Genomic DNA, 56,399 nt, shown 5'->3' on the forward strand with positions numbered 1-56,399 from the left:
CGCCGCAACGTCCACGCCGTGCTCACGCACGAACGCAGGGCCGAACACGACGGCCACTTCCTGGTAGTTCTCGGGGGTGATCCAGATGTTGCGGCTTTCGCCATTGAGCACGTACAGGCTGTTGTCACTGCGGTCGAAGCAGAACGACAGCGAACCGCCGGGGGCGCTGAAGCTCTGCTCCACCCGGGTGTTCATGCGCTCTTCGTACACCTCCACGCCCTGCAGGTCGAGGCAGCGCACCATGCCGGCAAAGTGCCCGGGTGACATCTGCTGGTAGTGCTGTGCCCAGCCTGGCGTGGCGCGTACCTGTTCGGCCACATCGGCACTGGTGAAGGCCTGTACCCGCAAGGGCGACGGGGTTGTCATGAGAACCTCTGAATGCACTGCTTTGGTGCATTTTCTTCTGCTCAAAGTGGATAGATGCAGCCGCAGCTGCGGCACCAAGATAGACCTCAACGCGGCGCAGGGGAAGCCAGGCCTTGCCCGCCCGCGCCACACACACCCTTGCGCATGCCCTGCATCACGACAACGAGGTTCTCATGAATACCCCCTTCGATCAGCTGTCCACCTGGCTGAAAGAACACAAGATCACTGAAGTGGAATGCGTGGTCACCGACCTGACCGGTATCGCCCGCGGCAAGATCGCCCCCACCAACAAGTTCCTGCATGAGCGAGGCATGCGCCTGCCGGAAAGTGTGCTGCTGCAGACTGTGACCGGCGACTTCGTCGAGGACGAGATCTACTACGACCTGCTCGACCCGGCCGACATCGACATGCTCTGCCGCCCCGACTCGACGGCCATCTACCCGGTACCCTGGGCGCTGGAGCCCACCGCGATCGTGATCCACGACACCTTCGACAAGCAGGGCAACCCCATCGAGCTGTCGCCGCGCAACGTGCTCAAGAAAGTCCTCAAGCTGTACGCCGACAAGGGCTGGCAACCGATCGTGGCACCGGAGATGGAGTTCTACCTGACCCAGCGCTGCGAAGACCCGGACCTGCCGTTGCAGGCGCCACTGGGCCGTTCGGGCCGCGCCGAAAGTGGCCGCCAGTCGTTCTCCATCGATGCCGCCAACGAGTTCGACCCGCTGTTCGAGGACGTCTACGACTGGTGCGAGGCCCAGGGCCTGGACCTGGACACGCTGATTCACGAAGACGGCCCGGCGCAGATGGAAATCAACTTCCGCCACGGCGACGCCCTGGACCTGGCCGACCAGATCACCGTGTTCAAGCGCACGATGCGCGAGGCCGCGCTCAAGCACAACGTCACCGCCACCTTCATGGCCAAGCCGGTGGGCGACGAGCCGGGCAGCGCCATGCACCTGCACCAGAGCGTGGTCGACAGCGCCACCGGCAAGCCGATCTTCGTCAATGACGACGGCAGCATGAGCGAGCTGTTCCTGCAGCACATCGGCGGCCTGCAGAAGTACATCCCCAAGGTGTTGCCGATGTTCGCGCCCAACGTCAACTCGTTCCGCCGCTTTCTGCCCGACACCTCGGCACCGGTGAACGTGGAGTGGGGCGAAGAGAACCGCACCGTGGGCTTGCGCGTGCCCACCTCCAGCCCCGAGTCGATGCGCGTTGAGAACCGCCTGCCCGGCGCCGATGCCAACCCGTACCTGGCGATTGCCGCCAGCCTGCTGTGCGGCTACCTGGGCATGGTCGAGGGCATCGCGCCCAGCGCCCCGGTGCAGGGGCGTGCGTATGAGCGGCGCAACCTGCGCCTGCCGATCACCATCGAGGACGCGCTGGCGCACATGGAAGACTGCCCGACCATCGAACGCTACCTGGGCAGCAAGTTCGTGCGCGGCTACGTGGCGGTCAAGCGCGCCGAGCACGAGAACTTCAAGCGCGTGATCAGTTCGTGGGAGCGTGAGTTCCTGCTGCTGAGCGTGTGATGCGCTGACCTGCCGATCATCGATAAAACAATCAGAAGAGGTGTCGATATGCGTCTGTTGAAATCCGTGTTGCCGGTGGCCCTGGGGTTGCTGTGGGGGGCCGCCGCACAGGCCCAGCCAAGCGTCAGCGTGTACAACTGGACCGATTACATCGGCCCCACCACCCTGGCCGACTTTCAGGGGGCGACCGGGATCAAGGTGATCTACGACGTGTTCGACTCCAACGAAACCCTGGAGGGCAAGCTGCTGGCGGGGCGCACCGGCTACGACGTGGTGGTGCCGTCCAACCACTTCCTGGCGCGCCAGATCAAGGCCGGGGCGTTTCTGGAGCTGGACCGCTCGCAACTGCCCAACTGGAAGAACCTCGACCCGGTGCTGCTCAGGAAACTGGAGGACAACGACCCCGGCAACCGCCACTCGGTGCCCTACCTGTGGGGCACCAATGGCATCGGCTACAATGTCGACAAGGTCAAGCAGGTGCTGGGCATCGACCATATCGATTCGTGGGCGGTGCTGTTCGAGCCCGAGAACCTGAAAAAACTCAGCCAGTGCGGCGTGTCGTTCATGGATTCTGCCGACGAGCTGTTCCCGGCAGTGCTCAACTACATGGGCCTGGACCCGCGCAGCGAAAACCCGCAGGACTACAAGAAGGCCGAGGCCAAGCTGCTGGCGCTGCGCCCGTACATCACCTACTTCCATTCCTCCAAGTACGTCACGGACCTGGCCAACGGCGACATCTGCATCGCCTTCGGTTACTCCGGCGACGTGTTCCAGGCGGCCAACCGCGCCAGGGAAGCCCACAACGGCGTGAACATCGCCTATTCGATTCCCAAGGAGGGCAGCAACCTGTGGTTCGACCTGCTGGCGATCCCGGCCGATGCCACCAACCCCAAGGAGGCGCACGCCTTCATCAACTACCTGATGGACCCGCAGGTGATCGCCAAGGTCAGCACCCTGGTGGGCTACGCCAACCCGACGCCGGCTTCGCGCCAGTACATGGCCGCCGACCTGGTCGACAACCCCGAGGTGTATCCGCCCCAGGCGGTGCTCGACAAACTGTACATCTCCAGCACCCCCACGCCGGCCATCATGCGCTTGATGACCCGCTCGTGGAGCAAAGTGAAATCGAACAAATGAACAACGTGAATGGCAATGCGCAACACGCCCGTTCGTACTACGCAGCGACGGCCAGACGCCAGGCCGACTACCCCACGCTGGAGCAGGACCTGATCGCCGATGTGTGCGTGATCGGCGGTGGCTTCACGGGGGTCAACACCGCCATCGAACTGGCTCGCCGCGGGCTTTCGGTGGTGTTGCTGGAGGGGCGGCGCATCGGCTGGGGTGCCAGCGGGCGCAACGGCGGGCAACTGATTCGCGGCATCGGCCACGAGGTGTCGGGGTTTGCCCGCTACGTGGGGCAGGAAGGGGTGGCCTACCTGCAACGCGCCGGCATCGAGTCGGTGGAGGTGGTGGGCCGCCGGGTGCAGGAGGACGGCATCGACTGCGACCTGCGCTGGGGCTTCTGCGAGCTGGCCAATACCCCGGCGCAGTACGCAGCGTTCCAGGCTGAACAGCAGAGCCTGGAGGCGCTGGGCTATCGGCACCAGACCCGACTCTACGGGCCGCAGCAGATGCACGAGGTGGTGGCGTCGAAGGTGTATGCCGGCGGGCTGCTGGACATGGGCTCCGGCCACCTGCACCCGCTCGACCTGGTGCAGGGCGAGGCGCGCCTGGCGGCGTCGCTGGGGGTGCAGGTGTTCGAGCACAGCACGGTGCTCGAACTGGTGCATGGCCCCACCGTGCAGGTGCGCTGCGCGCGCGGCAGCGTGCGGGCCGGCAGCCTGGTGCTGGCGTGCAATGCGCACCTGGACGACCTGGAGCCACGCCTGAGCGGCAAGGTGCTGCCGGCCGGCAGCTACATCATCACCACCGAGCCGCTGTCGGCACCGCGCGCCACCGGGCTGATCCCACAGAACCTGGCGCTGTGCGACCAGAAGGTCGGCCTGGACTACTACCGCCTTACTGCCGACCGGCGCCTGCTGTTCGGCGGGGCCTGCCATTATTCCGGGCGCGACCCGGCGGATATCGCCGGCTACATGCTGCCCAAGCTGCTCAAGGTGTTCCCGCAGCTGGCGGATGTGCGCATCGACTTTCAGTGGGGCGGCAAGATCGGCATTACCGCCAATCGCTTTCCGCAGGTGGGACGCCTGCAGCAGCACCCCAACGTGTTCTACGCCCAGGGCTATTCGGGGCACGGGGTGAACGTCACCCACTGGACGGCGAAGTTGCTGGCCGAGGCGATCCACGCCGGGCATAGCCAGGGCCTGGATATCTTCAGCAAGGTGCCGCACATGACCTTCCCCGGCGGCCCGGCCCTGCGCTCGCCACTGCTGGCGCTGGGCATGTTGTGGTACCGCCTGCGCGAGCTGCTGGGGTAGGGCGGCGCAAATCGCCGGTTGCAGCTACTGTGCATCTATCAGAGGCTCACAAGAAGGCTCGGTCATGCGCTCATTCGCTGCAGTTTGCTGTCTTGCCGTGTGGTTGATCGCTGTTCTGCCGGGCTCTGCCGCCGCGGCGCCGCCTGCGGTGGTAGCCGAAGACAAGGCCCAGGTGCTGGAGCAGAAGGCTGCCGAACAGGGGCGCGAGGCCAGCGTACCCAGCGACCAGGCCATCACCCGCAGCGAAGTGCAGGCGGTCGACCCCAAGGGCGAGGCCGCGCTGGATGACGCGATCACCTGCCTGGCGCGCACCCTCTACTGGGAGGCCAAGGGCGGTGAGGCGGCGGACATGCAGGGTGTGGCCAGCGTGGTGATGAACCGGCTGGGGCACGAAGGGTTTCCGGGCACCGTGTGCGAGGTGGTCAAGCAGGGCATCAAGGAGCGTACATGCCAGTTCTCGTGGTGGTGCGACGGGCGCTCGGACGATGTGGAAGAGCCGGTGCAGTACACCGTGGCCAAGGAAATCGCGCGCAAGGCGCTGAATCAGCAACTGACCGACAGCACCGATGGTGCGATGTACTTTCATGACCGCCATGTGCATCCCGCGTGGGCCAGGACGTACTTGAAGACCGCCGAAACCCCCAGGTTCCTGTTCTACAAGCCGCGTGCGGGGGAGGCCCGTTGAAGGGGCGACGCGGTTACGAGCAGCCCGGGTAGGTGGTGCATTGGCGCCCGTCCATCTCGAAGGTGCTGAAGGTCTGCTGGCGGTAGCTGCAGGAGGCTTCGCCAACCCACTTCCATTGTGAAGCGCAGGGCTTCATGCCATTGCCGACCGGTGACCAGTTCTCGGGATAAAGCGGCCACTCCTTGTCGATGAGGCGGTACACGAAGCGCAGGTCGGTCTTGTTCAGCTGGGTGTAGGCGACGTTGGCGACCGGGCCGGGGTGCCTGGAGGTCCGCTCCAGGGGTTGCCACTGGCTGTCGGCGGCGAGGCAGTCGATGTCCCTGGCCAGCACGTGGCGCTCATGCCCGGGCACGATGTGGTAGGCCGTGCCGCACAGGCGGCGCACAACCAGCTCGGGGTCTGCGTCGCGCACCGGCCCAGTGCCGTCGGGCAGTGCCGGCAATACCTTGACCCCCGCCAGGCTGTACCGCCCGCTGGGGGACTTGATGCTCACTGTGATGTTGTCCAGTTGCTGGGTGCAACTGCCGATGGTGTAGGTCAGCGGGATCCTGAACGTGACGGTGCGCGCGTCGGGGTGCGCATCGGCCTGGTCGGTGCGGTACTGGTTGGGGCGCGAGCGCATGCCGCCGGTGGCGGGGGAGGCCACGGTGCAGCGGTACGGGTCGAGCGGGGCGTAGCTGGCGTTATAGGTGACGCCGTGGTTGGGCGGGAGTTCGGCGATCAGCGTGGTGCTGCTCAAGCCGTAGTGGCTGGTGGCGCCCACGACGCTTTCCTTGGCGACGAAACCGATCAGGCTGCAGGCGGGCAGCAGGGGCAGGGCCAGTAGCAGGTACAGCGGTTTCATCCGGGGCCATCCGTGGGCAAGTGCGGGAGGGGATGGTGCGCGATTGTGCGGGTGTGGGCAAGGGGCTGCACCGACCCAGTCGCGGGTCAAGCCCGCTCCCACAGGATCACCGCAGTCATGTGGGAGCGGGCTTGACCCGCGATGGGTAGTTGGCCGTCATGCCAGCCCCTCAGAACGACCGCACAATCCGCCCCAGCGTCTCCATCGCCTGCTCCGACTGCTCGGTCCAGGGGCTGCCGTAATTGAGGCGGATGCAGTTGCGAAACCGCCGCGTCGGCGAAAAGATCGGCCCCGGCGCAATGCTGATGCCCTGGGCCAATGCCATCTGGAACAGCTTCAGCGAGTCCATCTGCTCCGGCAGCTCCAACCACAGGAAGTACCCGCCGCTGGGGTGGCTGACCCGCGTCTGCGCCGGGAAGTGCCGGGCAATTGCCGCCAGCATGGCGTTCTGCTGCTCTTCCAGCGCATAGCGCAGGCGCCGCAGGTGGCGGTCGTAGCCACCATGCTGCAGGTAGTCGGCAATCGCCGCCTGCGCCGGCATCGATGCACACAGCGAGGTCATCAGCTTGAGCCGCTCGATCTTCTGCGCATAGCGCCCGGCCGCCACCCAGCCGATCCGGTAGCCCGGCGCCAGGCTCTTGGAGAACGAGCCGCAATGCATCACCAGCCCTTCGGTGTCGAATGCCTTGGCCGGCTTGGGCGCCTGCTGCGCGTAGTACAGCTCGGCATACACGTCGTCTTCGATCAGCGGCACCTGGTGCACGCTCAGCAGCTCGACCAGCTGCTTCTTCTTGTCTTCCGGCATGCTCGCGCCCACCGGGTTCTGGAAGTTGGTCATGCACCACACGGCCTTGACCGGATGCCGCTCCAGCGTCTGCGCCAGCACCCCCAGGTCGATGCCTTCGCGCGGGTGCACCGGAATCTCCACCGCCTTGAGCTTGAGCCGCTCCAGAATCTGCAGGCAGGCATAGAACGCCGGTGCCTCGATGGCCACCAGGTCACCCGGCTCGGTTACCGCCTGCAGGCACAGGTTCAACGCCTCCAGCGCACCGTTGGTGATCAGCAGTTCTTCCATCGGCAGCATCAAGCCGCCGACCATGTAGCGCAGGGCGATCTGGCGGCGCAGTTGGGGGTTGCCCGGCGACAGGTCGGTGACCACCATGCGCGGGTCCATCTCGCGGCTGGCGCTGGCCAGCGAGCGCGCCAGGCGCGGCAGCGGGAACAGGTTGGGGCTGGGGAACGCCGAACCGAAGGCCACTGTCTGCGGGTCCTTGATCGAGTCGAGGATCGAGAACACCAGCTCACTGACGTCCACCTCGGTCGATTCGCTGGCCTGCTCGATGATCTGCGGCTCGTTGAACTGGCGCGGGGCGTGGGTGTTGACGAAGTAGCCCGAGCGCGGCCGGGCCCGGATCAGCCCGCGACGCTCCAGCAGGTAGTAGGCCTGGAACACCGTGGACGGGCTGACCCCGTGGGTCTGGCTGGCGTAACGCACCGACGGCACGCGCTGGCCGGGGCCGAGTACCCCGGAGCGAATCAGTTCGGCAATGTCGTCGGCGAATTTCTCGTAGCGTTTCATCATGGCTCTGGGCGGTCTGACTCAGCGGAGTGTATGTGATCAGCGGTTCAAAGGCGCGACAAAACGGCTGCGCGCAAGGCTGCGCACGTTCGGCTGGTCGGTGTCGATGAGTTCGAAGCTGATCTCCTGGGAGCTGCTGGGCGCACGGTCGGCCAGCATCGCCACCGAGACCGGTATATCGCTCATCTCGCTGGCCGCCAGGGTGAACTCGGTCTTGCCATGCAGTTCGAAGCCCTCGGCGTCCACCAGGCGCAGGCGGTAGGTCTGCGGCTGCTGGGTCTTGTTGATGACCTTGAGGGTGTAGATGTTCTCGATCTGCCCCAGGGCGTTCTCGCGGAACAGGCCGCGGTCCTTGATCACGTCCATCGACACCATCGGGCGTTGCTGCAGGGCGATCACCAGGGCGCCGATCATCACCACCAGCACGGTCACGTAGCCCAGCAGGCGCGGACGCATCCACTGGGTGGTGCCGCCTTGCAGGGTGTGCTCGGACTTGTAGCCGATCAGCCCGCGTGGGTAGCTCATCTTGTCCATGATGCTGTCGCAGGCGTCGATGCAGGCAGCGCAGCCGATGCACTCCATCTGCAGGCCGTCGCGGATGTCGATACCGGTGGGGCATACCTGCACGCACATGTGGCAGTCGATGCAGTCGCCCAGGCCCTGGGCCTTGTGGTTGGCGTCCTTCTTGCGCGGCCCGCGCGACTCGCCGCGCTGCGGGTCATAGGCGATGGTGAGGGTGTCCCTGTCGAACATCACGCTCTGGAACCGTGCATACGGGCACATGTGCATGCACACCGCCTCGCGCAGCCAGCCGGCGTTGATGTAGGTGGCACCGGTGAAGAACAGGATCCAGAACAGGCTGACGCCACCCAGCTGCAGGGTGAACAGCTCCTGGGTCAGTGGCCGGATGGGGGTGAAGTAGCCGACGAAGGTCAGTGCGGTCAGCAGGCTGACGCCCAGCCACAGGGTGTGCTTGGCTGCGCGGCGCGCCAGCTTGTTGGGGCCCCAGGGCGCCGCATCGAGCTTGATGCGCTGGTTGCGTTCGCCCTCGGTGACCTTTTCGCACCACATGAACACCCAGGTCCAGGTGCTTTGCGGGCAGGTGTAGCCGCACCAGACGCGCCCGGCGAACACGGTGATGGCGAACAGGCCGAAGGCGCAGATGATCAGCAGCGCCGACAGCAGGATGAAGTCCTGCGGCCAGAAGGTGGCGCCGAAGATGTGGAACTTGCTGTCGGCCAGGTCCCAGAGGACCGCCTGGCGCCCGTCCCAGTTCAGCCAGACGGTGCCGAAAAACAGCAGAAACAGAAAACCCGCGCCACCCAGGCGCAGGTTTCGGAAAAAGCCGGTGAAGCTACGGGTGTGGATGTGTCTGTCGCTGCTGGCGGCCTTCTTCTTGAACGTGGAGGGCTCGGCAATTTCAACGATCTGGACGGGAATTCGTTCGCTCATGGTTCGTCGCTCATCAGGCCTCGATCAGGCCAGAGCACTATGGCGTCCCATCTGTTTGCATAACAGGTGCAGATATCTGGATAAAAACCGTATCAGATTATCCCTTGAAACCCTGCAGCCCTTATATGATCGAGCCCTCCTCGGAGGTCTTCAAATGCCTGCGACTATCCACCGCACCTGCCACGGTGAGCGCGTCAGCCTCTGCCTCGGTGATCGGCACCCGTTGCCCGGCCAGGGTCGCGATCGACATGCGCAGGTCGGCATCGGTGATGATCTGCACCTCTGCCGCTTCACCTTCGATGTTCAGGTCGTCGGCTATCAGGGTGCAGCGCTTGGTGGTTTCGTTGATTTCAATGGGCATGGCGGTGTCCTCGAACGGGGGGCTTACAGCTGTGACTCCGTTGCCGGCCGGGTTGCTGAGCGTGGCCGATCAGCGGTCGACAGCACTCGCGCGCCAGGCTGTTGTCCATCCAGTATCCCCTTGCTGATGGACGCTGCTCATGGACGCCTGGTGGCACCAAGTCTGGTCGACACTGATTGCCGAATTCGCCGATATCACCGATGCCAAGCAACTGACGCAGGTGACGGTGCGCCTGTTGATGGCTGCGCTGCTGGGGGCGGTGCTGGGCTTCGAGCGCGAGCTCAAGGGCAAGGCGGCGGGAGTACGCACGCACATGCTGGTGGCCATCGGTGCGGCGCTGTTCGTGCTGGTGCCGCGCATGGCCGGGGCGGACGACGCAGCGTTGAGTCGGGTGGTGCAGGGGATCGTCGCCGGCATCGGCTTTCTGGGGGCGGGCACCATACTCAAGGGCAAGGAGGACGATGCGGGTCATGTGAAGGGCCTGACCACTGCTGCGGGCCTGTGGATGACCGCCGCCATCGGCGTGGCCGCAGGCATGGGGCGCGAAGCCACTGCACTGGTGAGCACGGTGCTGGCGTTGCTGGTGCTGGGGGTGATGCCGTGGGTGGTCGACCGCCTGGAGAAGCATAAGCCAGAGGATGACCAGCAGAACGAGTAGGGCAGCAAGCACTGAGGGGAGCCTGGGCTCCCCTCAAATTTTGTTGCGTGTGCTCTTTTTATTATTGGAGGGTGGTCTATTGTTGTTTTTGGCGACCCTTGCCTCTTGTTGCGTTGCGATCCCCATCCGGGATCAAGAGCAAACGTATTTTTTTGAGCGCTGATCGACCTTTATCATTGCTGATCCAACCGAGACGGGCGCTACCTTGGGGTAGTTTTATTGTTCTCTGTCAGGTCGCGGGGCACGCCCCCGAAAAGCCATCCACTTCAAAAAAATCTGTTAGCTGCGCCTCTGCCGTGTTGTTCTTGTTATGTCAGAGCCGGTACGTCTTATTTTTATTGGGTTGTCGCATTTTTTATTGTTGTTGTACGAAAGATATTGCAGGTGCCGTGCCAACTTTTTAAAACCCAATAAAATCAATGGTTTGCTGGTTTGGTGGAAAAATCGTCACGGGAAATTGTGCTGATTTGTTTCCGTGTTACCCGGATTTTTCCTGTCGGGTGTGGGGGCGGTAACACTCGCCCCCCATTGACCCTGTTGCTGCGCACCGTTACCGGGCAGCGCGTGCCCTGGCCACACGCGAACCGCTGGCGCGGCCCAGCACGGCACTGATGCGCTGGCCGGCGTCGATCAGCTTGTCCAGGTCGATGCCGGTCTCGATACCCAGGCCCTGCAGCAGGTACAGCAGGTCTTCACTGGCCACGTTGCCACTGGCGCCCTTGGCATACGGGCAGCCGCCCAGGCCGGCGACCGAACTGTCGAACACATTGATTCCCTCCAGCAGGCTGGCGTACACGTTGGCCAGCGCCTGGCCGTAGGTATCGTGGAAGTGCCCGGCCAGCTCGGCACGTGGCACCTGCGCGCCGACCACTTCGAACAGGCGGCGGGTGGCGCCCGGGGTGCCGGTGCCGATGGTGTCGCCCAGCGACACTTCATAGCAGCCCATGTCGCGCAGCTCGCGGGCGATGGGGGCGACCTGCTCGGCATCTACCTGGCCTTGATAGGGGCAGCCCAGCACGCACGAGATATAGCCGCGTACCTTCACCCCGTGTTCGCGCGCCGCGTGCATGATGGGCGCGAAGCGCTGCAGGCTTTCGCTGATCGAGCAGTTGATGTTGCGCTGCGAAAACGCCTCGGACGCGGCGGCGAACACGGCCACCTCCTTGACGCCTGCGGCCAGTGCGTCTTCGAAACCGCGCAGGTTGGGGGCCAGCGCCGCATAGGTGATGCCGGGCTGCTGGCGGATGCTGGCGAACACGTCGGCCGAACCGGCCATCTGCGGTACCCACTTGGGCGAGACGAAGCTGCCCACCTCGATATAGGACACACCGGCGTCGGTCAGGTCATCCACCAGGCGGACCTTGTCCGCCACGCTGATGGGTTGGGCTTCGTTCTGCAGGCCGTCGCGGGGGCCGACTTCGACCAGACGCACATGGGTAGGCAATGACATGGCTAGGGTTCCTGTGGGCCTCAATGGCCGTTTTTCTGATTGTTCAGGGTGGTGGCCAGCGCCTGCTGGCAGCGCTCCTCGGCGGTGTCGAGTTCCAGCTGCATCTGCTGGATGTCGAGCAGTTGCTGTTCGAGCTGGGCGCGGCGCTCGGCGATCTTCGCCAGCATGCTGTGCAGCTGTTTCTGATTGCCGCTGGTGGGGTCGTAGAGTTCGATCAGCTCGCGGCACTCGGCCAGCGAGAAACCGATGCGCTTGCCGCGCAGGATGAGCTTGAGGCTGACCTTGTCGCGGGCCGAATACACACGCTCCAGGCCACGACGTTCGGGGCTGAGCAAGCCCTGCTCCTCATAGAAGCGGATGGCCCGGGTGGTGATGTCGAGTTCGCGGGAAAGGTCGGAGATGCTGTAGGTCTGGCTGCTCATTGCATGGCTCGGGGAAGGGGGCATGCGGCTAAGCTACTGGCTGGTTGACGTATACGTCAAGCAGGCATTCGGGATGCCTGTCGCGGGTCACGCCCGCTCCCACAGCTTCAGCGCAGGTCGGGTGGGAGCGGGCTCGACCCGCGATGGCTTCAACGCAGCCCGCAGCTTATGCGCGTGCCTCCCGCTCGTCCTGCGCCACCACCGCCTGGCACAACTCGATCATCTGCTCGCGCATCCAGCGGTTGGCCGGGTCCTGGTCGGTGCTTTCATGCCAGTACAGGTGGGTTTCCAAAGGCGGCACGTCGCCCACCGGCAGGCTCACGTAGCTCAGTTGATGGCGCCGCGCGAAGCGCTCCGGCACGGTCATCACCATGTCGGTCTGCTGCAGCACCTGCGAGGCCATCAGGTAATGCTGCGAGCGCAGCGCGATCTTGCGCTTGAGCCCCTGCTTGCCGAGCGCCAGGTCCACATACCCCAGGCCGTTGCGCCGGCTGGAGATCTGGATGTGGGTCAGGCTCAGGTAATCCTCCAGGCTGATCCTGTCCCTGGCCAGCGGGTGGCCCTGGCGCATCGCGCACACGAACGGGTCTTGCATCAGCTTGACGTGACGCACCTGCGGGTCGGTGTTCAGCGGTGCATCCACGGCAAAGTCCAAGCGTCCGGCGGCCAGTTCCTTGGTGGTCTCGCGGCGCTTGCACAGAAAGCTCTCGATCACCACGTTCGGCGCCAGCCGGCGCAGGCGCTGGAACAGCGATGGCAGCACCACCGCCTCGGTAAGGTCGGTCATGCTGATGCGGAAGGTCTTGTTGGCCTGCAAGGGGTTGAAGATGCGGCTCTCCTGCACCGACACCCGCAGCAGCGACAAGGCATTGCGCACCGGGCCGATGATGTTCTGGGCCATGGGCGTGGGCACCATGCCCTGGGCCGTGCGCACGAACAGCGGGTCGTTGAAGGTCTCGCGCAGCCGCGCCAGCGCGTTGGACACCGCAGGCTGGGTGATGCCGACGATCTGCCCGGCACGGGTCAGGTTGGCTTCGGTGTAGATCGCATCGAAGACGATGAACAGGTTCAGATCGACCTTGCTGAGGTTCATGGATGCCGCTCTTGTTGGAGTTATGGCCCGATCATATATCGGTTATGAATGTTTATACACGCCGAGAATAGGCTAGGTGGATTTTGCCCGGTGATCTAGCATCCAAGCCAGATCTCTTAAATCACTCGCCTTTCCCAGCAGGTACCGCTCATGGATTTCGCCTATTCACCCAAGGTCCAGGCACTGCGCGAACGCGTCACCGCGTTCATGGACGCCTATGTATATCCCGCCGAGGCGGTGTTCGAACGCCAGGTTGCCGAAGGTGATCGCTGGCAGCCGACCGCGATCATGGAAGAACTCAAGGACAAGGCCAAGGCCGAGGGCCTGTGGAACCTGTTCCTGCCCGAGTCGCAGCTGGGCGCCGGCCTGACCAACCTGGAGTACGCGCCGCTGGCCGAAATCATGGGCCGCTCGCTGCTGGGGCCGGAACCGTTCAACTGCTCGGCCCCGGACACCGGCAACATGGAGGTCCTGGTGCGCTACGGCAGCGAGGCGCAGAAACGCCAGTGGCTGGAGCCGCTGCTGCGCGGTGAGATCCGTTCGGCGTTCGCCATGACCGAGCCCGACGTGGCCTCGTCCGACGCCACCAACATGGCCGCACGGGCGGTGCGCGACGGTGACGAGTGGGTGATCAACGGCCGCAAGTGGTGGACCTCCGGCGCTTGCGACCCGCGTTGCAAGATCATGATCTTCATGGGCCTGAGCAACCCGGACGGGCCGCGTCACCAGCAGCACTCGATGATCCTGGTGCCTACCGATGCACCGGGGGTGAAGATCGTTCGCCCGCTGCCGGTGTTCGGCTACGACGATGCGCCCCACGGCCACGCCGAGGTGCTGTTCGAGAACGTGCGCGTACCGTATGACAACGTGCTGCTGGGCGAAGGGCGCGGCTTCGAGATCGCCCAGGGCCGTCTCGGGCCGGGGCGCATCCATCACTGCATGCGTTCGATCGGCATGGCCGAGCGTGCCCTTGAGCTGATGTGCAAGCGTTCGGCCGAGCGCACCGCATTCGGCAAGCCGCTGGCGCGCCTGGGTGGCAACATCGACAAGATCGCCGACTCGCGCATGGAGATCGACATGGCCCGGCTGCTGACCCTCAAGGCGGCCTACATGATGGACACCGTCGGCAACAAGGTGGCCCGCAGCGAGATCGCGCAGATCAAGGTGGTGGCACCGAACGTGGCGCTGAAGGTGATCGACCGGGCCATCCAGATTCACGGCGGGGCAGGGGTCAGTGCCGACTTCCCGCTGGCCTACATGTACGCGATGCAACGCACCCTGCGCCTGGCCGACGGGCCGGATGAAGTGCACCGCGCGGCGATCGGCAAGTACGAGATCGGCAAGTACGTGCCCCGGGAGATGCTGCGCAGCGGGCACTGAGCCCGCGTCGATGCCCTCGCGGATCGCCTGCTGACCGGGTGGGGCGGGCCTGATCCGCGAGGGTATTCGACACGCTGCCCGAGGCTACTCCACCCGTTTCACCTCCTCGGCCGCCGTTCGTGTCTTGAACAGCGACAGCAGCACGCCACCGGCCAGCAGCCCGAACGTCACGCACAGCGACAGCAGCGGCGGCACCTTGCCGATCAGGCCGTGGGCGAAGATCTTGCCGCCGATGAATATCAGCACCAGCGCCAGGGCGTACTTGAGGTAAACGAAGCGGTGCACCAGCGCCGCCAGGGCGAAGTACAGCGCACGCAGGCCCAGGATGGCGAAGATGTTGGAGGTGTACACGATGAAGGGGTCCTGGGTGATCGCCAGAATGGCCGGCACGCTGTCTACCGCGAACACCAGGTCGGCCAGCTCGATCAGCACCAGGGCCAGGAACAGCGGCGTGGCGTACAGCAGTGCCCTGGGCTGGCCAGCCGGCTTGAGGCGCACGAAGAAGCGCGCCCCATGCAGGTCATCGGTTACGCGCATGTGCCGGCGCACGAACCTGATCACCGGGTTGTGTGCCAGGTCCGGGTGCGTTTCGTGGCGGGTGAACAGCATCTTGAGGCCGGTAAACAGCAAGAATGCGCCGAACAGGTACAGTATCCAGTCGAATTCCTGCACCAGCGCACTGCCCAGGCCGATCATCAGGGCGCGCAGCACCACCACGCCCAGAATGCCCCAGAACAGCACGCGGTGCTGGTAGCGGCGCGGGATGCCGAAAAAGCCGAAGATCATCGCCATGACGAACACGTTGTCCATCGACAGCGACTGTTCCACCAGCAGCCCGGTATAGAACTCCAGCGCGCTCTGCGCACCCAGCTCCAGCCACACCCAGCCACCGAACAGCAGCCCCACGCTGAAGTAGGCCGAGTACAGCAGCAGGCTTTCGCGCATTTCGATGTCGTGCGGGCGACGGTGGAGCACGCCAAGGTCCAGGACCAGCAGAGCCACCACCAGGGTGATGAACACCAGCCACAGCCACACGGCCGTGCCCAGGAAATCGTCGAAGAGAAATAACGGCAGAGCGCTCATGAGCCCCTCCTTGTCGTCGTAGTTGTATGAAAACAACTGTGACTCCGACATGGCGGCGATCAGCCGTCAGAGGGGCCCGGTGTCACTGAGCCAAAGCCTAGCTCGCCTCTGGAAAGGGTGAGGGGGGAGGCTGTTACAAATGGTTTCCCGGGTGGGTGAGTCAGTAGACCCAGACTTCCACGCGGCGATTGCGGATTCGGCCTTCTTCGGCGGCATTGGTCGCCACTGGCATCTGACCGCCGAGGCCCGTCACTTCGCGCAGGTTCACCCCTTCGCGCACCAGTTCGCGGCGTACCGCCATGGCCCGCAGGCGCGAGAGCAGGGCGGCGCGGTCGGGGTCGTCCTTGGCGTCGCCAAACCCCACCAGCACCACGCTGTGCTGCAGCTTCTGGTGTTCGCGCAGGTACTCCAGCACGCGCTGCACATCGCGCAGCGCCTTGTTGTCGAGGCTGGCGCTGCCTTCCTGAAAGCGGAAATTGACATTCAGGCGCCTGGCGTTGGCGATCAACTGGCGGTACTGCGCCGGCATGCCCGGCAAGGCCTGTACCTGGACCGGCCGCACCTGCTGTGCGACGAACCCGCTGCTGGCCACGATGGCCTGGCCCGCTGCGCTCTGGGCGAACTCCACCAGGGCACTGGCCAGCGGGTTGCGCTGGGCGGGCGGCAGGTACAGGTACAGTCGCCGCGACAGCGGGTAGTCTTCGCTGGCCACCAGGGCGGGGGTCGGCAGCATGGCCTGGGAGGTGCCGTCGACGATGGCCAGCACCTTGGCCCCGTGCACCGACGCCAGGCTGCTGAAACCGATGGCCTGGCGGTCGGCACTGACCTCGTCGGCCAACTGCTCGCCGGACTCGAAACGCCTGGCGTGGCTGGCCAGCGAATACTGCTGGGCGTCCAGCACCAGGGCCTTGAAGGTGTCGAAGGTGCCCGAGCGGTCATCGCGGGCGTAGAGGTGGATCGGCCCGCTGCCGGCGCCCAGTTCATCCCAGGTGGTGATGCGGCCGGCGAAGATCTGCGCCAGTTGCGTGGTGCTCAGCTGGGGCAGCGGGTTGTCCGGGTGCACGATGACGGCCACGCCATCGAGGGCGATGACCTGTTCGGCGTCGGCACTTTTCAGGTCGCCCAGCGCGTGCAGCGCCTGCTGCTCGCTGTCGTTGATCGGGCGTGAGGTGGCCGCCAGGTCGGCGTCGCCGCTTTTGAGCGCGGCAAAGCCGGTGCTCGAGCCATGGGCGGCAATGCTCACGCGCAGTGTCTGGCCCTGTGGCGAAACCCCCTGCACCCACACCTCGTTGGGCCGTGCGCCGGGCAGGGTCTGGATCGACCGGGCGCCCTGGGCCTGCAGCAGGCCGCGTACCAGCGCGGGGCCGAGCACGCTGCCCACGGTATTGGAGCCTTGCAGGCGCAGGCTGGCCGGCTCGGCGCAGCACAGCGCCGGCAGCAGGCCAAGCAGCAGACAGAAAGATCGCAACATTACCGGGGGTGCTCTGCACTCAAGATGGTGAGCGCAGATTAAGACAGATCGATGACAGTCCAATGACTGCCATCGAGCGCATGGCTCAGTTCAGTTCCAGCCAGATCGGCGCATGGTCGGAGGGTTTCTCCATGGCGCGCAATTCGTAGTCGACCCCGGCGGCCTTGATGCGCGGCAGCAGTGCCTGGGAGGTCAGGATCAGGTCGATGCGCAGCCCGCGCTTGGGCTCGTCCTCGAAGCCGCGGCTGCGGTAGTCGAACCAGCTGAAGCGGTCGGCCACTTCCGGGTGCAGATGGCGGAAGCTGTCGGTCAGGCCCCAGTTCTTCAGGCGCGCCATCCACTCGCGCTCTTCGGGCAGGAAGCTGCACTTGCCGGTCTTCAGCCAGCGCTTGGCATTGTCGGGGCCGATGCCGATGTCGCAGTCCTCGGGCGAGATGTTCACATCGCCCATCACCACCAGTGGCTGGTCGTTCTGGAATCGGGATTCGAGCAGGGCCTGCAGGTCTTCGTAGAAGCGCTGCTTGGCCGGGAACTTGGTGGGGTGGTCGCGGCTTTCGCCCTGGGGGAAGTAGCCGTTCATGATGGTGATGGGGTTGCCGTGCTCGTCGGCGAAGGTGCCCCAGATGAAACGCCGCTGCGCGTCCTCTTCATCGGTGCTGAAGCCCTTGACCAGGCTCAGCGGCGCCTGGCGCGACAGCAGGGCGACACCGTAGTGGCCCTTCTGCCCGTGAAAATGCACGTGGTAGCCCAGCGCCTGCACCTCGGCCAGCGGGAACTGCTCGTCGGACACCTTGGTTTCCTGCAGGCCGATCACGTCCGGCTGGTGCTTTTCGATCAGCGCGGCCAGTTGATGGGGGCGGGCGCGCAGGCCATTGATGTTGAACGAGACGATCTTCATGGGGGGCGCAATCCTAGGCAAATCGGGAATGCTAGCCGATGGCGCCCGGCGTGTCAGCACGCGTGGCGTCCTGGCCTATAGTCAAAGGGAACGTTGGCCAGCGCGCACTACTCAGAAAGAGGCATTGAAGCCCACCAGGAGAGTCACCATGTCCGATACCCCTGCCGTACCGGCCGAAGTTCGTCAGCTCGACAGCGGCTACAGCCGTGAGGCGCGCTCGCTGCTGTACCAGGCCTACCGGCATGAGCCGACCTTTCGCTACCTGTTCGAGGCCGATCGCCCCGGCTACGACCATCGCGTGCGCGCCACGGTACGCGAGCTGGTGCGTCAGCATTTCTTCCAGGACCTGCCGGCGCTGGGCCTGCTGGTGCAGGACCGGCTGATCGGCATCGCCCTGATCGCCCCGCCGCAGCGGCGCCTGGGCATCACCGAGAGCTGGGCGTGGCGCCTGCGCATGCTGCTGAGCGCCGGCCTGCGCTGTACCCGGCGCTACCTGGACTACCAGGCCGCGGTCATGGCCTGTGTGCCGGGCGACGCGGTGCATGTGCTGCCGCTCCTGGGCATTCACCCGCAGTTCCAGGGCCATCACTATGGCGAACAGTTGCTGCTGGCGCTGCATGACTGGTGCGCCGAGGACGAACAGTCCGAAGGGGTGGTACTGAATACCGGCAATGACCACTACCTCGAGTTCTACAAGCGACAGGGCTACCTGGAAATCGGTGAAATTGCTGTAGGACCAATCCGCGAGCATGTGTTTTTTCATCCCAATCCCCAGCGTTTGCGCCAGGCACAGGCCTGAAGGGGTGGTGTATCAGACCGTCGGCGAGCTGCGGGCAACCGCCAAGCTCTGGTAGCATCCGCGCCTATGACGTATTCAGGACGATTCACCTGCGGGTTGATTTTATGGGTTGCCAGCTGCGCGGTGTACGCACAGAGCGAGCTGGTAGTACGCATCAAGCCCGCCAACAACGAGCTCAAGGCCAACGTCGAAGGCTATATCGGCAGCCTTGGCACCCGCGATGAAGAAGCGCTGCTGCGCTTCAGCCGCGGCGCCGTGGAGCAGGCCAGAAAAGCCGCCCAGGCGCTGGGCTACTACCAGGCGCAGATCGACAGCCAGGTCAAACCTTCGCCCAAGGCCGACAAGGGCCCGCAACTGGTGCTCAGCATCGAGCCGGGCGAGCCGGTGCGCCTGCGCGAGGTGACCGTGCGCGTCGAGGGCCCGGCCAGCGAGATGACGGCCTTCCGGGTTCCTTCGAGCAAGGCGCTGCGGCCTGGGGCAGTGCTCAACCATGGCAACTACGAGGACGCCAAGCGACTGATCCAGAACCAGGCCTCGCGCTACGGTTTCTTCAGCGGGCATTTCCTGCGCCAGCGCCTGGCGGTCGACCCGGCGGCGGGTGTGGCGGATATCGAGCTGGTATACGACAGCGGCCCGCGTTACCAGCTGGGCAAGGTTCGCTTCGAAGGCGACGCGCCGTTCGACGAGAGCCTGCTGCAACGCATGGTGCCCTTCAAGCAAGGCACCCCCTACGACTCCGAACTGATCGCCGAACTGAACAACGCGCTGCAATCGAGTGGCTACTTCGAAGGCGTGCGGGTCGACGCTGCGCCCACTGCCGCCGTGGCGCAGAGCATCCCGGTAGAGGTGCAACTGCAAACCCGCAAGCCCCGTACCATGGGCCTGGGCCTTGGCTTTTCGACCGACGTCGGGCCGCGCGGCAAGGCCAACTGGACCCGCCACTGGGTCAACCCGCAAGGCCACAGCTATGGCCTGGAAACCGAACTTTCGGCGCCGCGCCAGAACGTCGGCCTGTGGTACGACATACCGCTCGACCCGCCGTTGACCGACAAGCTGCGCTTTGCCGGCGGCTACCAGAACGAAGAGATCGCCGGCACCGACAGCCTCAGCAAACTGCTCACCGTGGGCCCGGAATGGCACAGCAAGCTGCCCAGCGGCTGGCAGCGCGTGGTATCGCTCAAGTGGCAGCGCGAAGAGTACCGTCTGGGTGACGATTCGGGTTTGAGCACCCTGCTGATGCCGGGTGTGAGCTACAGCTACCTGCGCAGCGACAACCGCATCGACCCGCACAACGGCTACCGCTTGCAGTTCGACGCGCAGGTGGCCAAGGAAGGGCTGCTGTCCGACACCAACCTGCTGCATGGCAACGTGCTGCTCAAGGGCCTGACCACCGTGGCGCAGAACCACCGCTTCCTGGGCCGGGTGCAGTTCGGCGGCAGCGCCACCAACGGCTACAAGTCGGTGCCCCCCTCGCTGCGCTTCTTTGCCGGTGGCGACCAGAGCGTGCGTGGCTACGACTACCAGACCCTTTCACCCAAGAACGCCGATGGCGACCGTATCGGCGGGCGCTACCTGGTGGCCGCCAGTGCCGAGTACCAGTACTCGATCGCCGAGAAGTGGCGCCTGGCGACCTTCGTCGACCAGGGCAACTCGTTCAACAGCCTGGAGCTTCCCAGCCTCAAGACCGGCGTCGGCTTCGGTGTGCGCTGGGTGTCGCCGGTCGGCCCGCTGCGGCTCGACCTGGCCAAGGCGCTGGACGATGACGGCGGCATACGTTTGCACTTTTCCATGGGGCCCGAGTTGTGAGCAAGGTGTTGAAACGCGGCGGGCTGGCCCTGCTGGCGCTGCTGGTCGTGCTGGTGCTGGCCGTGGGTATCCTGCTGGGTACCCAGGCCGGCAGCCGCTGGGCCTTGAGCCTGGTGCCGGGCTTGCAGCTGGACAATTTTCAAGGCCGCCTTGGCGGGCAATGGCAGGCCGATCGGCTGATCTGGCAGCAGGGCGAGGACCGTGTCGAAGTGCTTGCGCCGGTGTTTGCCTGGTCGCCCGGCTGCCTGTTGCGCATGACCTTGTGTATCGACCAACTGCGCGCCGGGCAGGTCAACCTGGACTTCGCCCCCAGCGAGGCAGCGCCCGACAGCGGGCCGCTGCAGTTGCCCAGCCTCCAGTTGCCAGTGGCGATCGAACTGGGCGAAGTACAGGTCGGCCAGTTGCATCTGGACGGCAGCGAGCAGTTGAGCCAGTTGCAACTGGCTGCGCACTGGACCGCCCAGGGCCTGCAGATCGACAGCCTGAACCTGCAACGCGAAGACCTCAGCCTGAACCTCAGCGGCCTGCTGCAACCGGTGGGTGACTGGCCGTTGCAGCTGCAGGGCCAGGTGCAACTGCCGGCCATCGACGACCAGCCCTGGCAACTGGCGGTGCAGATAAAAGGCGACCTGCAGAAAAGCCTCGACCTGCAGGCCGACAGCAGCGGCTACCTGCAAGGGCGCCTGGCGGGTCAGTTGCAGCCCCTGGCCGAGCACCTGCCGGCCCAGGTACGCCTGAGCGCCACCGGCTTCAAGCCATCGGCCGGATTGCCGGACACCCTGCAGTTCGAGCAGCTGGAACTCAGTGCCTATGGCGACCTGGCAAAAGGTTACCAACTGGTGGGCGCCGGCCGCCTGCCGGCCGAGCAGGGGCCGATCAGCCTGAGCCTGCGTGGCCGGGTGGATGCCAAGGGCGCCCAGATCGCTGCCCTGGACCTGAGCGCCGCCGCGCAGCAGCGTGTCACGCTCAGCGCCACTGCCGACTGGCAGAGCGGTCTGGTTGCCGATGCCAGCATCGACTGGCTGGACTTCCCGTGGCTGCGCCTGTACCCGCTGGACGAGGCTCCGCAGGTCACGCTGCGGCGCCTGAACGCCAAGGTCAACTACCGCGACGGCAACTACCAGGGCGATTTCAGTGGCGACCTGGACGGGCCGGCAGGTGCCTTCAAGGTCAGCAGCCCGTTCAAGGGCGACCTGGGCCAGGTCAGCCTGCCACAGCTGGCCCTTGAAGCCGGCCAGGGCAAGGTGGCCGGCAGCGTCGCCGTGCAGTTTGCCGAGGGCGTGGCGTGGGACGCGGCGCTGGAATTGTCGGCGCTCAACCCGGCGTACTGGCTGGCCGAGCTGCCGGGTACCCTGGCGGGCCCGCTGCGCAGCAAGGGCGAACTCAAGGGCGACACGCTGCGCCTGAATGCCGACCTGGACCTCAAGGGGCGATTGCGCGGCCAGCCCGCCGTGCTGCAGGCCAAGGCCGACGGTGCAGGCGAGAACTGGACCCTGGGCACCTTGCTGATCCAGCTGGGGGACAACAAGATCAACGGCAGCGCCAGTGTGCAGCAACGCCTGGCCGGTCAGCTTGACCTCAACCTGCCGCGCCTGGGCCAGCTGTGGCCGCAACTGCAAGGCCAGCTCAAGGGTCGGCTCGATGTGGCCGGTACGCTCAAGGCGCCGCAGGGGCAACTGACCTTGCAGGGCCAGCAACTGGGCCAGGCCGAAAACCGCGTGCAACGCCTTGACCTGGACGCCCGGCTGGACAGCGCCCAGCGTGCCCTGATCGACCTGCAGGCCGGGTCGATCCGCCTGGGCGAAACCAACCTGGGCACCCTGACCGCCAAAGGCCAGGGCGACATTGGCAAGCAGCAATTGCAACTGGCCCTCGATGGGCCGCAGCTCAAGCTCGACCTGGGCCTGGACGGTCAGCTCGACAAGGGCAACTGGCGCGGACGCCTGGCCCGCGGCCAGGTGCAGGCGGGCGGGCAGGACTGGCAGCTGCAGGCACCGGCCAGGTTGCAGCGCCTGGCCAATGGGCAGGTGGATTTCGGCGCCCATTGCTGGCGCTCCGGGCAAGCCAGCCTGTGTGGTGAAGACCAGCGCCTGATGCCCGACCCGCGCCTGCGCTACCACCTCAAGCAGTTCCCGCTGCAAAGCCTGGCGCAGTGGTTGCCCAAGGACTTCGCCTGGCAGGGCATGCTCAATGCCGACATCAACCTCGACCTGCCGGCCAGCGGGCCCAAGGGGTCGATCGTGGTGGACGCCAGTGGCGGCACCTTGCGGGTGCGGGAAAAGGATCGATGGCTGGACTTTCCGTACCAGGCGCTGCGCCTGAACAGCACCCTGGGCCCGCGCCGCGTGGACACGCGCCTGGAGTTCGTGGGCGGGCGCCTGGGCGAGCTGACCCTGTCGGCGCGCATCGACCCGCTGGCGCGCAACAAGCCGCTGAGCGGAGACTTCCGCCTGAGCGGGCTGGAGCTGTCGGTGGGCCGGCCGTTCGCGCCGATGGTCGAGCGCCTGGCTGGCCAGCTCAACGGCAGCGGACAGATCACCGGTACGCTGCTGGCGCCCCAGGTCAACGGCAACCTGACGCTGAGCAATGGCGAAGTGTCGGGGGCCGAGTTGCCCATCAGCCTCAGCGACCTCAGCCTGCGGGCACAGATCGCAGGCGAGCAGGTGCAACTGGAGGGCGAGTGGAAGAGCGGCCCGGTCGGCCAGGGCCGCCTGAGTGGCCAGATCGGCTGGGCCCAGGGCCTGGCGGTGGAGTTGCAACTGCAGGGGCAGCGCCTGCCGGTCACCGTCGAACCCTACGCCAACCTGGAGGTGGCGCCGGACCTGAAGATCCACATGATCGGCGAAAAGCTCGCGGTCACCGGCAAGGTGCTGGTGCCCAAGGGCAAGATCACCGTGCGCGAACTGCCGCCTTCGACTGTCAAGGTGTCGGATGACACGGTCATCGTCGGCCACCAGACCGAGCAGGGCAAGGCGCCGATGGCCGTGGCCATGGACATCGACGTGGAGGTGGGGCAGGACAAGCTGGCATTCAGCGGCTTCGGCCTGACCGCCAACCTGCTGGGGCGCGTGCACATTGGCGACAACCTCGATACCCGTGGCGAGCTCAGCCTGGCCGATGGGCGCTACCGCGCCTATGGCCAGCGCCTGACCATCCGCCGTGCGCGCCTGCTGTTTGCCGGGCCGATCGACCAGCCCTACCTGGACATCGAGGCCATTCGCCAGACCGACGACGTGATTGCCGGCATCCGCCTCAGCGGCAGCGCCGAACAGCCCACCACCCAGGTGTTTTCCGAGCCGGCGATGAGCCAGGAGCAGGCCTTGTCGTACCTGGTGCTGGGGCGTCCGCTGGGCAATACCGGCGAAGACAACAACATGCTGGCGGAGGCGGCCCTGGGCCTGGGCCTGGCGGGCAGCGCGGGGATTACCGGCAGCCTGGCATCGAGCCTGGGCATCGAGGACTTCCAGCTCGATACCCAGGGCAGCGGCGACAACACCAGCGTGGTGGCCAGCGGCAAGCTGACCGAGCGCCTGAGCCTGCGCTACGGCGTAGGGGTGTTCGAGCCGGCCAACACCATCGCCTTGCGCTACCTGCTCAGCAAGAAGGTCTACCTGGAGGCTGCCAGCGGTATCGCCAGCTCGCTGGATATCTTCTACAAGCGCGACTTCTGATACGGCCCGTCAAGGGCTGCGCACACAACAACGCCAGGCGCGACCGCTCGCGCCTGGCGTTGTTGTGTGCGGGGTGTGTCTAGCGCGTGTGCGCTTCCTGGCGCCGGATGTTGCCGATCTGGCGCAGGCTCAACCCGTACTTGTCGGCCAGCACGCTGCGTGACTGGCCATTGGAGCTTTCCTGCTGGATCTGCTGGTTGCGCAGCTGGCGATTGAAGTGGTCGGCCTTGGGAATCTCCAGCGCCATGCCGGCGTAGCGCTTGATCAATGCATCCAGCGCTTCGGTTGGCAGGATCTCGGCCAGCGTGGTGCGCTCGCGGTGCTTGGGAATGTACTTGGGGCGGCCGCCGTAGATGGTGGTCAGGCGGTAGGCATGCTCCAGCCCGATGCATTCGATGAGCATCTGCAGTGACTGGGGCAGTTGTTCGATGTCGATCTTGTTCAGGTCACACAGTTCCATGATGACTTCCTTGTTGGCGGTATGAGCGAAGGGGCCACTTCATCGGGTGCCGTCCGTGCCTGAGCATCCTTGCCAGGTGCGGCGCGCCCCACGTCGACAGCGTTGAACTGCCAAGTGGCCTGAAGGAATTCTCGGTCAACCGCCAAGGGGAGATCTAGGCAGCAAGCGGGTCAGGGGAGGTAGTCTTTCCGTACACATTGCGTGAGGAAGTCGGTGGTCTGTTGTAGGAACCAGCGGCGCCAGGGAGGGCGTGGCCGCGTGTCTGCGGCGAGCCTGCTCCAGTGCTGTGGTTCAGGTTGCTCAACCCTGAACGCAGGGCACGGGCACACCTGGCGGATGATTTCAGGTTGTCGCGTCGGGAAAAACCGGGAAACATCCTCCTGCGTGACGTGGCGTTGTATCATGGCCGCCGGCCGCAGTAGGGCCCTCAAACCCGTTGTCGTAAGGATTTTTCAATGACTCAAGCTCAACGCCTGAAATACTCGATCCTGGTTGCCCTGGTGGTGCTGGCAATCATGCTGGGCGGCTCGTACCTGCAGAACGCCGGCGTGATCAGCGAAAAGGTGTTCCAGTACATTGCCATCGGCGTAGCCGTATTGGCCGTGATCGTGAACGGCATCATGCGGCGCAAGGTCAAGTTCTGACCGCTTGCGAGGCTGCGGCCGGCGTCACCCGGCCGTTGGCCTAGCGTGAAACCGGCTGTTCCAGCACCGCGCGAGCCTCGGGGTTGAGGCTGTAGCACTTGTCGCTGCCCAGGCTGATCACACCTTCGACGCACAGGCGCTTGAGCACTTCGCGAACGCTCAGGAACGACAGCGGAATATCCAGCTGCTCGAGCTGGCTGTGCACCCCGCGCACCCCGATACTGCGCCCCTCTCTGGCGGCCGCGTGCAGCGCATCGATGACCTTCAGCCGGATCAGGCTGGTGCGCAGGCCGAATGCCTTGAGCAGTTCGCGGATATGTTCGTTGCCGGCGCGGTCCGGTTCAGCCGCTTCGGGCTTTTCCGGCAGCGGCGCGTGGGCTTTGCGTCTGAAACGCAGCGGTGTGATTGGCTGTTGCTGGTTGTACATGTGAAAACTCCCTTTCCCGAGCCTGTCCAGTTTGCGTGTGGTGCTCTCACTCTATAAGACGAACGAGCGCGGCAAATCTGCATCGGCAAGGCAAAAAATATTGCCTTTATGTAGAGAAAGACGAACGAGCGGCGCAAAAGCGGTAAATTTTCATGATGAAATTCGTCTAGTCAGGATGTTCGTTCACCCTGATGCTGCCGGAGTCCGCGTGTCTGCCAATCGCTCGATCCCCTCGTTCTGCCTGACGGCCCTGCTGGTTGCTCTGAGTTGTTCAGCCCACGCCCGCGAGGCGCCGCCGGGCGAGGCCCGGGCCGAGATCCGCCGCACCAGCTTCGGTGTGCCGCACATCGTGGCCCGCGATGAGCGTGGCCTGGGCTATGGCATCGGGTATGCCTACGCGCAGGACAACCTGTGCCTGCTGGCCAACGAAGTGGTGACCGTCAACGGTGAGCGCTCGCGGTTCTTCGGGCCGCAGGCGCTGACCCTGGAGCAGCGTGAAAACCTGGCCAGCGACGTGTTTTTCACCTGGCTGAACACGCCGGCGGCGGTGTCTGCGTACTGGCAGGCGCAACCGGCGCCGATCCGTTCATTGCTCGAAGGCTACGCGCTGGGCTACAACCGCGCGCTGGCCGAGCGCACTGCCCAGGGCTTGCCAGCCCAGTGTCAGCAGGCCGAGTGGCTGCGCCCCATCACCGCCCTGGACCTGGTCAAGCTGACCCGGCGCCTGCTGGTCGAGGGTGGGGCCGGGCAGTTCGTCGAAGCCGTGGCCGGTGCCGCGCCCCCCGGTGCAGCGGCGGGGTTGCCGGCTGCGGCCTTCAGTATGGCCCAGGCGCGTCAGGCCAACTTTGCGCTTGAGCGCGGCAGCAACGCGGTGGCGATAGGGCACGAGCGTTCGGCCAATGGCCGTGGCCTGTTGCTGGCCAACCCGCATTTCCCGTGGGTGGGTGGCATGCGCTTCTACCAGATGCAGTTGAGCATCCCCGGCAAGCTGAACGTGATGGGCGCCGCGTTGCCCGGCCTGCCGCTGATCAACATCGGTTTCAACCGGCATCTGGCCTGGACGCACACCGTCGACACCTCCCGGCACTTCACCTTGCACCGCTTGCAACTGGACCCGAAAGATTCGACCCGCTACCTGCTCGACGGCGTGTCCACCCCCATGACCCGCCAGCCGGTGAGCGTGTCGGTCAAGGCTGAGGACGGCCAGCAGCAGGTGGTCACCCGCGAGCTGTACGGCACGATCTACGGCCCGCTGGTGCAGTGGCCCGGGCGGCTGGACTGGACCGGGCAGGTTGCCTTCAGCCTGCGTGATGCCAACCTGGGCAACACCCGCGTGCTGCAGCAGTGGTACAGCATGAACCAGGCCGACAGCCTGCAGGCCCTGCAGCAGTCGGTGCAGCGCCTGCAGGGCATACCCTGGGTCAACACCCTGGCGGTGGATGCCAGGGGGCAGGCGTTGTACCTGAACCAGTCGGTGGTGCCCTATGTGGATGCGCCGCTGCTGGCGCAGTGCAGCGACCCGGCGGCGGGCCTGGAACTGATCGTGCTCGACGGTTCGCGCAGCGCCTGCAACTGGAAGGTCGATGCGCGAGCGGCGCAGCCCGGTATCTTCCCCGCGCAACTGCAGCCAAGCCTGCTGCGTGGCGACTTCGTACAGCACTCCAACGATTCGGCCTGGATGGTCAACCCGGCGCAGCCGCTGCGCGGCTACTCGCCGATCATCAGCCGCGAAGACGTGCCCCTGGGCCCGCGCAGCCGCTTTGCCCTGCAGCGGTTGAACCGCCCCGGCAAGATCAGCGCGCAGGACCTGCACCACATGGTCATGGACGACAAGGTGTACCTGGCCGAGCTGGCGCTGCCCGACCTGTTGCAGTGGTGCAAGGGCGCGACGGCCGATCCGCAGCTCAAGGCCGTTTGCGACAGCCTGGCGGCGTGGGATGGCAAGGCCGGCCTGGCCAGTGGCATCGGCCTGGTGCACTTCCAGAACATCCTGCAGGCGTTGCAGGAGCACGGTGAGTTCTGGCGCGTGGCATTCGATCCGGCCGACCCCCAGCACACCCCACGCGGCCTTGCGCTGGAGCGTGCCGAGGTGGCCAGGGCCGTGCGTGCGGCGGCATTGGCGTCGCAGGCGCAGGTGGCCGAGGCCGGGCTGAGTGCGAATGTGCAGTGGGGGCAGATCCAGCAGGCGGGCGACGGCACGCCGATGCATGGCGGGCCGTCGAGCCTTGGGGTGTACAACGCCATGCAGAGCGTGCCGGGCGAGGGGGGCAAGCGCACCGTGATCAGCGGCACCAGTTACCTGCAGGTGGTCAGTTTCGATGACAAGGGGCCGCACGCGCAGGGGCTGCTGGCGTTTTCCCAGTCCAGCGAGGCGGGGTCGGTGCATGCCAGTGACCAGACTCGTGCGTTCTCGGCCGGGCACTGGCACACCATTCCATTCACCGAGGCGCAGATCAAGGCGGACCCGCAGTATCAGGTGCAGGTGATACGTGAGACGGATACTGCAGCTGTAGCCAGCAGCCCACGTTGAGCGTCGGCTGCATCGCGGGTCAAGCCCGCTCCCACCAGGATTGCGCACTACCTGTGGGAGCGGGCTTGACCCGCGATAGCGTGGCTACGTATTCAGATCCCGCAACAACAGCCCGTAGCCCAGCTCCACCTGTTCGGGAATCGGCAGGTACACCGTGTGCCCATCCCCCGGCGCCACCTCCAGCGGATTGCCCGCGCGATCCCGCAGCTGGTGCAGGTCGAAATGGTAGTTGCCCCGCGGCGTCATCAGCTCCAGGTGATCGCCCAGCCCGAAACGGTTCTTGACCTTGACCTCGGCCAGCCCGTCGACCCGTTCCCCGGTCAGCTCGCCCACGAATTGCTGGCGCTCGGACACCGAGTTGCCCCGCTCGTAGTTCTGGTACTCGTCGTGCACGTGGCGGCGCAAGAAGCCTTCGGTGTAGCCGCGTTGCGCCAATGACTCCAGGTCGAGCATCAGCGAACGGTCGAATTCACGCCCCGCCAGCGCATCGTCGATGGCCTGCCGGTACGCCTGGGTGGTGCGGGCACAGTAGAAGTGCGACTTGGTACGCCCCTCGATCTTCAGCGAGTGTACCCCCATGCGGGTCAGGCGCCCGACGTGCTGCACGGCACGCAGGTCCTTGGCGTTCATGATGTAGGTGCCGTGCTCGTCCTCGAATGCCGGCATGTCTTCGCCGGGCCGGTTGGCTTCCTGCAGCACGAACACCTGGTTGGTGGGGGCGCCGACGCCCAGGGTCGGCTGGACTTCGCGCACGATGTCACCCACCTCGTTTTCCTGGGCCGGGGTGGCGCTGTACTGCCAGCGGCAGGCGTTGGTGCAGCTGCCCTGGTTGGCATCGCGCCGGTTCAGGTAGCCCGACAGCAGGCAGCGCCCCGAATACGCCATGCACAGGGCGCCGTGCACGAACACTTCCAGCTCCATCGCCGGCACCTGCTGGCGGATCTCTTCGATTTCTTCCAGCGACAGCTCCCGGGACAGGATCACCCGGCTCAGGCCCTGGGATTGCCAGAACGCGACACTGGCCCAGTTCACCGTATTGGCCTGTACTGACAGGTGGATCGGCATGGCCGGGAAGTGCTGGCGCACCAGCATGATCAGCCCAGGGTCGGACATGATCAGCGCGTCCGGGCCCATGGCGATCACAGGTTCCAGGTCCTTGAGGAAGGTCTTGAGCTTGGCATTGTGCGGGGCGATGTTGACCACCACGTAGAACCGCTTGCCCTGGGCCTGGGCTTCCTGGATGCCCAGCGCCAGGTTGGCATGGTCGAATTCGTTGTTGCGCACACGCAGGCTGTAGCGCGGCTGGCCGGCGTAGACCGCATCGGCGCCATAGGCGAAGGCATAGCGCATGTTCTTCAGGGTGCCGGCAGGGGCGAGCAGTTCGGGTCGGGCGAGGTGGGTCATGGCAAGGTCGCGACAAAAGCGCGGATGCTACGCGCCTGCACCACCGATTTTATTGATCCACGGCAACGGCACTTTCTGCAGTGCGCCGCGCACTAATCATCAGAGCGCAAAGGAGCGGACATGAACGAATCGGTATTGCAGCAAAAAGCCCTGATGTGGTTGCTGGTCCTGGTGACCCTGGCCTTCATCTGGATTCTATTGCCCTACTACGGCGCGGTGTTCTGGGCGGTGATCCTGGGCATCGTGTTTGCGCCGTTGCAGCGCCGGTTGCTGTTGCGCCTGGGCTGGCGGCGCAACCTGGCAGCGGGCATCACGCTGCTGGTGTGCCTGCTGATCGCGATTCTGCCGGTGATCGTCATCAGCACGCTGCTGGTTCAGGAAGGCGCCACGCTGTACAAGAACATCGAGAGCGGCCAACTGGATATCGCCGGCTACATCGAGCGCTTCAAGGACATGCTGCCCGCTGTGGCCCAGCATGGCCTGGAACGCCTGGGTATGGGGGATCTGGAGGGCTTGCGCGACAAGATCGCCAAGGGCGCGATGCAGGGCAGCCAGTTCTTCGCCACCCAGGCGTTCAGCTTCGGGCAGGGCACGTTCGAGTTCCTGGTGAGCTTCGGCATCATGCTGTACCTGCTGTACTTCTTCCTGCGCGATGGCGCCGAGCTGGTGCGCAAGATCCGCACGGCGGTGCCCCTGGCCGAACACCAGAAGCGTCGCCTGCAACTGAAGTTCAATCGCGTGGTGCGTGCCACGGTCAAGGGCAACCTGCTGGTGGCGGTGACCCAGGGCGCGCTCGGCGGGTTCATCTTCTGGGTGCTGGATATCCCCAGTGCGCTGGTGTGGGCGGTGCTGATGGCGTTTCTGTCGCTGCTGCCGGCGGTGGGTGCCGGCATCGTGTGGGGCCCGGTGGCCGCGTACTTCCTGCTCAGTGGTTCGATCTGGCAGGGTGTGGTGCTTGCCGCCTTCGGGGTGTTCGTGATCGGCCTGGTGGACAACGTGCTGCGCCCGATCCTGGTGGGCAAGGACACCCGCATGCCCGACTACCTGATCCTGATCTCGACCCTGGGCGGGCTGGCGGTGTTCGGCCTCAACGGCTTCGTCATCGGGCCGTTGATCGCGGCGCTGTTCATGTCCAGCTGGGGGATTTTCGTGGCGACCAAGCCTCAGGTGCAACTGCCCTGAGGCGCCGCTGGCGAGCGTCACTTCCAGCTATAGGACATGCCCACGTAGGCTGCGAAGCCTTCGCCGGGGGTGGAGCGTGCGGCATCGAGGCCCTTGTCGTCGTAGCCGGGCGTCACGGTTGCGGCATAGCGCTGGTTGGTGAGGTTGCGCAGGTCGAGCCAGGTGGCCCAGTCCTGTCGGGGGGAGGCGTAGCCGAAGGTTGCGCCCAGCAGGGCATACGCATCGGCCTGGTAGGAGTTGGCGTAGTCGACCTGCACCTTTGAGGCCATCTGCGTGTTGAGCCCGGCATAGAAGCCGCTGGGATGGTCCAGGCGCACCTGCGCCTGGTAGTAGTGCATCGGCATGCCGGGCAGGCGGTTGTCGCCGAACGCCGCGTCATCGCGGTAGTGGAAGTCGCTGAAGGTGTAGGCCTGGCGCAGCGACACCCGGCCAACTCCGCTGTGTTCCCACAGCAGGCTGTCGAGGCTGGCTTCCACCCCCTGGTGCACGGTAGGGCTGGCATTCACCTCGCCGACGATGGCGTTGGTGGTGCTGCTGGCGGCCACGGTTTCCACTGTCAGCAGTTCGTGGCGCACGGCCGAGTAGTACCAGGCCAGGTCCCAGCGCCCCAGCCGCGAGTCGCCGCGTGCGCCGAGCTCCAGGGTGGTGGCGGTCTGGTTGCGCAGCTCGATGGGTTGGGTCTGCAGGCCTTTGATCGCTGGCGAGCTCCAGATCAGTGCCCAGGGGTGCGCAGGCTCCACCGAGCGGCTCAGGTTGCCGTACAGCTGCAGCGCGGGGCTGAAGTCGTAGCGCAGCCCCAGGCGCGGGGCGTAGTCCCAGTCATGCTGGCTGACCTTGCCGCCGCTGGCCGGATAGGTGACGGCGCTTTCGCGGCGGGTATAGATGATCGCCAGGCCGCTGGTCAGCCACAGGTCTGGCACCAGTTCCAGTTCGTTGCTGAAGTGGAGGACGCTGTCCGAGCCCTGGTAGGTGAAGTCGCGGGTCTTGGTGCCTATGGGCTGAGTGGGGTCGGTCTCGACCCGCACGAACTCCGAGGCCCCCGTGTTGGGCAGGTGCTTTGTGGTGCGCCAGCCGAGGGTGGTCTTGCTCTCGTGGCCGAACAGGGTGTCGCGGCGCAGGTAGTTGAGCGTGCCGCTGACGTCGGTGTACGCCACCTTGAGGCGCTTGGTGCCTTCACGCAGGTCCATCGGGTAGTCGTGGTAGACCAGGCCGGCTTCCAGTTGCGAGTCGTCATCGAGGTAGAAGGTGGTCTTGTTGCCCAGCCAGGTGCTGCCCGGTTGCGGGCGGCTGGCGTCGCGGCTCAGGTACAGCGGGTTGGCAGCGCGCGGGTGGTGCTTGATCTGGTCCTTGGTCAGGCGCCCGGCCAGTTCGTTTTCAGTTTCGCGGTAACGCAGGTAGAAGCGGGTTTCCAGGTTGGGGTTGAAGCGGTAGCCGACGTTGGCGGCGATGCCCTTGCTGCTGCCGCTGCTGTGGTCCTGGTAGCCGTCGTATTCCGAGTCGGTGAGGGCGACGTAGTAGTCCAGGTCACCCAGTACCTGGCCGGAGCTGACCTGGCGTTTGCCGTAGCCACGGCTGCCGGCCTCGACCCGTACCTGCAGGGGCGCGGCGTCGTAGCCGGTGTGGGTCACGTAATTGATGGCGCCGCCCAGGGCCAGGGCGCCGCGATCGAAGCCGTTGGCGCCGCGCAGTACCTCGGCGCGGCTTAGCCACAGGGGCTCGAACAGTTCATAGGGCGTGCCGCCGGGGCCGGTCAGTGGCAGGCCGTCGAACAGGGTGTATACACCGGAGCCGTGGGCGCCGGGGGCACGGTTCAGGCCCGAGCCGCGAATCGACAGTTTGATGCCGTCGTTGCCGGCGGATTGGGCGAACACGCCGGGCTGGTAGGCGAGCACGTCCTGGTTGCTGGCGACGCGGCCTTGTTCGACCTGTTGCATGTCGATCAGGTTGGTGGCCCCGGGGATTTGCTGCAGGCGCTCACGGGCGTCCTGAAGCTCGTTGTGTTCCTGGTCCTGGATCAGTACCTGGCCGAGTTCGATGCCTGGGTTGGCTTGGGCGGTGGCGGTGCAGGCGATCAGTACGGCGAGGGACGAGCGGGGCAGGGTGGGGTGCATCGAAGGGGTTCCGGGACGGTTGGGCGGCTATCTGACGTTGCAAGTATCAGACGAAGCACAGTGGGTGATCTGTAGTGCAGTCATGTTTTTGATCTGCTCTGGATATGTTCACGGTCGTCGATTTTATCGAGCGGTGTGTTTATCCGGCATGGATAGCGCTGCGAATGACGCCTTCCGCTCTTACAGCGGGTCACTTTTGCAAGGACGCAAAAGTAACCAAAAAGTCCCCGGCCAAACATACGGCCCTACGCTTCGCTCCGGGTTCCCTCCCTCCGGCGCCGTCCAGGGGGCACGCGACCCGAGTTGCTGCGCAACTCTAACAGTCGCTCGCTTCGGCTAACGCCGAAGGGGCTACGCCCCGCCCCCTGCACGACACCTCCACTCGGCCTCCTGACAGGCCGGACAATCAAGATCAAGATCAAGAGCAAGAGCAACGGCGGTTTGGTGTATTGGTTGTTCAATCGCCAAAAACAAAACACCCCGCCGAAGCGGGGTGTCCTGTCAATGCATCAGCACTCAACCAAGCAACTGCAAACCTGCATGCTGCACCAGGTCCAGCAACGGCTGCGGATATACACCCAGCACGAACGCCAGAATCGCAATCGCCAGCAACATCACGCCACCGGTACGCTGCTCCCAGTTCAACGGCGCATCGTGACGACGCAGGTTCGGCTCGATCAGGTACAGGGTGACCATCACGCGCAGGTAGTAGAACACCCCGATCGCACTACCGATCACCAACGCACCCACCAGCCACCACAGCTGCGACTCGACGCCGGTAGCAATGATGTAGAACTTGCCGATGAAGCCCGCGGTCAGCGGAATACCCGCCAGCGACAGCATCATCACGGTCAGTACCGCCGTCAGGTACGGACGACGCCAGAACAGGCCGCGGTACTCGTACAGGGCATCGGCATCACGGCCCTTGTAAGGCGAGGACATCAGGGTGATGACGCCAAACGCGCCCAGGCTGGTGATCACGTAGGTCACCAGGTACACGCCAATGGCTTCCACCGCCATGCCCTTGCTCGCCACCAGCGCAATCAGCAGGTAACCGAAGTGGGCGATCGAGGAGTAACCCAGCAGACGCTTGAGGTTGCTCTGGGTCAGCGCCAGCAGGTTGCCGACCAGAATCGAGGCCACTGCAATCACCGACAGCACGGTGGTCAGCACGCCGCTGCTGGCAGCAGGGGAGAGCATGAACAGGCGTACCACAACGGCGAATACAGCCACCTTGCTCGCGGTGGCCAGGAACGCGGCGACCGGCGCCGGAGCACCTTCGTATACGTCCGGGGTCCACAGGTGGAACGGTACCAGCGACAGCTTGAACGCCAGGCCGACCAGCATCATGCCCAGGCCCAGCTGGGCAATCAGGCTTGGCAGGCTGGTGGTGGCCAGGGCCTTGCCGATGCCGTCGAAGCTCAGGCTGCCGGCGTCGGCATACAGCAGCGCCATGCCGAACAGCAGGAACGCGGAACCGGCTGCCGACAGCACCATGTACTTGATGCCGGCTTCCAGCGAACGCTTGTTGAAGAATGCATACGCCACCAGGCCATACACCGGTACCGAGAGCAGCTCCAGGCCGATGAACAGGCCGGCCAGGTGTTGCGCGCAGACCAGCACCAGGCCGCCCAGGGCCGCCATCAGGATCAGCAGGTAGAGCTCTTCGCGGTTGCCCGGGTAGCCCTTGCCGCCGTCACCCAGGTAGGCATGCGCCAGGGTCACGCAGGCCAGGGTGGCGACCAGGATCAACGCCATGTACAGGCACGCGAAGCTGTCGACGGTCAGCAATGGGGTGACCGCCAGCGGGGCCACCTTGAGGGTCGGGATGATCGACAGCAGGGCCAGGTTCAGCCCCACGGTCGACAGCAGGAAGGTTTGCGAGTGATTGCGGCGCCAGGCGATGGCCAGCATCACCACGACGATGGTGATACTGGTGATCAGCAGTGGCGCAAGCGCAATAAAGTGTTGAATCGTCAGGTCCATAGCGCTCTTACCGGGCCGAAGCGAGTTGAGTGAAAGCGGAGCCGAGCCACTGCTGCACACCACTCATGGTGGCGGCGGAGGTATCCAGGAACGGCTGCGGGTAAACGCCCAGCACAATCAGCAGTACCGCCAGGCCCAGCACCATGATCAGTTCGCGGTTGTCCATGCCGGCCAGTACTTCGTCGGACTTGGCCGGGCCGAAGTAGGCGCGGTGGATCATGATCAGCGAGTACACCGAGCCGAACACCAGGCCGGAGGTGGCAATCGCGGTGACCCATGGGGCACTGACGAAGCTGCCGATCAGGATCAGGAACTCGCCGACGAAGTTGCCGGTACCCGGCAAGCCCAGCGAAGCCGCGGCGAAGAACAGGCTGATGGCCGGCAGGTAGGCGATGCGCGACCACAGGCCACCCATCTGACGCATGTCACGGGTGTGCAGACGCTCGTACAGCTGGCCGCTGAGGATGAACAGCGCCGCCGCCGACAGGCCGTGGGCCAGCATCTGGATCACCGCGCCCTGCAGGGCCTGCTGGCTGCCGGAGTAGATGCCGATCAGCACGAAGCCCATGTGCGAGACGCTGGAGAACGCGATCAGGCGCTTGATGTCGGTTTGCGCGAAGGCCAGGAATGCACCGTAGAAGATCCCGATCAGACCCAGGGTCATGGCGATCGGCGCGAACTCGGCCGAGGCATTCGGGAACAGCGGCAGGGCAAAACGCAGCAGGCCGTAGGCCGCGGTCTTCAGCAGGATACCGGCCAGGTCGACGGAACCGGCAGTCGGCGCCTGGGCGTGGGCGTCAGGCAGCCAGGAGTGGAACGGTACCACCGGCAGCTTGACCGCGAAGGCGATGAAGAAGCCCAGCATCAGCAGGTATTCGGTACCCGCCGGCAGGTCGGCCTTGAGCAACTGGGTGTAGTCGAAGGTGATCACACCGGTGTTGCCGTAGTTGACCAGTACCAGGCCCAGGATCGCCACCAGCATGATCAGGCCGCTGGCCTGGGTGAAGATGAAGAACTTGGTGGCTGCGTAGATCCGGGTCTTCTTGCCGTCCGAGGAGCTGTGACCCCAGAGCGCGATGAGGAAATACATCGGCACCAGCATCATTTCCCAGAAGAAGAAGAACAGGAACAGGTCCAGGGCCAGGAACACACCGACCACGCCGCCCAGGATCCACATCAGGTTGAGGTGGAAGAAGCCGACGTGGCGCTGGATCTCTTTCCAGGAACACAGTACCGAGAGCACACCGAGCAGGCCGGTGAGCAGGATCATCAGCAGCGACAGGCCGTCCAGGGCCAGGTGCAGGCTGATGCCGAAGCGCTCGATCCACAGCACTTTGAACTCGTAGGCCCACTGTGGCGCGGCACCCGGCGCAGGCGCCAGGGTGTAGTCGCCGTTGGCCCACAGCCAGAGGCCGATACCAAGCAGCAGGGACATGGTCAGCAGCGCGATGTAGCGCGGCAGGGTGGCGCCGAAGCGCTCACCCAGCCAGCACAGCAGGCCGCCGATAAAGGGGATCAGGATCAGCCAAGGCAAAATCATGACGGGCTCAATTCCTTTCGCAAAGTCGCAAGGTTCATATCAGACCGCAGCCACAACAACGGCACCGAGCACAAGCACGGCACCAATGGCGATCGAGGCGGTGTACCAGCGCAGCTGACCGGTTTCGGTTTTGCTCATGGCGGCATGACCGCCCTTGGCCAAACGCGGAATCAGGCCGATGCTGCGGTCAACCGGATCCTTGCGCAGGATGTGGCTGATCAGCAGGTAAGGTTTGACGAACAGCTTGTCGTAGATCCAGTCGAAGCCCCAGGCGGCGAACCACCAGGCCGACAGCACACGACCGATACCGCTGTTGGCGATCGCGGTAACCAGGCGACGCTTGCCCAGGAACAGCATGGCGGCCAGCAGGATACCGGCGATGGCGATGGCACCCGAGGCGATTTCCAGGCTGTGCTTGGCTTCGCCACCGGCATGCCCGACGCTCTGCGGCAGCACGCCGGCCAGCGGTGGGTGGATCCAGGCGCCGACGAAGGTCGACAGCACGATCAGCACGCCCAGCGGCAGCCAGTGCGAGATGCCGTGGCCAGCGTGGGCTTCGGTCTTGGCTTCGCCGTGGAAGGCGATGAAGATCAGGCGGAAGGTGTACAGCGAGGTCATGAACGCACCCACCAGGCCGGCGTACAGCAAGCCGCTGTTGCCGCTGGCGAAGGCTTCCCAGAGGATCTCGTCCTTGGAGTAGAAGCCGGCGGTCAGCAGCGGCAGGGCAGCCAGGGCGGCACCACCGACGATGAAGCTGGCGTAGGCCAGTGGCAGTTTCTTCCACAGGCCGCCCATCTTGAAGATGTTCTGCTCGTGGTGGCAGGCAACGATCACCGCACCGGAGGCAAGGAACAGCAGGGCCTTGAAGAAGGCGTGGGTCATCAGGTGGAAGATCGCGCCGTCGAAGGCGCCCACGCCCAGGGCCAGGAACATGTAGCCGATCTGGCTCATGGTCGAGTAGGCCAGGATACGCTTGATGTCGGTCTGTACCAGCGCGGCAAAGCCGGCCAGCACCAGGGTCACGCCGCCGACCACACCCACCAGGTGCAGCACGTCGGGTGCCAGGGCGAACAGGCCGTGGGTACGTGCGATCAGGTAGACACCGGCGGTCACCATGGTGGCGGCGTGGATCAGTGCCGATACCGGGGTAGGGCCGGCCATCGCGTCTGCAAGCCAGGTCTGCAGCGGCAGCTGGGCCGATTTGCCCACGGCGCCGCCCAGCAGCATCAGGGTTGCCAGCACGATCCAGAAATCACCGGCCTGGAACTTCTGCGGCGCCAGCACCAGCAGTTGCTGGATGTTCAGGGTGCCCAGTTGCTGGAACAGGATGAACAGGCCGATGGCCATGAACACGTCGCCGATACGGGTGACGATGAAGGCTTTGAGCGCTGCGTTGCCGTTGTTGCGGTTGCTGTAGTAGAAACCGATCAACAGGTACGAGCACAGGCCAACGCCTTCCCAACCGAAGTAGATGAACAGCAGGTCGTCGCCCAGGATCAGGAACAGCATGCTGGCAATGAACAGGTTGGTGTAGGCGAAGAAGCGCGAGTAGCCGGCTTCACCACGCATGTACCACGAGGCGAACAGGTGGATCAGGAAGCCCACGCCGACCACCACGCCGAGCATGGTCACCGACAGGCCGTCCAGGTACAGGGTGAAGTTGGGCTTGAAGTCGCCCACCTGCATCCACTGCCACAGCAGCTGGCTGTACGCGCCGCCTTCAGGCGGGGCGACGTTGAACTGCCAGATCACGTAGGCGGCCACGATGGCCGAGAGGCCGATCGAACCGACACCGATCAGCGCCGACAGGTTCTCCGAGAACCGCCCACGCGAGAACGACAGCAGCACAAAGCCGATCAGGGGGAAGACGAAGGTCAGAAAGAGTAGGTTCATCCGCGCATCTCACTGGCAGCATCGATATCGAGAGTGTGGAAGCGGCGATACAGCTGCAGCAGGATCGCCAGGCCGATACTGGCCTCGGCGGCGGCCAGGCTGATCACCAGGATGAACATGATCTGCCCGTCCGGTTGCGCCCAGCGGCTGCCCGCCACGATGAATGCCAGTGCCGAGGCGTTCATCATGATTTCCAGGCTCATCAGTACGAACAGAATGTTGCGGCGCACCATCAGCCCGACCAGGCCGAGGCAGAACAGGATGCCGGCGACGGCCAGGCCGTGTTCGAGAGGAATTGCTGACATGATTTACTCCTTCGCCTCGTTGCGGCCGAGGTGGAACGCCGTCACTGCTGCAGCCAGCAGCAGCATCGAGGCCAGTTCCACCACCAGCAGGTAAGGGCCGAACAGGCTGATGCCCACGGCCTTGGCGTCAACGGTGGTATGACCGATGGCGGCGCCGCTCGGCTGCACGAACAGCACGTACAGCAGTTCGGCCAGCAGCAGGACGGCGAGGAACACCGGCCCGCCCCAGATGCCGGGCTTGAGCCAGCCGCGCTCCTGGGCGACCGAGGCCGGCCCCAGGTTGAGCATCATCACCACGAACACGAACAGCACCATGATGGCGCCAGCGTAGGCGATCACTTCGAGCACGCCGGCAAACGGCGCGCCGAGGGCGAAGAAGGTCATCGCCACGGAGATCAGCGAAATGATCAGGTAGAGCAGGGCATGCACCGGGTTGGTGTTGGTGATCACCCGCAGGGTGGACACCACGGCGACACCGGATGCGAAATAGAAAGCGAATTCCATCTTTCTTCCTTAAGGGAGCAAGCTCTTCACGTTGATCGGCTCGGCTTCGTTCTGCGCGGCGCCCTTCGGCTTGCCGGCAACGGCCATACCTGCAACACGGTAGAAGTTGTAATCAGGGTTCTTGCCGGGGCCGGAGATCAGCAGATCTTCTTTCTCGTACACCAGGTCCTGACGTTTGAACTCGGCCATTTCGAAATCCGGGGTGAGCTGGATCGCGGTGGTCGGGCAGGCTTCCTCGCAGAGGCCGCAGAAAATGCAGCGCGAGAAGTTGATGCGGAAGAACTCGGGGTACCAGCGACCGTCTTCGGTCTCGGCCTTCTGCAGCGAGATGCAACCCACCGGGCAGGCCACGGCACACAGGTTGCAGGCCACGCAGCGCTCCTCGCCGTCGGGGTCGCGGGTCAGCACGATGCGGCCGCGGTAGCGCGGCGGCAGGTAGACCGGCTCTTCGGGGTATTGCAGGGTGTCGCGTTTGCGGAACCCGTGGGAGAACACCATCACCAGGCTGCGCAGCTGGGTGCCAGTGCCCTTAACGATGTCGCCAATATACTTGAACATGGGTCAAATCCTCACTGGGCCGCAACAGCTGGCGTGTTGAGCAACACGAGCGCAGCGGTCACCAGCAAATTGATCAGGGTCAGCGGCAGGCAGAACTTCCAGCTGAAGTCCATCACCTGGTCATAGCGCGGGCGCGGGATCGAGGCGCGCAGCAGGATGAACAGCATGATGAAGAACGCGGTCTTCAGGGCGAACCACACGAACGACAGTTGCGGCAGGATGCCGAACGGCCCGTGCCAGCCACCGAAGAACAGGGTTACCAGCAGCGCCGAGATCAGGATGATGCCGATGTACTCGCCCACGAAGAACATGCCCCATTTCATGCCGGCATATTCGATGTGGTAGCCGTCGGCCAGTTCCTGTTCCGCTTCCGGCTGGTCGAAGGGGTGACGGTGAGTCACGGCCACGCCAGCGATGAAGAAGGTACAGAAGCCGAAGAACTGCGGAATGATGAACCACAGGTTCTGCGCCTGGTATTCGACGATGTCGCGCATGTTGAACGAGCCGACCTGGGCCACGATGCCCATCAGCGCCAGGCCCATGAACACTTCGTACGACACGGTCTGGGCCGAGGCCCGCAGGCTGCCGAGCAGGGCGTACTTGTTGTTCGACGACCAGCCGGCGAACAGGACGGCGTACACCGACAGGCCGGCCATGGCGAAGAAGAACAGCAGGCCGATGTTCAGGTCCGCGACACCCCAGGTCGGGGTGATCGGGATGATCGCGAAGGCGATCAGCAAGGCGCTCATGGCCACCACCGGCGCCAGGGTGAAGATCACCTTGTCGACGAAGGGCGGGTTCCAGTCTTCCTTGAAGAACATCTTCAGCATGTCGGCGGCAATCTGGAACATGCCGAACGGGCCGACGCGGTTAGGACCGTAACGGTCCTGCCACCAGCCCAGCAGGCGACGCTCGACGAAGCTGAGCAGCGCACCGCAGACCACCACCGCCAGCAACACCACGATGGCCTTGATGACAGTGAGGATCACATCGATCACTTCAGGGGTGAACCAGGTCATTGTGCTGCCTCCTGCAAGCCTTCGACGGATGCACCGAAGATGGCAGGCGGGATGCCGGCCAGGCCTTTGGGCAATGCAACCAGGCCTGCGCCCAGTTCCTCATTGATGCGCAGCGGCAGACGCAGGGTCTGGCCGGCCACGTTCAGGCTCAGCAGTGCGCCGTCGTTGACGCCCAGGCGGTCGGCTTCGGACTTGGCCAGTGCCACGTAGGCCTGCGGGATGCGCTCCTGCACCGGGGCGGCGCGCGAAGAGTTCTCTTCACTGCCGAACAGGTGGTAGAACGGCACGGCCTGCCAGGTGCCACGGGCCGGCGAGAACGCCGCCGGAACGCTGGCGAACCAGTTCAGCCTGTCGCCCTGGGTCTCGATCAGGCGGGTGCCCGGGTCGCCTGCACGCAGGTGACCACCGACCTCGTCCTGGAACTTGTTCCAGGCCTGCGGCGAGTTCCAGCCCGGCGACCAGGCGAACGGCACCTGCTGGCGCGGTTCGGCGGAGCCCGAGTAGCCTTCCATGGAGAAGGCGAACGCGGTGTCCGGGTCTTGCGGGGTACGTGGCTCGTGCACGCTGATGTTGGCGCGCATGGCGGTACGGCCCGAGTAGCGCAGCGGCTCGCGGGCCAGTTTCATGCCCTTGATGCGGAACGCGGCCGATGGCGCGGCGTTGACGATGCCGGCCAGTTGCGGCACCACGCCAGCCACGGCGTGGGTCACGTGGTCCAGCTGGGTCCAGTCGACCGGCTTGTTGAGCAGGGTGGCACGCAGTGCATGCATCCAGCGCCAGCCTTCGTGCACCAGGATGCTGCTGTCCAGGTACTGCGGGTCGAACACCTGGAAGAAGCGCTGGGCGCGGCCTTCCTGGCTGACCAGGGTACCGTCGCCCTCGGCGAAGGTGGCGGCCGGCAGCACCAGGTGCGCGCGGTCGGTGGTCGGGGTTTTCTGGTGGTCGGCAACGATCACCACCTTGGCCGCGGCCAGGGCAGCGTCGACCTTGGCAGCCGGTACGCGGCTGTACAGGTCGTTTTCCAGCACCACGATGGCATCGGCCTTGCCGGCGATCACGGCGTCCAGCGCCGCATCGATCGACTCGCCACCGAGCATGGCCAGGCCCAGGCTGTTGGCCTCGGGCACCACCAGGCTCAGCGAGCCGTTCTTCTCGCGCAGCTTGAGTGCCTTGGCGATGTTGGCGGCAGCTTCGATCAGAGCCCTGGAGGCCAGCGAAGTACCGGCAACCACCAGTGGGCGGTTGGCCGCGACCAGGGCGTCGGCGATGCGCTTGGCCAGGTCCAGGGCTTCGGCGTCCAGGCCTTCGACGGCTGGGGCGCTCGGGTCGATGGCGTGGGCCACGGCGAAACCGATGCGGGCCAGGTCGTCCGGCGCGGCGTGCACGCACTCTTGCGCCACGTCGTCGAGCTTGGTCTCGCTCAGGCTGGCAATGAACAGCGGGTACATGGCGTGCTGGCCGATGTTCTTCACCGCGGCATCGAGCCACGGCTGAACGCGCATGGCATCGGCCATCGCCTCGGCCTTGCCCTTGACCGACTGACGCAGGGCCAGGGCCACGCGGGCAGCGGTCTGGGTCAGGTCTTCGCCAAGCACGAACACCGCGTCATGGTCTTCCATGTCGCGCAGGGTCGGCACCGGCAGCGGGCTGTCGTTGAGCACCTGCAAAGCCAGGCGCACGCGCTCCAGCTCACCGGCTTCCATGCCTGCATAGAAATGTTCGGCACCCACCAGCTCGCGCAGGCCGTAGTTGCTCTCCAGGCTTGCACGGGGCGAACCGATACCCACGATGTTGCGCCCGCGCAGCATGTCGGCGGCCTTGTCCAGCGCGGCGTCCAGGCCCAGTTTCTGGCCGTCCTGGAGCAGTGGCTGGCGTGGGCGGTCGGTACGGTTGACGTAGCCGTAGCCGAAGCGGCCACGGTCGCACAGGAAGTACTGGTTCACCGAGCCGTTGAAACGGTTCTCGATGCGGCGCAGTTCACCGTAGCGCTCGCCCGGGCTGATGTTGCAGCCGCTGGAGCAGCCATGGCAGATGCTCGGGGCGAACTGCATGTCCCACTTGCGGTTGTAGCGCTCGGAGTGGGTCTTGTCGGTGAACACACCGGTCGGGCAGACCTCGGTCAGGTTGCCGGAGAACTCGCTCTCCAGGGCACCGTCCTCGACACGGCCGAAATACACGTTGTCGTGCGCACCGAACACGCCCAGGTCGGTACCGCCGGCGTAGTCCTTGTAGTAGCGCACGCAGCGGTAGCAGGCGATGCAGCGGTTCATCTCGTGGGAGATGAACGGGCCGAGCTCCTGGTTCTGGTGGGTACGCTTGGTGAAACGGTAGCGGCGCTCGTTGTGGCCGGTCATCACCGTCATGTCTTGCAGGTGGCAGTGACCGCCTTCCTCGCACACCGGGCAGTCGTGCGGGTGGTTGGTCATCAGCCATTCGACGACGCTGGCGCGGAACACGCGGGCTTCTTCGTCTTCGATGGAAATCCAGCTGCCATCGGTGGCAGGGGTCATGCAGGACATGACGATGCGACCACGGGTGTCGTTCTCGTCGGTGTACTGCTTGACCGCACACTGGCGGCAGGCACCGACGCTACCGAGCGCCGGGTGCCAGCAGAAATAGGGGATGTCGAGGCCTAGCGACAGACACGCCTGTAACAGGTTGTCTGCACCGTTGACTTCGAGCTCTTTGCCGTCTACGTGGATAGTGGCCATGGTTCAAAGTTCTTCGTTGGCCCGCGTCTGCGGGCGTGGCTAATGGAAAGCTGTATGCCTGCGGTTCGCCGTCATCCGGGCGAGCATCGCGGGCAACGGGCGGCACGGACCGCCCGTCTTCTTGTTCGTTATGCGCCAACCACAACGGGTTTGGCCAAGTCCGGGCGCGGTGCAGCAGTGGCTGCGATGCCGGCTTCGAACTCGGGGCGGAAGTATTTGATGGCACTGCCCAGCGGCTCGACCGCACCGGGTGCGTGAGCGCAGAAGGTCTTGCCTGGGCCGAGGAAACCGACCAGCCCCAGCAGCGTCTCGATGTCGCCTGGCTGACCCTGGCCTTTCTCGATGGCGCGCAGCAGCTTGACGCTCCACGGCAGGCCGTCGCGGCACGGGGTGCAGAAGCCGCACGATTCGCGGGCAAAGAACTCTTCCATGTTGCGCAGCAGCGAGACCATGTTGACGCTGTCGTCAACGGCCATGGCCAGGCCCGTACCCATCCGGGTACCGACCTTGGCGATGCCGCCGGCGTACATCTGGGCGTCGAGGTGCTCGGGCAGCAAAAAGCCGGTACCGGCGCCGCCTGGCTGCCAGCACTTGAGCTTGAAGCCGTCGCGCATGCCGCCGGCGTAGTCTTCGAACAGCTCGCGGGCGGTGACGCCGAAGGGCAGTTCCCACAGGCCAGGGTTCTTCACCTTGCCGGAGAAGCCCATCAGCTTGGTGCCGTGGTCTTCGCTGCCTTCGCGGGCCAGCGACTTGTACCAGTCGATGCCGTTGCCGACGATGGCCGGCACGTTGCACAGGGTCTCGACGTTGTTCACGCAGGTCGGCTTGCCCCACACGCCCACGGCGGCAGGGAAGGGCGGCTTGGAACGCGGGTTGGCGCGGCGGCCTTCGAGGGAGTTGATCAGTGCGGTTTCTTCACCGCAGATGTAACGCCCGGCGCCGGTGTGCACGAACAGCTCGAAATCGAAACCGCTGCCCAGGATGTTCTTGCCCAGCAGGCCGGCAGCCTTGGCTTCCTCGACCGCACGGGTGAGGTTGCGCGCGGCGGTGGTGTATTCGCCACGCAGGAAGATGTAGCCGCGGTAGGCCTTGAGCGCGCGGGCACTGATCAGCATGCCTTCGATCAGCAGATGGGGCTGTTGCTCCATCAGCATGCGGTCCTTCCAGGTGTTGGGCTCCATTTCGTCCGCGTTGCACAGCAGGTAGCGGATGTTCATGGATTCGTCTTTGGGCATCAGGCCCCATTTGACGCCCGTCGGGAAGCCCGCACCGCCACGGCCCTTGAGGCCGGAGTCCTTGACGGTCTGCACGATGTCGTCCTGCGACATCTGCGCCAGTGCCTTGCGGGCAGCGGTGTAGCCGTCCTTGGCCTGGTACTCGTCGAGCCACAGTGGCTCGCCGTCGTCGCGCAGGCGCCAGGTCAGCGGATGGGTTTCGGCGGCGCGCGCGATGCGGTTGGCCGGGCCGAAGGAAGTGATGGTCATACGTAACCCTCCAGCAGTTTGGAAACGCCGGCAGGTTGCACGTCGCCAAAGGTGTCGTCGTCGATCATCAGGGCCGGGGCCTTGTCGCAGTTGCCCAGGCAGCACACCGGCAGCAGGGTGAAACGCCCGTCTGCGGTGGTCTGGCCCAGGCCGATGCCCAGCTCGCTCTGGATCTGGCTGACCACCGACTCGTGGCCGCCGATGTAGCAGACCATGCTGTCGCACACACGGATGATGTGGCGGCCGACCGGCTGGCGGAAGATCTGGCTGTAGAAGGTGGCCACGCCTTCGACGTCGCTGGCAGGGATGCCCAGCACTTCGCCGATGGCGTACACGGCGCCGTCCGGCACCCAGCCGCGTTCCTTCTGAACGATCTTCAGGGCTTCGATGGACGCCGCGCGCGGGTCCTCGTAGTGGTGCATCTCGTGCTCGATGGCCGAGCGCTCGGTTTCGCTCAGGGCGAAACGGTCGGTTTGGATAAGCGTGTTATTCATGCTTAGCGGTCCACGTCAGCCATAACGAAGTCGATACTGCCCAGGTACGCAATCAGGTCCGCGACCATGCTGCCGCGGATCACCGAAGGGATCTGCTGCAGGTGCGGGTAGCTCGGAGTGCGGATCCGGGTGCGGTAGCTCATGGTGCCGCCGTCGCTCGTCAGGTAGTAACTGTTGATGCCCTTGGTCGCTTCGATCATCTGGAAGGACTCGTTGGCCGGCATGACCGGGCCCCACGAAACCTGCAGGAAGTGCGTGATCAGGGTCTCGATGTGCTGCAGGGTGCGCTCTTTTGGCGGCGGCGTGGTCAGCGGGTGATCCGCCTTGTACGGGCCTTCCGGCATGTTGCGCATGCACTGGTCGATGATCTTGATGCTCTGGCGCATTTCTTCCACGCGCACCATGCAGCGGTCATAGGCATCGCCATTGCTGGCCAGCGGCACTTCGAACTCGAAGTTCTCGTAGCCCGAGTACGGGCGTGCCTTGCGCAGGTCGAAGTCGCAACCGGTCGAACGCAGGCCGGCACCGGTGACGCCCCATTCCAGGGCTTCCTTGGTGTTGTAGGCAGCCACGCCGATGGTACGGCCCTTGAGGATGCTGTTCTGCAGGGCGGCCTTGGTGTACTCGTCGAGGCGCTTGGGCAGCCAGTCGACGAAGTCCTTGACCAGTTTTTCCCAGCCGCGCGGCAGGTCGTGGGCCACGCCACCGATACGGTACCAGGCCGGGTGCAGACGGAAACCGGTGATGGCTTCGATCACGGTGTAGGCGCGCTGACGGTCGGTGAAGGTGAAGAACACCGGGGTCATGGCGCCGACGTCCTGGATGTAGGTACCCAGGAACAGCAGGTGGCTGGTGATGCGGAAGAACTCGGCCATCATGATGCGGATGGTGTCGACCTTCTGCGGCACCTTGATGCCGGCCAGCTTCTCGACCGCGAGCACGTAGGGCAGGTTGTTCATCACCCCGCCCAGGTAGTCGATGCGGTCGGTGTAGGGGATGAAGCTGTGCCAGGACTGGCGCTCGGCCATCTTCTCGGCACCACGGTGGTGGTAGCCGATGTCCGGGACGCAGTCGACGATCTCTTCACCGTCCAGCTGCAGCACGATACGGAACGCACCGTGAGCCGAAGGGTGGTTGGGGCCAAGGTTGAGGAACATGTAGTCCTCGTTGGCACCGGAACGTTTCATGCCCCAGGCTTCGGGGTTGAAGCGTGCGGCTTCTTCCTCGAGCTGCTGCTTGGCCAGGTTCAGGCTGTAGGGGTCGAACTCGGTGGCGCGCGCCGGGAAGTCCTTGCGCAGCGGATGGCCTTCCCAGGTGGGCGGCATCATGATGCGGGTCAGGTGCGGGTGGCCGGCAAAGTCGATGCCGAACATGTCCCAGACTTCGCGCTCGTACCAGTTGGCGTTGGGCCAGATACCGGTGACGGTGGGCAGGTTCAGGTCACCTTCGTTCAGTGCCACCTTGATCATCACGTCGCTGTTACGCTCGACGGACAGCAGGTGGTAGAACACGGTGAAGTCGGCGCCCGGCAGGCCGCGACGCTGGGTGCGCAGGCGCTCGTCCACGCCGTGCAGGTCGTACAGCATGCTGTACGGCTTGGCCACGTTGCGCAGGAAGGTCAGCACTTCGATCAGCTTGGCGCGGGCAACCCAAAGCACCGGCATGCCGGTGCGGGTGTCCTGGGCGGTGAACGCCTCGGGGCCAAAACGATTGTTCAATTCGACGACCACATCCTGGTCGTCAGCCTTGTAAGGCGGGATGTAAATAGCGGTGTCCGCTGTCATGGTCTCGATCGCTTTCGGTCAACGTAGAGAATGAAGCCAGGCCGCCTGCTCGAATGAACAGGCGGCAGGTCGCTGGATCAGACTTCGTCGGGGCTGCGCAGGTGGGTAACCTGGATACGCTGTTCACGACGCTGCTCTTTCTGCGACGGCATCTCGGCGCGGTACACGCCTTGATCGCCGACGACCCACGAAAGAGGGCGCCGCTCCTTGCCGATCGATTCCTGCAGCAGCATCAGGCCTTGCAGGAACGCTTCGGGGCGAGGCGGGCAGCCAGGCACGTAGACATCCACGGGGAGGAACTTGTCGACCCCCTGAACGACCGAGTAGATGTCGTACATGCCACCGGAGTTGGCGCACGAACCCATGGAGATGACCCACTTGGGTTCGAGCATCTGCTCGTACAGGCGCTGGATGATCGGCGCCATCTTGATGAAGCAGGTGCCGGCGATGACCATGAAGTCGGCCTGACGCGGCGATGCCCGGATGACCTCGGCGCCGAAGCGGGCGATGTCGTGGGGTGCCGTGAAGGCCGTGGTCATTTCCACGTAGCAGCAGGAGAGGCCGAAGTTGTACGGCCACAGGGAATTCTTGCGCCCCCAGTTGACGGCTCCACTGAGTACATCTTCGAGCTTGCCCATGAAGATGTTCTTGTGGACCTGGTCCTCTAGCAGCGAATCGGAGACGGTTTCCCGTTCACCGATTGGATACTGCTCGTTGGGCGCATCGGGGTCGATCCTGGTGAGATTGTATTGCATTGCCAAAGCCTCATTGTTTCAGCTTCGCTTGCCGCTTGCGACGACCTTCGGGAGCCCAATCGAGGGCCCCGACGCGCCATAGGTAGACAAGACCTGCCAACAGAATTGCTATGAAAACGAGTGCTTCGACGAATCCGGTCCAGCCGCTTTCGCGGACGGACACAGACCATGCAAAGAGAAAGAGGGCTTCGATATCGAAGATCACGAACAGCATCGCGACCAGATAGAATTTGGCGGAAAGACGCAGGCGGGCACCGCCTGTTGGCAGCATGCCGGACTCGAACGGTTCGTTCTTGCTGCGGCCCCAGGCCTTGCTGCCCAGCAGGGCGGACAGGCCGAGCATGAAGGCACACAGGCCGACGACACCCAAAAGGAAGATGGCAAAGCCCCAGTTGTGGGCGATGAGTCCTGTCGAATCGGGCATGCTGAAAATCCTTAACAGAGCGCTTGGTCTCTGAGCTTGAAAAGAAGTAGAGCAGTGACGATATGTCGCAGCGAAATCTATCGCGCTGATTTTATGGGTAAACCCGTAGCAAGTAAAATTTCTGCAGCAAATTTATTCGTAGCATTAAGAACAAAAATCTTTCGTAACTCGCTGCAGGCCACGTATTCCGTGGATTGCGCGTGCTTTTGTTAATTATGTTTCTTGTATGGCGTAACGAAATGCAAGTTTCGAAATGATAATTAATATCATTTGAAGAGCTCTTGTTATTCCTACCTCCTGCGTCAACTAAAAGTTGTTGTTCAAGGGTGTGGCCGGCAAGTTTGTGCGCCCCTGTTTCGGGCAGTGTCTGCGTGCTGGCGCTGGGCTCTGGCTCAGGGTTGTGCGCGGGGGTGGCGCGTCGGTATCTGCGCTGCCACGGCCGTCCGCTGACGCCGGTGTGCACTAGCATAGCCAATCGGGGGTAATAAGGAAGCCTTGTGCCGGGCGGCTGGCCTTTTCGCCGGCAAGGCTGGCGCCTGCACGGGGTATGAATGGCACAAGACCCGGAGCCCCATCACAGGCCCCGGGTCTTGCGTGTTACCCGAATGTCACCAATCGATCAGCCGATCAGTGGAACTGCTCTTCTTCGGTCGAGCCGGTCAGGGCGGTTACCGAAGACTTGCCACCCTGGATCACGGTGGTCATGTCGTCGAAGTAGCCAGTGCCCACTTCCTGCTGGTGCGCCACGAAGGTGTAGCCTTTGGACGCGTCGGCGAATTCCTGCTCCTGCAGCTTCACGTAGGCAGTCATGTCGTTGCGGGCGTAGTCGTGCGCCAGGTTGAACATGCCGTGCCACATGTTGTGGATGCCAGCCAGGGTGATGAACTGGTGCTTGTAGCCCATGGCCGACAGCTCGCGCTGGAACTTGGCGATGGTCGCGTCGTCCAGGTTCTTCTTCCAGTTGAAGGAAGGCGAGCAGTTGTAGGACAGGATCTGGTCCGGGTATTCCTTCTTGATGGCTTCGGCAAAGCGGCGTGCTTCGTCCAGGTCCGGCTTGGCGGTTTCGCACCAGATCAGGTCGGCATACGGTGCGTAGGCCAGGCCGCGGGCAATCGCCTGGTCCAGACCGGCACGTACCTTGTAGAAACCTTCCTGGGTACGCTCACCCACCACGAATGGCTGGTCGTACGGGTCGCAGTCGCTGGTCAGCAGGTCGGCGGCGTTGGCGTCGGTACGGGCCAGGATGATGGTCGGTACACCGGCGACGTCGGCTGCCAGGCGGGCAGCGCTGAGCTTCTGTACGGCTTCCTGGGTCGGAACCAGTACCTTGCCGCCCATGTGGCCGCATTTTTTAACCGAGGCCAGCTGGTCTTCGAAGTGAACGCCGGCGGCGCCTGCCTCGATCATGTTCTTCATCAGCTCGTAGGCGTTGAGTACGCCGCCGAAACCGGCTTCAGCGTCAGCCACGATCGGTGCGAAGTAGTCGATGTAGCCGTCGTCGCCCGGGTTCTTGCCGGCTTTCCACTGGATCTGGTCGGCGCGACGGAACGAGTTGTTGATGCGCTTGACCACGGTTGGCACGGAGTCCACCGGGTACAGCGACTGGTCGGGGTACATGGACTCGGCCGAGTTGTTGTCGGCAGCCACTTGCCAGCCGGACAGGTAGATAGCCTGGATACCGGCCTTGACCTGTTGAACAGCCTGGCCGCCGGTCAGGGCGCCCATGCAGTTGACGAAATCTTTTTCAGGGCGGAACGAAGGGTGGGCGCCTTTGGTTACCAGGTTCCACAGCTTCTCGGCACCCATGCGGGCCAGGGTGTGCTCAGGTTGAACCGAGCCACGCAGACGAACGACATCAGCGGCAGAGTAGGTACGGGTCACGCCTTTCCAGCGTGGGTTCTCGGCCCAATCTTTTTCGAGGGCTGCAATTTGCTGTTCGCGTGTCAGTGCCATGAAAGTAAACCTCGTCGCATAGGTCGGTAAAAAATGTTCGCTCTGTCGGCTGCGCTGTGCGTACAGGGGCAGCTCCGATTGCTCGCTGGTCAGAAGCACTGGCAGCCAGTGGTGTGGGCGAAATGGCGACGTTGAACGATGGGGCTCGAAGGGGGAAGTGAGCAGGTCCTTGGCGTGGCTGCCGGGCAGGTTGGCTCGTGGTTGCCGTGCTGCGTCGATCAGGGTGTGCCGTCTACCGTTTGATGCGCTTCCGTCCCTCGGGACAACTTCGTTCCAGTCGCAATCTCGTCAAACCGCCTTGTGGGCTGTACAGACACGAATCGGCTCAGGTCGGGTAGGTCAGAGCGCAACTCGAAGGCCCTTGCCAGGGCCTCTGATTAGCGGGAGCGGGGCCATCATGCCTCTGCGATTCGGGGGCGTCAAATGTTTTGTAGTGCTTTTTTTCATCCACTACATCTTTGGTCTAATACGACTCGTCAGTCAGTTTCGAGGCCTTTGGTCGAGGCCTTGAACGACGCGGGGTCAGTCCAGTGCCTCGACTTTTACCCGCAAAGTCATGTTCTCACCGCGCTGGGTGGAGTAACTGAGGGTCGAAGCGCTGCGATCGGCCTGACTTTGAGCGTTGACACCTGCCAGGCTGATCCACTCGCCAAGCTTGCCGGTGACCTTCGTGTCGGTGCTTTGCACCTTCACTACATCGGGGCGTTCCTGGCTCATCCGGTCATTGTTGGTGCTGATGGCAAGGTGCACGGTTTCGCCGGTGACGCTGGCGGTGACGTAGAAACCCTGGGTGACGTTGCGGTACTCGGTGTTGCTCTGCACGCGTCCGTAGCTGTCGGTCTGGGTGCTGGTGATGGGAATGCTCTGGCCAACCTGGATCAGCGCTGGAGTGCCCTCGCTGGCCTGCACCTGTTGCAGCCCACCCTCGCGGTTGGCGGTGCCGTAGCGGATCACGCGGGCGTTGCCGCGGTTGTCCTGGACGTTGCTGTCGGTGTTGTCGACGCTGATCAGCAGGCGCTTGGGGGCGGTGTCCAGTTGTTGCAGCAGGGTGCGAAGTTCGTCGATCTTGCCGGGCTCGGCATTGACGATCAGCTTGTTTTCGAAGGTGCTGATACTGCCGTCCTTGCCGATGAAGGCTTGCGCGGCTGGGAGCAGTTCGGCGCTGGTGCGGTGGTTCAGCGGCAGGACTTCGGTGGCGGCCAGCGCACTGAGGCTGAACGACAGAAGCAGGGTGGCGAGCAGGGGGCGTAGCGGCATGTCCATGGTCTCCGCGGGTGGAGTGGACATGATGGCAAATTTGTAGCGGTTGTGCTGGCCTGTTCGCCGGCAAGGCCGGCTCCCGCAGGTATGGGAGCTGGTCTTGCCGGCGACAGGGCTGGCGCTTACTGCGAGTCGCGCACCATGTCCACGTGCGGAAGGCCGGCCTCGAGGAACTCCTCGCTGACAACCTTGAAGCCCAGGCGCTCGTAGAATGCGGTGGCATGCACTTGTGCGGTGAGCTTCTGCTGGCGCAGATCGCGGTTCTGCGCCTCGGCGATGGCGGCCTGCATCAGTGCGTCACCCACCTTGAGCCCGCGCCAGTCCTTGAGCACCGACACGCGCCCGATCTGGCCATCCTGCAACAGGCGGGCGGTGCCGATGGCGTAGTCACCCTCAAAGGCCAGGAAGTGCACGGCGATGTTGTCGTCGGCATCCCACTCCAGCTCTGGCGGCACGTTCTGCTCGGCAATGAACACCGATTCGCGGATACGGCGGATGTCGGCGTTGTCTTTCTGCCAATCGGCCAGGCGTACTTCGATCTTATTCATTGGCAAATCCCAGGCTTCCTTGCTTGACCAGTTCGCAGATCAGGGTAAGGCCATTTTCGTCGCCAAGCCATGGCGCGAGGTTTTCCACGTGCAGGGCGTCGGCGGCGCAGATCAGCTTGAGCAGGTCGCGCAGTTCGCCCGGCAGCAGGCGGCTCTGGCCGCTGGCGAACAGCAGCACGTTGTCGTCGACTTCCGACCAGGCCAGGCGCGCGCTCGGGTTGCGGATCAGGATCGCACCCTGTTCCAGGCTGTCGATCAGGTCTTCTTCGCTCAGTGCCTCGCCAGCCACCAGTTCCGGGTAGCGTGGTTCGGTCATGAACTGGCCGAACCAGGTCAGCAGCAGGCGCTCGTCGCTCATGTGCTCGGCCAGCAGGCCCTTGAGGCGGTCCAGGGCGTCGCGCTGGATCTGGTGCGGGTCGCTCACTGGCTGGGCGTCGGCGTCGGTGTAGCGCTCTTCGTCAGGCAGGAACTGGCTGAGGAAGTCGGTGAAGTGGGTCAGCACTTCGGCGGCGCTCGGCGCGCGGAAGCCGACCGAATAGGTCAGGCAGTCGTCTTCGGCCACACCGTAGTGGGCCAGGCGCGGTGGCAGGTAGAGCATGTCGCCCGGTTCCAGGGTCCACTCGTCGGTCTGCTCGAAGTCGGCCAGGATGCGCAGGTCGGCGTGCTCGATCAGCGGGCTGTCGCTGTCGCACATCTGGCCGATCTTCCAGTTGCGCTTGCCCTGGCCTTGCAGCAGGAACACGTCGTAGTTGTCGAAGTGCGGGCCCACGCTGCCACCCGGGGCGGCGAAGCTGATCATCACGTCGTCGATGCGCCAGCTTGGCAGAAAGCGAAAGCTCTCCAGCAGCTCGCCCACTTCCGGCACGAACTGGTCGACGGCTTGTACCAGCAGGGTCCAGTCGCGCTCAGGCAGGGTGCTGAAGGTGGCGTCGTCGAACGGGCCGCGGCGCAGTTCCCACGGGCGCTCGCCATGTTCGATGACCAGGCGCGATTCGACTTCCTCTTCCAGTGCCAGGCCGGCCAGTTCATCGGCATCGATCGGGCTTTCGAAATCAGGGAAGGCCTGGCGAACCAGCAGGGGCTTCTTCTGCCAGTAGTCGCGCAGGAATTCGCGGGCAGTCAGTCCGCCCAGCAGCTGAAGTGGGGTATCAGGATTCATGTGTAACCTATTGAAAAAAAGTAATTTTCTTTCAGCAATAAAAACGCCCGGCCAAGCCGGGCGTCAAAACGCGGGGGCAATCAGATGCGTTTGGCTTGTGCCGCGGCATTACCGATGTAGTTGGCCGGGGTCAGCTTCTTCAGCTCGGCGCGGGCTTCGGCCGGCATGTCCAGGCCATCGATGAAGGTTAACAGCGCTTCAGGGCTGATACCTTTGCCGCGGGTCAGCTCTTTGAGCTTCTCGTACGGGTTTTCGATGTCGTAGCGGCGCATCACGGTCTGGATCGGCTCGGCCAGGACTTCCCAGCAGGCGTCCAGGTCTTCGGCGATGCGGGCTTCGTTGATTTCCAGCTTGCTGATGCCCTTGAGGCTGGCCTCGTAGGCGATCACGCTGTGGGCGAAACCGACGCCCAGGTTGCGCAGCACGGTGGAGTCGGTCAGGTCGCGCTGCCAGCGCGAGATCGGCAGCTTGCTGGCCAGGTGCTGGAACAGCGCGTTGGCGATGCCCAGGTTGCCTTCGGAGTTCTCGAAGTCGATCGGGTTGACCTTGTGCGGCATGGTCGAGGAACCGATTTCGCCGGCAATGGTGCGCTGCTTGAAGTAGCCCAGCGAGATGTAGCCCCAGATATCGCGATCGAAGTCGATCAGGATGGTGTTGAAGCGGGCGATCGCGTCGAACAGCTCGGCAATGTAGTCGTGCGGTTCGATCTGGGTGGTGTAGGGGTTGAATACCAGGCCCAGCTCGTCTTCGATGAAGGCGCGGGCGTTGGCTTCCCAGTCGATCTGCGGGTAGGCCGACAGGTGGGCGTTGTAGTTGCCCACGGCGCCGTTGATCTTGCCCAGCAGCGGCACGGCGGCAACCTGGGCGATCTGGCGCTCCAGGCGGTACACCACGTTGGCCAGCTCTTTGCCCAGGGTAGTCGGCGAAGCCGGCTGGCCGTGGGTGCGCGACAGCATCGGTACGTCGGCGAAGCGGTGGGCCAGTTCGCGGATCGACTCGGCGATCTGGCGCATCAGCGGCAGCAGCACGCTGTCGCGGCCTTCGCGCAGCATCAGGCCGTGGGACAGGTTGTTGATGTCCTCGCTGGTGCAGGCGAAGTGGATGAACTCGCTGACCTTGGCCAGTTCCGGCAGCTGGGCGGCCTGCTCCTTGAGCAGGTACTCGATGGCCTTGACGTCGTGGTTGGTGGTGCGCTCGATCTCTTTGACGCGCTCGGCGTGCTCGAGGGCGAAGTCGTCGGCCAGGGCGTTGAGCACGGCGTTGGCTTCGGCGGAAAACGCTGGTACTTCAGCGATTTGCGGGTGGGCGGCCAGGCGCTGGAGCCAGCGGACCTCAACCAGGGCGCGGAAACGGATCAGGCCGTATTCGCTGAAGATGGGGCGCAGGGCCTGGGTTTTGCCGGCGTAGCGGCCGTCAACAGGGGAAACCGCAGTGAGCGAGGAAAGCTGCATGGGGTGTTCTCGGACAGTCGGGCAACGAAAAGGGCGCATATCATACATGAAAAACGCGCCCGGGTTTTGAGGGTGACAAAAGGTCTTTCGGGCCTTTTCGCTGGCAAGCCAGCGAAGGCCGCGACGTGGCCAGGGTCAGCCGCGCAGCATCGGGTACAGCTCCTTGAGCAGCTTGCGCCGGCTGATCACCAGCTGCCAGCGGTGCCCGCCCAGCTGGCGCCACAGGCGCGCAGCACGGATGCCGGCCAGCAGCAGGGCGCGGATCTTCGAGGCATTGTTGGGCTGCTGCAGGTTGCGCATGTCGCCATGCACCTGGATACGCTGGCGCAGGGTGCTCAGGGTGTCCTGATAGAGGGCGCCGCACGAAGCGATCACGTTTTCATGCACCAGGCCGAAATGATCGGCCTGGGACTGGATCTGCGGCAGACGCTTGCCGATGGTGTCGAGCATGTCGCCACGCTTGGCCAGCTGGCGCTCCAGGCCCAGCATCGACAAGGCGTAGCGCAGCGGCTCGCGCTGCAGGCTGGCAGGGTCGCGCTCCAGCGCGCTGGCCAGGGCGCGGTAGCCATCCTTGAGGTTCAGGTCGTCACCGCCGAACACCTCCAGGGTGTCCTTGGGGTCGCGTACCAGCAGGCTGCCGAGCATGCAGCCCAGGTCGGCCTCGCTGGCCTGGCCCGTGCGGGCGATTCGGTCGACCAGCACGGCGGCCTGGAATACCCCGCCCAGAGCGACCAGTTGTTCTTGCATCTGGTTCATCAGCGGCTGCTCCAGGGCTCGGCCACTTCGATCACACCGCCCCCCAGGCATACCTCACCGTCATAGAACACCACCGACTGGCCCGGCGTCACGGCGCGCTGCGGCTCGTCGAAAACGGCGCGGTAGCCGCTTGCGGTGCGTTCCAGGGTGCACGCCTGGTCGCTCTGGCGGTAGCGCACCTTGGCCGTCAGCTGGCGCGGGCTGGAGAGGTCGACGGGGTTGACCCAGAAGATCTCCGAGGCGAGCAGGGCGCGGGAGAACAGCCACGGGTGCTCGTTGCCCTGGCCGACCACCAGCACGTTGCGGCTGAGGTCTTTCTCCAGCACGTACCACGGCTCGTCGCTGGCATCCTTGAGGCCGCCGATGCCCAGGCCCTGACGCTGGCCGATGGTGTGGTACATCAGGCCGTGGTGCTGGCCGATGACTTCACCCTCGGTGGTCTGGATTTCACCGGGCTGCGCCGGCAGGTACTGCTTGAGAAAATCGCTGAAACGGCGCTCGCCGATAAAGCAGATACCGGTGGAGTCCTTCTTCTTGGCCGTGGCCAGGCCGTGTTTTTCGGCGATGGCGCGCACCTCGGGCTTTTCCAGTTCGCCCACCGGGAACAGCGTGCGGGCGATCTGCTCGCCGCCGACGGCGTGCAGGAAGTAGCTCTGGTCCTTGTTCGGATCCAGGCCCTTGAGCAGCTCGGTACGCCCGTCGATGTCGCGGCGGCGCACATAGTGGCCGGTGGCGATCAGGTCGGCACCGAGCATCAGGGCGTAGTCGAGGAACGCCTTGAACTTGATTTCGCGGTTGCACAGGATGTCCGGGTTCGGCGTGCGCCCGGCCTTGTACTCTTCCAGGAAGTGCTCGAACACGTGGTCCCAGTACTCGGCGGCAAAGTTGGCAGTGTGCAGCTTGATGCCGATGCGGTCGCACACGGCCTGGGCATCGGCCAGGTCTTCGCGGGCGGTGCAGTATTCGGTGCCGTCGTCCTCTTCCCAGTTCTTCATGAACAGGCCTTCCACCTGGTAGCCCTGCTCGATCAGCAGGAGGGCGGAGACGGAAGAGTCCACGCCGCCGGACA

The 56,399-nt window shown here is 64.5% G+C and carries 47 protein-coding genes (2 of these 47 cut by a window edge); 12 read left to right on the forward strand and 35 right to left on the reverse strand.

Annotation, left to right across the window (positions count from 1 at the left end):
* Positions 1 to 366 carry the beginning of a helix-turn-helix domain-containing protein gene (locus tag ACPRTJ_RS20080; RefSeq protein WP_054915122.1) on the reverse strand. 549 nt of this gene lie to the left of the window's left edge, so only the first 366 of its 915 coding nucleotides appear in the window; its start codon is at positions 364 to 366; its stop codon lies off the left edge, out of view.
* 173 nt (positions 367 to 539) lie between these two features.
* On the opposite strand from ACPRTJ_RS20080, the gene ACPRTJ_RS20085 reads away from it, so the two are divergent.
* The 4 genes from ACPRTJ_RS20085 (at position 540) to ACPRTJ_RS20100 (ending at position 5,021) form a co-directional block, all read left to right on the forward strand.
* Positions 540 to 1,898 (forward strand): glutamine synthetase family protein, encoded by a 1,359-nt coding sequence (locus ACPRTJ_RS20085; RefSeq protein WP_043860899.1) that lies wholly within the window; start codon positions 540 to 542, stop codon positions 1,896 to 1,898.
* Positions 1,899 to 1,946: 48 nt separating this feature from the next.
* Positions 1,947 to 3,035, forward strand: coding sequence for a polyamine ABC transporter substrate-binding protein (locus ACPRTJ_RS20090; protein WP_043860898.1), 1,089 nt, complete (start codon positions 1,947 to 1,949; stop codon positions 3,033 to 3,035).
* Positions 3,032 to 4,336 carry an NAD(P)/FAD-dependent oxidoreductase gene (locus ACPRTJ_RS20095; protein ID WP_058541233.1) on the forward strand — a complete coding sequence of 435 codons (1,305 nt, stop codon included), beginning with the start codon at positions 3,032 to 3,034 and terminating at the stop codon, positions 4,334 to 4,336. The genes ACPRTJ_RS20090 and ACPRTJ_RS20095 overlap by 4 nt, the downstream gene beginning before the upstream one ends.
* A 64-nt stretch (positions 4,337 to 4,400) precedes the next feature.
* The gene (locus tag ACPRTJ_RS20100) at positions 4,401 to 5,021 is read left to right on the forward strand and encodes a cell wall hydrolase (protein ID WP_104572634.1); all 621 of its coding nucleotides are present in this window, start codon (positions 4,401 to 4,403) and stop codon (positions 5,019 to 5,021) included.
* 13 nt (positions 5,022 to 5,034) lie between these two features.
* Here ACPRTJ_RS20100 and ACPRTJ_RS20105 read toward each other — a convergent pair whose 3' ends face one another.
* The 4 genes from ACPRTJ_RS20105 to ACPRTJ_RS20120 all read right to left on the reverse strand — a co-directional run bounded on the left by ACPRTJ_RS20105 (position 5,035) and on the right by ACPRTJ_RS20120 (position 9,257).
* On the reverse strand, positions 5,035 to 5,865 hold the full coding sequence (locus ACPRTJ_RS20105; protein ID WP_100633379.1) for a hypothetical protein: 831 nt from the start codon (positions 5,863 to 5,865) through the stop codon (positions 5,035 to 5,037).
* A gap of 169 nt (positions 5,866 to 6,034) precedes the next feature.
* Entirely contained in the window at positions 6,035 to 7,444 is a 1,410-nt protein-coding gene (gene mapR / locus ACPRTJ_RS20110) for a GntR family transcriptional regulator MpaR (protein ID WP_043860894.1), read from the reverse strand.
* A gap of 39 nt (positions 7,445 to 7,483) precedes the next feature.
* Positions 7,484 to 8,896 (reverse strand): cytochrome c oxidase accessory protein CcoG, encoded by a 1,413-nt coding sequence (gene ccoG / locus ACPRTJ_RS20115; protein WP_043860893.1) that lies wholly within the window; start codon positions 8,894 to 8,896, stop codon positions 7,484 to 7,486.
* A 121-nt stretch (positions 8,897 to 9,017) separates the two neighbouring features.
* Positions 9,018 to 9,257: a DUF3203 family protein gene (locus ACPRTJ_RS20120; RefSeq protein ID WP_054915115.1), complete on the reverse strand. Its 240-nt coding sequence runs from the start codon at positions 9,255 to 9,257 to the stop codon at positions 9,018 to 9,020.
* Between the two features lie 139 nt (positions 9,258 to 9,396).
* Here ACPRTJ_RS20120 and ACPRTJ_RS20125 point away from each other — a divergent pair, with 139 nt between their 5' ends.
* Complete coding sequence (locus ACPRTJ_RS20125; protein WP_058541229.1) at positions 9,397 to 9,915, forward strand: MgtC/SapB family protein; 519 nt, start codon at positions 9,397 to 9,399, stop codon at positions 9,913 to 9,915.
* A 550-nt stretch (positions 9,916 to 10,465) separates the two neighbouring features.
* Here ACPRTJ_RS20125 and ACPRTJ_RS20130 read toward each other — a convergent pair.
* The 3 genes from ACPRTJ_RS20130 to ACPRTJ_RS20140 all read right to left on the reverse strand — a co-directional run bounded on the left by ACPRTJ_RS20130 (position 10,466) and on the right by ACPRTJ_RS20140 (position 12,880).
* Complete coding sequence (locus ACPRTJ_RS20130; protein ID WP_104572632.1) at positions 10,466 to 11,365, reverse strand: hydroxymethylglutaryl-CoA lyase; 900 nt, start codon at positions 11,363 to 11,365, stop codon at positions 10,466 to 10,468.
* Positions 11,366 to 11,385: 20 nt separating this feature from the next.
* Positions 11,386 to 11,787 carry a MerR family transcriptional regulator gene (locus ACPRTJ_RS20135; RefSeq protein ID WP_043860889.1) on the reverse strand — a complete coding sequence of 134 codons (402 nt, stop codon included), beginning with the start codon at positions 11,785 to 11,787 and terminating at the stop codon, positions 11,386 to 11,388.
* 166 nt (positions 11,788 to 11,953) lie between these two features.
* Entirely contained in the window at positions 11,954 to 12,880 is a 927-nt protein-coding gene (locus ACPRTJ_RS20140; protein ID WP_104572631.1) for a LysR family transcriptional regulator, read from the reverse strand.
* 150 nt (positions 12,881 to 13,030) lie between these two features.
* Between ACPRTJ_RS20140 and ACPRTJ_RS20145 the strand changes: the two genes are divergently transcribed.
* The gene (locus tag ACPRTJ_RS20145) at positions 13,031 to 14,260 is read left to right on the forward strand and encodes an acyl-CoA dehydrogenase (protein ID WP_043860887.1); all 1,230 of its coding nucleotides are present in this window, start codon (positions 13,031 to 13,033) and stop codon (positions 14,258 to 14,260) included.
* 84 nt (positions 14,261 to 14,344) lie between these two features.
* Here ACPRTJ_RS20145 and ACPRTJ_RS20150 read toward each other — a convergent pair whose 3' ends face one another.
* From ACPRTJ_RS20150 to xthA, 3 genes are all read right to left on the reverse strand, one after another.
* Complete coding sequence (locus ACPRTJ_RS20150; RefSeq protein ID WP_078480753.1) at positions 14,345 to 15,343, reverse strand: TerC family protein; 999 nt, start codon at positions 15,341 to 15,343, stop codon at positions 14,345 to 14,347.
* Positions 15,344 to 15,503: 160 nt separating this feature from the next.
* Positions 15,504 to 16,814 carry a substrate-binding domain-containing protein gene (locus ACPRTJ_RS20155; RefSeq protein ID WP_104572630.1) on the reverse strand — a complete coding sequence of 437 codons (1,311 nt, stop codon included), beginning with the start codon at positions 16,812 to 16,814 and terminating at the stop codon, positions 15,504 to 15,506.
* 85 nt (positions 16,815 to 16,899) lie between these two features.
* Positions 16,900 to 17,712: an exodeoxyribonuclease III gene (gene xthA / locus ACPRTJ_RS20160; RefSeq protein ID WP_043860884.1), complete on the reverse strand. Its 813-nt coding sequence runs from the start codon at positions 17,710 to 17,712 to the stop codon at positions 16,900 to 16,902.
* 148 nt (positions 17,713 to 17,860) lie between these two features.
* On the opposite strand from xthA, the gene ACPRTJ_RS20165 reads away from it, so the two are divergent.
* From ACPRTJ_RS20165 to ACPRTJ_RS20175, 3 genes are all read left to right on the forward strand, one after another.
* A complete protein-coding gene (locus tag ACPRTJ_RS20165) occupies positions 17,861 to 18,511 on the forward strand; it encodes a GNAT family N-acetyltransferase (protein WP_043860883.1) in 651 nt (216 codons plus the stop codon).
* 66 nt (positions 18,512 to 18,577) lie between these two features.
* Positions 18,578 to 20,317 (forward strand): autotransporter assembly complex protein TamA, encoded by a 1,740-nt coding sequence (locus ACPRTJ_RS20170; RefSeq protein WP_043860882.1) that lies wholly within the window; start codon positions 18,578 to 18,580, stop codon positions 20,315 to 20,317.
* The gene (locus ACPRTJ_RS20175) at positions 20,314 to 23,988 is read left to right on the forward strand and encodes a translocation/assembly module TamB domain-containing protein (protein WP_104572628.1); all 3,675 of its coding nucleotides are present in this window, start codon (positions 20,314 to 20,316) and stop codon (positions 23,986 to 23,988) included. The genes ACPRTJ_RS20170 and ACPRTJ_RS20175 overlap by 4 nt, the downstream gene beginning before the upstream one ends.
* A gap of 79 nt (positions 23,989 to 24,067) precedes the next feature.
* On the opposite strand, the gene ACPRTJ_RS20180 is transcribed toward ACPRTJ_RS20175, so the two are convergent.
* Positions 24,068 to 24,448: a Mor transcription activator family protein gene (locus ACPRTJ_RS20180; RefSeq protein WP_043860880.1), complete on the reverse strand. Its 381-nt coding sequence runs from the start codon at positions 24,446 to 24,448 to the stop codon at positions 24,068 to 24,070.
* A 455-nt stretch (positions 24,449 to 24,903) separates the two neighbouring features.
* Between ACPRTJ_RS20180 and ACPRTJ_RS20185 the strand changes: the two genes are divergently transcribed.
* Entirely contained in the window at positions 24,904 to 25,092 is a 189-nt protein-coding gene (locus ACPRTJ_RS20185; RefSeq protein ID WP_043860879.1) for a hypothetical protein, read from the forward strand.
* Between the two features lie 40 nt (positions 25,093 to 25,132).
* Here the strand turns inward: ACPRTJ_RS20185 and ACPRTJ_RS20190 are convergent, their stop codons facing one another.
* Complete coding sequence (locus tag ACPRTJ_RS20190; RefSeq protein WP_088515161.1) at positions 25,133 to 25,519, reverse strand: fe2+ zn2+ uptake regulation protein; 387 nt, start codon at positions 25,517 to 25,519, stop codon at positions 25,133 to 25,135.
* 208 nt (positions 25,520 to 25,727) lie between these two features.
* On the opposite strand from ACPRTJ_RS20190, the gene ACPRTJ_RS20195 reads away from it, so the two are divergent.
* Entirely contained in the window at positions 25,728 to 28,049 is a 2,322-nt protein-coding gene (locus ACPRTJ_RS20195; protein ID WP_415378142.1) for an acylase, read from the forward strand.
* Between the two features lie 84 nt (positions 28,050 to 28,133).
* Here the strand turns inward: ACPRTJ_RS20195 and yegQ are convergent, their stop codons facing one another.
* Positions 28,134 to 29,453: a tRNA 5-hydroxyuridine modification protein YegQ gene (gene yegQ, locus ACPRTJ_RS20200; RefSeq protein ID WP_116054807.1), complete on the reverse strand. Its 1,320-nt coding sequence runs from the start codon at positions 29,451 to 29,453 to the stop codon at positions 28,134 to 28,136.
* Positions 29,454 to 29,573: 120 nt separating this feature from the next.
* Between yegQ and ACPRTJ_RS20205 the strand changes: the two genes are divergently transcribed.
* Positions 29,574 to 30,635 (forward strand): AI-2E family transporter, encoded by a 1,062-nt coding sequence (locus ACPRTJ_RS20205; RefSeq protein WP_043860876.1) that lies wholly within the window; start codon positions 29,574 to 29,576, stop codon positions 30,633 to 30,635.
* Positions 30,636 to 30,652: 17 nt separating this feature from the next.
* Here ACPRTJ_RS20205 and ACPRTJ_RS20210 read toward each other — a convergent pair whose 3' ends face one another.
* The 21 genes from ACPRTJ_RS20210 to mnmA all read right to left on the reverse strand — a co-directional run.
* A complete protein-coding gene (locus ACPRTJ_RS20210) occupies positions 30,653 to 32,746 on the reverse strand; it encodes a TonB-dependent receptor domain-containing protein (RefSeq protein ID WP_116054804.1) in 2,094 nt (697 codons plus the stop codon).
* A 516-nt stretch (positions 32,747 to 33,262) separates the two neighbouring features.
* Positions 33,263 to 34,732: an NADH-quinone oxidoreductase subunit NuoN gene (gene nuoN, locus ACPRTJ_RS20215; protein WP_043860874.1), complete on the reverse strand. Its 1,470-nt coding sequence runs from the start codon at positions 34,730 to 34,732 to the stop codon at positions 33,263 to 33,265.
* Between the two features lie 7 nt (positions 34,733 to 34,739).
* Positions 34,740 to 36,272 (reverse strand): NADH-quinone oxidoreductase subunit M, encoded by a 1,533-nt coding sequence (gene nuoM / locus ACPRTJ_RS20220; protein WP_043860873.1) that lies wholly within the window; start codon positions 36,270 to 36,272, stop codon positions 34,740 to 34,742.
* A 39-nt stretch (positions 36,273 to 36,311) separates the two neighbouring features.
* Positions 36,312 to 38,165: an NADH-quinone oxidoreductase subunit L gene (gene nuoL, locus ACPRTJ_RS20225; RefSeq protein ID WP_043860872.1), complete on the reverse strand. Its 1,854-nt coding sequence runs from the start codon at positions 38,163 to 38,165 to the stop codon at positions 36,312 to 36,314.
* Positions 38,162 to 38,470 (reverse strand): NADH-quinone oxidoreductase subunit NuoK, encoded by a 309-nt coding sequence (nuoK, locus tag ACPRTJ_RS20230; protein ID WP_010220409.1) that lies wholly within the window; start codon positions 38,468 to 38,470, stop codon positions 38,162 to 38,164. The genes nuoL and nuoK overlap by 4 nt, the downstream gene beginning before the upstream one ends.
* Positions 38,471 to 38,473: 3 nt before the next feature.
* On the reverse strand, positions 38,474 to 38,974 hold the full coding sequence (gene nuoJ / locus ACPRTJ_RS20235; protein ID WP_043860871.1) for an NADH-quinone oxidoreductase subunit J: 501 nt from the start codon (positions 38,972 to 38,974) through the stop codon (positions 38,474 to 38,476).
* A gap of 9 nt (positions 38,975 to 38,983) precedes the next feature.
* Positions 38,984 to 39,532, reverse strand: coding sequence for an NADH-quinone oxidoreductase subunit NuoI (gene nuoI, locus ACPRTJ_RS20240; protein WP_009400993.1), 549 nt, complete (start codon positions 39,530 to 39,532; stop codon positions 38,984 to 38,986).
* Positions 39,533 to 39,543: 11 nt separating this feature from the next.
* Positions 39,544 to 40,551: an NADH-quinone oxidoreductase subunit NuoH gene (gene nuoH / locus ACPRTJ_RS20245; protein WP_054915105.1), complete on the reverse strand. Its 1,008-nt coding sequence runs from the start codon at positions 40,549 to 40,551 to the stop codon at positions 39,544 to 39,546.
* On the reverse strand, positions 40,548 to 43,262 hold the full coding sequence (gene nuoG / locus ACPRTJ_RS20250; RefSeq protein ID WP_043860869.1) for an NADH-quinone oxidoreductase subunit NuoG: 2,715 nt from the start codon (positions 43,260 to 43,262) through the stop codon (positions 40,548 to 40,550). The genes nuoH and nuoG overlap by 4 nt, the downstream gene beginning before the upstream one ends.
* Positions 43,263 to 43,390: 128 nt before the next feature.
* Positions 43,391 to 44,746: an NADH-quinone oxidoreductase subunit NuoF gene (gene nuoF / locus ACPRTJ_RS20255; protein ID WP_043860868.1), complete on the reverse strand. Its 1,356-nt coding sequence runs from the start codon at positions 44,744 to 44,746 to the stop codon at positions 43,391 to 43,393.
* Positions 44,743 to 45,240 carry an NADH-quinone oxidoreductase subunit NuoE gene (gene nuoE / locus ACPRTJ_RS20260; RefSeq protein ID WP_043860867.1) on the reverse strand — a complete coding sequence of 166 codons (498 nt, stop codon included), beginning with the start codon at positions 45,238 to 45,240 and terminating at the stop codon, positions 44,743 to 44,745. The genes nuoF and nuoE overlap by 4 nt, the downstream gene beginning before the upstream one ends.
* 2 nt (positions 45,241 to 45,242) lie before the next feature.
* Positions 45,243 to 47,024, reverse strand: a complete 1,782-nt coding sequence (gene nuoC, locus ACPRTJ_RS20265) for an NADH-quinone oxidoreductase subunit C/D (RefSeq protein WP_043860866.1) — start codon at positions 47,022 to 47,024, stop codon at positions 45,243 to 45,245.
* A gap of 77 nt (positions 47,025 to 47,101) precedes the next feature.
* On the reverse strand, positions 47,102 to 47,779 hold the full coding sequence (locus tag ACPRTJ_RS20270; protein WP_043860865.1) for an NADH-quinone oxidoreductase subunit B: 678 nt from the start codon (positions 47,777 to 47,779) through the stop codon (positions 47,102 to 47,104).
* A 10-nt stretch (positions 47,780 to 47,789) separates the two neighbouring features.
* A complete protein-coding gene (locus ACPRTJ_RS20275) occupies positions 47,790 to 48,203 on the reverse strand; it encodes an NADH-quinone oxidoreductase subunit A (protein ID WP_010220397.1) in 414 nt (137 codons plus the stop codon).
* Between the two features lie 627 nt (positions 48,204 to 48,830).
* Positions 48,831 to 50,156 carry an isocitrate lyase gene (gene aceA, locus ACPRTJ_RS20280; RefSeq protein WP_043860864.1) on the reverse strand — a complete coding sequence of 442 codons (1,326 nt, stop codon included), beginning with the start codon at positions 50,154 to 50,156 and terminating at the stop codon, positions 48,831 to 48,833.
* 522 nt (positions 50,157 to 50,678) lie between these two features.
* Entirely contained in the window at positions 50,679 to 51,413 is a 735-nt protein-coding gene (locus ACPRTJ_RS20285; RefSeq protein ID WP_229589330.1) for a secretin N-terminal domain-containing protein, read from the reverse strand.
* A gap of 125 nt (positions 51,414 to 51,538) precedes the next feature.
* Positions 51,539 to 51,964, reverse strand: coding sequence for a GNAT family N-acetyltransferase (locus ACPRTJ_RS20290; protein WP_043860862.1), 426 nt, complete (start codon positions 51,962 to 51,964; stop codon positions 51,539 to 51,541).
* Positions 51,957 to 53,123: a JmjC domain-containing protein gene (locus tag ACPRTJ_RS20295; RefSeq protein WP_426427238.1), complete on the reverse strand. Its 1,167-nt coding sequence runs from the start codon at positions 53,121 to 53,123 to the stop codon at positions 51,957 to 51,959. Before ACPRTJ_RS20295 ends, ACPRTJ_RS20290 begins: the two co-directional genes overlap by 8 nt.
* A gap of 80 nt (positions 53,124 to 53,203) precedes the next feature.
* Positions 53,204 to 54,574 carry an adenylosuccinate lyase gene (purB, locus tag ACPRTJ_RS20300; protein WP_043860860.1) on the reverse strand — a complete coding sequence of 457 codons (1,371 nt, stop codon included), beginning with the start codon at positions 54,572 to 54,574 and terminating at the stop codon, positions 53,204 to 53,206.
* A 135-nt stretch (positions 54,575 to 54,709) separates the two neighbouring features.
* Complete coding sequence (gene hflD, locus ACPRTJ_RS20305) at positions 54,710 to 55,330, reverse strand: high frequency lysogenization protein HflD (RefSeq protein WP_043860859.1); 621 nt, start codon at positions 55,328 to 55,330, stop codon at positions 54,710 to 54,712.
* Positions 55,330 to 56,399 carry the 3' portion of a tRNA 2-thiouridine(34) synthase MnmA gene (gene mnmA, locus ACPRTJ_RS20310; RefSeq protein WP_058541215.1) on the reverse strand. The gene runs 52 nt beyond the window's last position, so the window shows 1,070 of its 1,122 coding nt (coding positions 53–1,122); its start codon lies off the right edge, out of view; the stop codon is at positions 55,330 to 55,332. The genes hflD and mnmA overlap by 1 nt, the downstream gene beginning before the upstream one ends.

Source organism: Pseudomonas palmensis, from assembly GCF_049942755.1.
GTDB lineage: Bacteria > Pseudomonadota > Gammaproteobacteria > Pseudomonadales > Pseudomonadaceae > Aquipseudomonas > Aquipseudomonas palmensis.

Coding starts and splice junctions, on each gene's coding strand:
- ACPRTJ_RS20085 (WP_043860899.1), top strand. CDS start 540: ATGAATACCCCCTTCGATCAGCTGTCCACCTGGCTGAAAGAACACAAG.
- ACPRTJ_RS20090 (WP_043860898.1), top strand. CDS start 1,947: ATGCGTCTGTTGAAATCCGTGTTGCCGGTGGCCCTGGGGTTGCTGTGG.
- ACPRTJ_RS20095 (WP_058541233.1), top strand. CDS start 3,032: ATGAACAACGTGAATGGCAATGCGCAACACGCCCGTTCGTACTACGCA.
- ACPRTJ_RS20100 (WP_104572634.1), top strand. CDS start 4,401: ATGCGCTCATTCGCTGCAGTTTGCTGTCTTGCCGTGTGGTTGATCGCT.
- ACPRTJ_RS20105 (WP_100633379.1), bottom strand. CDS start 5,865: ATGAAACCGCTGTACCTGCTACTGGCCCTGCCCCTGCTGCCCGCCTGC.
- mapR (WP_043860894.1), bottom strand. CDS start 7,444: ATGAAACGCTACGAGAAATTCGCCGACGACATTGCCGAACTGATTCGC.
- ccoG (WP_043860893.1), bottom strand. CDS start 8,896: ATGAGCGAACGAATTCCCGTCCAGATCGTTGAAATTGCCGAGCCCTCC.
- ACPRTJ_RS20120 (WP_054915115.1), bottom strand. CDS start 9,257: ATGCCCATTGAAATCAACGAAACCACCAAGCGCTGCACCCTGATAGCC.
- ACPRTJ_RS20125 (WP_058541229.1), top strand. CDS start 9,397: ATGGACGCCTGGTGGCACCAAGTCTGGTCGACACTGATTGCCGAATTC.
- ACPRTJ_RS20130 (WP_104572632.1), bottom strand. CDS start 11,365: ATGTCATTGCCTACCCATGTGCGTCTGGTCGAAGTCGGCCCCCGCGAC.
- ACPRTJ_RS20135 (WP_043860889.1), bottom strand. CDS start 11,787: ATGAGCAGCCAGACCTACAGCATCTCCGACCTTTCCCGCGAACTCGAC.
- ACPRTJ_RS20140 (WP_104572631.1), bottom strand. CDS start 12,880: ATGAACCTCAGCAAGGTCGATCTGAACCTGTTCATCGTCTTCGATGCG.
- ACPRTJ_RS20145 (WP_043860887.1), top strand. CDS start 13,031: ATGGATTTCGCCTATTCACCCAAGGTCCAGGCACTGCGCGAACGCGTC.
- ACPRTJ_RS20150 (WP_078480753.1), bottom strand. CDS start 15,343: ATGAGCGCTCTGCCGTTATTTCTCTTCGACGATTTCCTGGGCACGGCC.
- ACPRTJ_RS20155 (WP_104572630.1), bottom strand. CDS start 16,814: ATGTTGCGATCTTTCTGTCTGCTGCTTGGCCTGCTGCCGGCGCTGTGC.
- xthA (WP_043860884.1), bottom strand. CDS start 17,712: ATGAAGATCGTCTCGTTCAACATCAATGGCCTGCGCGCCCGCCCCCAT.
- ACPRTJ_RS20165 (WP_043860883.1), top strand. CDS start 17,861: ATGTCCGATACCCCTGCCGTACCGGCCGAAGTTCGTCAGCTCGACAGC.
- ACPRTJ_RS20170 (WP_043860882.1), top strand. CDS start 18,578: ATGACGTATTCAGGACGATTCACCTGCGGGTTGATTTTATGGGTTGCC.
- ACPRTJ_RS20180 (WP_043860880.1), bottom strand. CDS start 24,448: ATGGAACTGTGTGACCTGAACAAGATCGACATCGAACAACTGCCCCAG.
- ACPRTJ_RS20185 (WP_043860879.1), top strand. CDS start 24,904: ATGACTCAAGCTCAACGCCTGAAATACTCGATCCTGGTTGCCCTGGTG.
- ACPRTJ_RS20190 (WP_088515161.1), bottom strand. CDS start 25,519: ATGTACAACCAGCAACAGCCAATCACACCGCTGCGTTTCAGACGCAAA.
- yegQ (WP_116054807.1), bottom strand. CDS start 29,453: ATGACCCACCTCGCCCGACCCGAACTGCTCGCCCCTGCCGGCACCCTG.
- ACPRTJ_RS20205 (WP_043860876.1), top strand. CDS start 29,574: ATGAACGAATCGGTATTGCAGCAAAAAGCCCTGATGTGGTTGCTGGTC.
- ACPRTJ_RS20210 (WP_116054804.1), bottom strand. CDS start 32,746: ATGCACCCCACCCTGCCCCGCTCGTCCCTCGCCGTACTGATCGCCTGC.
- nuoN (WP_043860874.1), bottom strand. CDS start 34,732: ATGGACCTGACGATTCAACACTTTATTGCGCTTGCGCCACTGCTGATC.
- nuoM (WP_043860873.1), bottom strand. CDS start 36,272: ATGATTTTGCCTTGGCTGATCCTGATCCCCTTTATCGGCGGCCTGCTG.
- nuoL (WP_043860872.1), bottom strand. CDS start 38,165: ATGAACCTACTCTTTCTGACCTTCGTCTTCCCCCTGATCGGCTTTGTG.
- nuoK (WP_010220409.1), bottom strand. CDS start 38,470: ATGTCAGCAATTCCTCTCGAACACGGCCTGGCCGTCGCCGGCATCCTG.
- nuoJ (WP_043860871.1), bottom strand. CDS start 38,974: ATGGAATTCGCTTTCTATTTCGCATCCGGTGTCGCCGTGGTGTCCACC.
- nuoI (WP_009400993.1), bottom strand. CDS start 39,532: ATGTTCAAGTATATTGGCGACATCGTTAAGGGCACTGGCACCCAGCTG.
- nuoH (WP_054915105.1), bottom strand. CDS start 40,551: ATGACCTGGTTCACCCCTGAAGTGATCGATGTGATCCTCACTGTCATC.
- nuoG (WP_043860869.1), bottom strand. CDS start 43,262: ATGGCCACTATCCACGTAGACGGCAAAGAGCTCGAAGTCAACGGTGCA.
- nuoF (WP_043860868.1), bottom strand. CDS start 44,746: ATGACCATCACTTCCTTCGGCCCGGCCAACCGCATCGCGCGCGCCGCC.
- nuoE (WP_043860867.1), bottom strand. CDS start 45,240: ATGAATAACACGCTTATCCAAACCGACCGTTTCGCCCTGAGCGAAACC.
- nuoC (WP_043860866.1), bottom strand. CDS start 47,024: ATGACAGCGGACACCGCTATTTACATCCCGCCTTACAAGGCTGACGAC.
- ACPRTJ_RS20270 (WP_043860865.1), bottom strand. CDS start 47,779: ATGCAATACAATCTCACCAGGATCGACCCCGATGCGCCCAACGAGCAG.
- ACPRTJ_RS20275 (WP_010220397.1), bottom strand. CDS start 48,203: ATGCCCGATTCGACAGGACTCATCGCCCACAACTGGGGCTTTGCCATC.
- aceA (WP_043860864.1), bottom strand. CDS start 50,156: ATGGCACTGACACGCGAACAGCAAATTGCAGCCCTCGAAAAAGATTGG.
- ACPRTJ_RS20285 (WP_229589330.1), bottom strand. CDS start 51,413: ATGCCGCTACGCCCCCTGCTCGCCACCCTGCTTCTGTCGTTCAGCCTC.
- ACPRTJ_RS20290 (WP_043860862.1), bottom strand. CDS start 51,964: ATGAATAAGATCGAAGTACGCCTGGCCGATTGGCAGAAAGACAACGCC.
- ACPRTJ_RS20295 (WP_426427238.1), bottom strand. CDS start 53,123: ATGAATCCTGATACCCCACTTCAGCTGCTGGGCGGACTGACTGCCCGC.
- purB (WP_043860860.1), bottom strand. CDS start 54,574: ATGCAGCTTTCCTCGCTCACTGCGGTTTCCCCTGTTGACGGCCGCTAC.
- hflD (WP_043860859.1), bottom strand. CDS start 55,330: ATGAACCAGATGCAAGAACAACTGGTCGCTCTGGGCGGGGTATTCCAG.